Origin of the sequence: Rhizobium brockwellii, from assembly GCF_000769405.2 — a bacterium.
Lineage (GTDB): Bacteria > Pseudomonadota > Alphaproteobacteria > Rhizobiales > Rhizobiaceae > Rhizobium > Rhizobium brockwellii.
On the sequence record NZ_CP053439.1, the window covers coordinates 3814966 to 3872109 of the forward strand.

A 57144-nucleotide genomic window follows, 5' to 3' on the forward strand; every position below is an offset into this window, starting at 1 on the left:
TGCTCGGCCTTTGGGAAACCGGAACCGGGCCGCTGAAGATGCGGCTGCACATCGCCTTCCGCATGACCGCCGACGGCGTGCTGCAGGCGCCCGCCACTCTCAAGGCAAAGGGTGTGGAACCTCTCGGCTTTACCGGCGAACCGGCAACGGAGCCGGTGGTTCTCGGCTGGATGCCGGCGCTGTCGATCTATTTCAAGGATCCGGACGGGCACTCGATCGAGTTCATCAACATTCTCGACGACATCCCCGACCGGAGTTTCGGCGCGCGGCCGTTTTCCGCGTGGCAGGCGCGGGCGTAATCGGTCACCGGTCAAGGCGGCCGCTGGCGAAGGCAATTGCGCGGCCCGCTGATTTTCTGTATTTCCGGCCCATGACCGACAGCCTGACACACACTAGCCCGTTCCTCGTGGCCGCACTCTACCATTTCGTTTCCGTGCCGCGCTTTGCCAGCCTGCAAGCGCCGCTGCAGACGCTTTGCGAGGAGAACGGCGTCAAGGGAACGCTGCTTCTGGCGCATGAGGGCATCAATGGCACGATCGCGGGCCCGGATGCCGGCATTCACGCCGCCCTCGCCTTCCTGCGCGCCCAGCCGGAATTTTCGGGCCTCGAGCACAAGGAAAGCCGCGCCTCGAAAATGCCCTTCCTGCGCATGAAGGTGAAGCTGAAAAAGGAAATCGTCACCATGGGCGTCGAGGACATCGACCCCAACAAGGTGGTCGGCACCTATGTGGCGGCCAAGGACTGGAACGCGCTAATCTCCGATCCCGATACCATCGTCATCGACACCCGCAACGATTACGAGACGGCAATCGGCACCTTTCGCGGCGCGCTCGACCCGAAGACCAAGACTTTCCGTGAATTTCCCGATTGGGTGCGCAACAATCCCGGCCTGCGCAACAAGCCGAAGGTCGCCATGTACTGCACCGGCGGCATACGCTGCGAGAAGGCCACCGCTTTCATGAAGGCTGAGGGCTTCGATGAGGTCTATCATCTGAAGGGCGGCATCCTGAAATATCTGGAGGAAGTGCCGCAGGAGGAAAGCCTCTGGGATGGCGCCTGCTTCGTCTTCGACGAGCGCGTCTCCGTCGAACACGGTCTGAAGCAAGGCGAACACAGGCTGTGCCACGCCTGCCGCAACCCGATCACCGCCGAGGAAATCACTTCGCCGCTCTACGAGGAAGGCGTTTCCTGCAGCCACTGCTACCACTCGCGCACGGAGGAAGACCGGCTGCGCTACCGTCAGCGTCAGCACCAGATCGCTCTCGCCAAAAAGCGTGGCCAACGGCATATCGGCAGCTAAGCCGGACTTCTGATTGGATCAGCCTTGCTGTCTGAAGATCAGGCTACCGGTCAGACAGCGCCGATACGGCGCCGAGTTTCCGGCCCGGCTGCACGCCGCTCGTTCAGCATCTCGGTGATAAAGTCTGATATCACGGGCTTTCCGAACCAATAGCCCTGCAGGCAGTCGCAGCCGAAAAGGCGCATGGCTATCGCCTGCTCCTCGGTCTCGATGCCTTCGGCCGTCACCGGAATGTCGAGCGAGCGGGCGAGCGCTACCGTCGCCTGCAGCATCTCGCGCTGGCGTTTGTCGTTGACACCCATGACCAGCGAGCGGTCGATCTTGATGCGGTCGAAGCCGAACTGCCTGAGATAACCGATCGAGGAGAAGCCGGAACCAAAATCGTCGAGCGCCACCTTGACCCCGAGCCCCTTCAGCCGTTCGATCGACTGGCGGGTGCGCTGCGGGTTCTGGATCATATAGCCTTCGGTGATCTCGAGCGTGATGCGACCGGCCTCGATCTCCGTCTGCTTCAACACGTAGCGCACATAGTCGGTAAAGGCGGGATTGCGGAACTGGCCGGGCGAGACGTTGACCGAAACGTTGAGTTCGGGCCATTGCTTGGCTGTCTCACAGGCCTTGCGCAGCACGAACAGGCCGAGCGATTCGATGAGGCCGCTGGTCTCGGCGATCGGGATGAACAGTTCGGGCGACACAGGGCCATGGCCTGGACGGTTCCAGCGCACCAGCGCCTCGACGCCGGTCATCGCATGCGTCGCCGCATCGATCAGTGGCTGGTAGGCAAGCGTCAGGTCGCCGCTTTCGATGGCGATCCGCAGATCGAGTTCCAGCGCATTGCGCTGCTCTCGATCGGCGTCCATCGACGGATCGTAGAGCGTCATGCGCGCGCGGCCGGCTTCCTTCGCCTTGTACATGGCAAGGTCGGAACGGCGCACCAGCTCCTCACGCCCGATCGCACCGAAAGGCGACATGGCGATACCGATGCTTGCCCCGACGACGACGACACGGCGACCGATCTCCAATGGCTCGACGAGAAAATCGAGAATCTGTTCGGCGAGCTGCAGGGCCGCGGCATTCTCGCTGTCGGAGAGAAAGGCGATCGCAAATTCATCGCCGCCGATGCGGGCGAGAACCGCACCTTGCGGAATGAGTACATCGAGCCCGGCCGCAACCGCCCGGATCAACTGGTCGCCGGTGCCGTGGCCATAGCTGTCATTGACTTCCTTGAAGCCATCGAGGTCGAGATAAAGAAGTAGCACATTGCGCTTGGTCTGGCGTGCCTCGACGACAAAACGATCGACGGCAAGCCCGAGGCCGTCGCGATTGGAAAGACCGCTCAGCCTGTCGCGCAGCGCCTCCTCGCGAGCGCTGTTTTCCTCCGCCTTCAGGCGGCGGCCGGCAAGCCAGCCGATGACCAGCAGCACAACGAAGAACAACCCGACGAGGCCGAGCGCCTGGATGACCATCGGCCGCACCTGTGCATAGCCGATATCGCCGGGTGAACGCGAGATCCACACGAGCTTGCCGAGCGTTGCCCCCGTCGGGTCGACGATCGGCACGAGATAGTCGGCCGCAAAGCTCGGCGGCGCCAGCCTCAGCCCGCCGATGACATAGGTCTGGCCGAGAGCGGTCACCCTGTCGTCATCGAGATGGCGGGCAAAAACGAGATAGCGCTGCTGGCCGGCGGGCACATCCAGCGAACCGGACTTTTTCCGCACCAATGCCACGCCGACGGCGGCAATGCCCCGCTTGGTGGTGACGAAACCGATCGCCTGAGGACGATCGGCCGGGCCGGCCGCCTTCACCGTGTCGAATAGGGTCCAGAGCGACGGCGCGAAGAAATCCGTGAGCGGCTCCTCCATCGGCTTGCCGTCGCGATAGGCCATGATTGCTTTCTTCTCGGCATCGATGACGATCGCCATGTCGAAAAGCGAGCTGTTGACCGACATCTCGCCGTAGTTGCTCACCGTCCAGGCCATACCGTCGGCTGCGTAGACGTTGACGGCAGCGTCATCCCAGGCGGCGTAGTCGTCGAGCGTCGCGCCGAGCTGATCCTCGAAGGTCTTCAACGCGCCGACCGTCGTTTCGCGCGAGCGCTCGTCATCGAGAACATTGGAATTTTCGGCCACGCGTTCGAGCGCCGTCAGCACCATGATGGTGACGACCGCGACGATGACTGCGAAGGAGAAAAGCACGCCGGTGACGGTGATGTGACGGCTTATTCCCGATCCTTTGCTCTGCGACTTTCCGGCTGTCTGCATTACGGCTCCCTGACCGTTGGACTTTGCCAGTCAAGGGTTCAAAAACGTTTAAGCAACCGCCTGTTGCAGGCCTCTCGCGATCTATTTTTCTGCCTGCCGCCGGTCGTCGCGAAAATGCTGGCAAGCAACGTCAGCTTGCCATGCCGGCCGGAAGTCCGCGCGCCCAGATGGCTCGCGATAAGCGTCAGACAGGTGCCTCTCTCAAGTGCCCGCGAGGCAGCTGCGCTAAACCGCCTTGTGATTGCCCTTCGGGAATTGCGCCGCGAGTTCGCGATACCACTTGCCGCTCTTCTTCACCGTGCGCAGTTGGGTTTCATAATCGACATGGACGAGACCGAAGCGCATACGGTAGCCTTCCGCCCATTCGAAATTGTCCATCAGGCTCCAGGCGAAATAGCCGCGCAGGGGATAGCCGTCCTTGATGAGGCCGGCAACGATTTCGAGGTGATCTCCGACATAGTCGAGGCGCATCGTATCGTCGACCTCACCGTCGATGACATCGGTGTTGTCGCAGGCGCCGTTCTCGGTGATGTAGCATTCCGGCAGTTCGTAGCGGCGGTAGAGATCCTCGATCGACAGCTTCAGGCCCGGCGCATAGATTTCCCAGCCGATATCGGTCTTGACGTCACTTGCCGGCGGCGCCTCCACCGTCCAGGGGAAATCGCCTTTGCGTTCGCCATCGTCGGTGACCCGCTCGGGCTTGTAATAGTTCAGGCCCCACCAGTCGAGTTTCTGGCTGATGAGCTTTAGGTCGCCATCTTCGATAACAGGCATGCGGTCGCCGAGCGCCTCGACGAATTCCTTCGGATATTCGCCCTTGAAGACGGGATCGAAGAAGGCGCCGTTGTGGAACTGATGCGCACGCTCGCCGGCGGCAAGATCGGCCGGGCTGTCGGAGCCGGGAATGATCGAGGCGGCGTTGAGCACAAGCCCGACCGGCACGTTGGGGGCTTCCGAGCGGATCGCCTCGATGCCGAGACCATGGGCAAGGTTCATGTAATGCATGGCGTGAAGCGCAGCCTGCATGTTGCGCTCGCCCGGAGCATGGATGCCGTAGAGGTGGCTGAGCCAGACGATGCACCAGGGTTCGTTGAAGGTCGCCACCCGGTCGAGGCGATCGCCAAGGCGGTTCATCACCGTCTTGGCATAGCGCTGAAACGCATAGGCGGTCGAGCGCGCCGTCCAGCCGCCCTCGCCGGCGAGCAACAGAGGCAGATCCCAGTGGTAGAGCGTCGCGAAGGTCTTGATGCCGCGCGCCTTGCAGCCGTCGACCAGCCGGTCGTAGAAATCGAGGCCGGCCTCGTTCACCGGACCCGTGCCTTCGGGGATAATGCGCGGCCAGGCAATCGAGAACCGGTAGGCTTCGACACCCATCTCCTTGATGAGATCGAGGTCCTGTTCCAGGCGATTGTAGTGATCGCAGGCAACGTCGCCGTTATCGCGATTATGGACGCGGCCAGGCATATTGCAGAAAGCATCCCAGATGGATGGCTTGCGGCCATCGGCCTTGCTGGCGCCTTCGATCTGGAAGGCAGCGGTGGCGACGCCGAAAGTGAAGTCGCCGGGCAAGCGCTCTGCCAGTTTTTTCGGATCGATCATCTGTAAATCCTATCTCTAGGTTGAGGCCGTTTGCCGGGATTTAGCCAAGCCTGAAGGCAAAGTACAGGTCGGCGGCGAGAAAAACTGCAACGTTGCAGGAAGCGCCTCCTTCTCCGCCCTCTCGCACTCATAACGGCAATGTCAGCAGTCGTGACTTGCTGTTGGGACCACGATCTTTACACGGGAAATGGCATCACAAATATGAAAGGAATCCAATGCTGTCTTCGATCCATCTGCTGCGGCCCCATCTGCTGAGCTTGCTGCGCATTGTCTCGTCGCTTGTGCTTTTCAGCTATGGAACGCAAAAGATTTTGCATTTTCCGATTGCGGCAAGCGTGCCGCCAGTTGGCTCGCTTTCCTGGGTTGCCGGATTTATCGAACTCACGCTCGGCTTCCTGGTTCTAGTGGGATTCCAGACCCGTATCGCAGCCTTCGTGCTCTCCGGCCTGATGGCCTTCGCCTATTTCATCGGGCATGCCTCGAAGGGCATCTACCCGGCCCAGAACGGCGGCGTCGCGGCGATCCTGTTCTGCTTCGTGTTTCTTTACCTGGTGGCGGCAGGTGCGGGACCGTTGAGCGTCGATAACCTTCTGAAGCGCGGCCGCACTGCTGCGGCCTGATCAGAAATAAAACAAAAAAAAGCCGAGGCGACTTCAGACGAGACCGCCTCGGCGTTTTTCATTGGGCGACGCCAATGACGCGGATCATTAAATTCAGAGCTTGACCCAGGCACCATTCTTCTTCGAAGACGCGACGCAGGCTTCGACGAAGGCCACACCCTTCACGCCGTCATCGACTGTGGGGTAGACCACTGCCTTGTCGACGGCCTTGCCCTTCTTGCGGGCGTTGATCGCATGCGCAGCTTCCGTATAGATCGTCGCAAAGGCTTCGAGATAGCCTTCCGGATGCCCTGATGGCACGCGGGTGACACGGCCGGCAGCCGCGCCTGAACCGGCGCCGCCGCGGGTGATCAGCCGCTTCGGCTCGCCGAAAGGCGTATACCACAAGTAGTTCGGGTCCTTCTGGGTCCATTCCAGTCCGCCCTTGGTGCCGTAGACGCGGACCATCAGGCCATTTTCATGGCCGGGCGCCACCTGGCTGCACCAGAGCATGCCCTTGGCCGGCTTCTCAGAGCCCTTCGCCTTGAACCGCAGCATGACATGCGCATTATCGTCCAGGCGGCGGCCCGGAACGAAACTGTCGAGATCGGCTGCGAGGCTGTCGAGCTCGAGACCGGTGATGAAGGCGGCGAGATTATAGGCATGCGTGCCGATATCGCCGGTCGAGCCTCCGACGCCGGACTGTGCCGGATCGGTGCGCCAGGCGGCCTGTTTCTGGCCGGTTTGCTCGACCGCTTCAGTCAGCCAGTCCTGCGGATATTCGGCCTGGACGACGCGGATGTCGCCGAGTTCGCCGTTCGCGATCATCTCGCGCGCCTGGCGGACCATCGGATAGCCGGTGTAATTATGCGTCAGCACGAAGAGCGCGCCGCTCTCGTCGGCGATCTTCTTCAGCTTCTTCGCATCGGCAAGGTTGGATGTCAGCGGCTTGTCGCAGATGACATGGATGCCGCGCTTGAGGAATTCCTTGGCCGCATCGTAGTGAACATGGTTCGGCGTGACGATCGCCACCGCCTCGATGCCGTTCTTCAGCTTCGCCTCGCGGATCGCCATCTCGCGATAGCTGGAATAGGTCCGCGACGGATCGAGGCCGAGGTCGCGGCCGGATGCGATCGCCTTTTCGGGCGAAGCCGACAGCGCGCCAGCGATGAGATCGTACTGATCGTCGATGCGTGCCGCGATACGGTGCACCGCGCCGATAAACGCGCCCGCGCCGCCGCCCACCATGCCGAGCCGAATGCGCGGCTCGCGTGTCTGTTCGGATGATGCTTCGATTGCCATTGATTCCTCCTGGAATTTAAACTTGGTGCGGACGCATGCCCTCATCCGGCTGCCGCCACCTTCTCCCCGCCAGCGGGGCGAACGGATATGCCGCTATGTGTACGGCAATCTCTGCGTTTGGTGTGGCAAGTCCCCTCTCCCCGTCAGAACGGGGAGAGGGTTAGGGTGAGGGGCAGCATCACGGCACCCCTATGCGTTAGAGCCCCAGCATCCGCCGGTTCGCCGCCTGGTCCGTGCCGCTGCCGGCAAAATCGTCGAAGGCTTTCTCGGTGACGCGGATGATATGCGCGGCGACGAATTCGGCGCCTTCGCGGGCGCCATCTTCCGGATGCTTCAGCGCGCATTCCCATTCGACCACGGCCCAGCCGTCGAAATTATTCGCCGTCATCTTCGAAAACACCGCGCCGAAATCGACCTGGCCGTCGCCGAGCGAACGGAACCGGCCGGCACGTTCGACCCAGCCCTGATAGCCGCCGTAGACGCCCTGGCGCCCGGTCGGATTGAACTCCGCATCTTTGACGTGGAACATCTTGATGCGGTCTTTGTAGATGTCGATGTTGTCGAGATAATCGAGGCACTGCAGGACATAGTGCGAGGGATCGTAGAGCATGTTGGCGCGCGGATGGTTCTTCACCCGCTCCAAGAACATCTCGAAGGTGATGCCGTCATGCAGGTCCTCGCCCGGGTGGATCTCGTAGCAGACGTCGATACCGTTTTCGTCCGCATGGTTGAGGATCGGCGTCCAGCGGCGGGCGAGTTCGTCGAAGGCAGTCTCGACCAGGCCGGCAGGACGCTGCGGCCAGGGATAGATGAAGGGCCAGGCAAGCGCGCCGGAGAAGGTCGCATGCGCCGTAAGCCCGAGGTTTTTGGATGCGGTCAGCGCCATCTTGACCTGCTCGACCGCCCATTCCTGACGCGCCTTCGGATTGCCGCGCACCTCCGGTGCCGCAAACCCGTCGAAGGCTTCGTCATAGGCCGGATGCACGGCGACGAGCTGGCCTTGCAGGTGAGTGGAGAGTTCGGTGATCTCGATGCCGTTTTCGCGAGCCTTGCCGGCGAACTCGTCGCAATAGGCCTTGGACGTGGCAGCCTTCTTCAGATCGATCAGCTGACTGGCCCAGGTCGGCACCTGGACGCCCTTGTAACCGATGTCGGCCGCCCATTTGGTGATCGCGTCCCACGAGTTGAAAGGAGCAGTATCGCCCGCGAACTGGCCAAGGAAAAGGCCGGGGCCTTTGATCGTTTTCATGTCAGATTCCTCCCTGAATATCGACCGTAAACGTTTCTGATATGTTGTAGCACGCTATTTGGCGGGAGCAAGGCGCCTCCTCGCCCTTGGCTCGTGATTTGGCGCGAGGCCAGCTACGATATGGCTTAGAGCTAATCATGATGGGCTTTGGCGGGCAAGAGGTACGTGCAGCATTTTCGGCCAGCCGCCGTATGGAAGCATAAAAAATGCGCCCATCCTTTCGAATGGGCGCATGTCTCAAGTCGATGGATCAGAACGGCGAATCCGGGAAATAGAAGTCCTTGGCATTCTCCTTGGTGACGAGCGTCGCATCGAGAATGTAGCTGCCATGAACCGGGACCTGATCGTAGAGGGCCGCAGCCGTCAGCTCCATCGCCGTGCCGACCATTGCCGGCGGATAGAGAACGTCGACCGGGATCAGCTTGTCGCCGTCCATGACCTTCTTGACCATGTCCTTGGAGCCGGCGCCGGCGACGACATACTTGATGTCGGTGCGCTTGGCCTGCTCGATCGCCTGCAGAACGCCGACGGCCATGTCGTCGTCCTGGCACCATACGACGTCGATCTTCTGGTACTTGGTCAGATAGTCCTGCATGACCTTGAAGGCATCGTCGCGGTTCCAGTTGCCGTACTGGCGGTCGAGAACCTTGACGTTCGAGCCGGCAATGCCCTTGTCGAAGCCGTCCTGGCGCTGCTGGTCGATCGGAATCGGCAGACCGCGGATGATGACCACTTCGGCGTCCGGCGTCGTGTCCTTGATGTACTTGCCGGCGACTTCGCCGAGAGCCGGGTTGTTGCCGGCGACATAGAGGTCGCGCACGGAATTGTCGTTGTTGCTCGGCGCGCGGTCGACGAGGGCGACGAACTTGCCCTTGGCCTTGACTTCCTTGATGGCGTTGACGAGCGGATCCGGATCCGACGGCAGGATGACGAGGGCGTCGATGCCCTGCGTATCGAGATCCTGCACGGCGTTGGCCTGGCTGGCGGCGTCCGGCGAGGTCTTGACGATGACATTGAGACCGGGATGTTCGGCCATCAGCAGCTTGGCGACGCGTTCGGCATGGAACACCACGCCCGATGTCCAACCGTGGTCGGCGGCCGGAATGGATACGCCGATCGTGAATTTCTTGTCCTGGGCGTGAGCGGCGCCGGCGAACGTCACCGCCGCAACCGCCAGGCCCAACATCAATTTACGCATGCTATTTCCTCCCAATAACTTCAGGGACTTTTCCATACGGGACCGGACGCCCTGTAAGCCCGGTCAATTCATGATTTGCCAATTTATGATTTGCGCACCAGCGAGCGCTGGACGAACATGGCGATGATGATGATCGCACCCTGGATGGCGCCGATCAGATACTCGCTGATGAAATTCGAAAGCAGCATGATGTTGCCGACCAGTTCGAGAATGAAGGCGCCACAGATCGTGCCCCAGACCCTGCCCGCGCCACCCTTGAGCGCCGTGCCGCCGACGACGACGGCCGTGATCGCCTGCAGTTCCCACAGGATACCCGTCGTCGCCGACGTCGAGCCGAGACGGGGAACGTAGAGCAGCACGGCAATGGCGACGCACAACCCCTGAATGACGAAGGCAATCGTCCGCACACGGTTGACCGCGATGCCCGAATAGCGGGCGACATCGCTGTTTGATCCCACAGCGACGACGTGGCGCCCGTAGCGGGTGCGATAGAGGATGAAGGCCGCAACCGCCGTCACCGCCAGGATCACCACGATCGGCACCGGTATGCCGCCAATATTGCCGAAATAAGCAGGGCGATAGAGCGTCTGGATATCGGCGGAGCGAAGCGTGATCGCGCCGCCCTGCGACAGCCATGTCGTCAGGCCGCGATAGATGCCCATCGTACCGAGCGTCGCAATGAAGGGCTCGATCCTGCCCACCGTCGTGATCAGGCCGTTCGCCAAGCCGCAGAGTGCGCCGGCGACCATGGTAAAGGCGACCGCGACCACCAGCATCAAAGCCGGGTTTTCGATGGCGCCCGAATTCATCAGCAGGATCATCAGGCTGGCGACGAAGGCCACCATCGAGCCGACAGACAGATCGAGATCCCCGGCCGATATCACGAAGGTCGCACCGACCGCGATGATGGCGATGAAAGCGCTGCGCGTTGCGACATTTGCAAGGTTGGTGATGCCGATGAAATTGGGATTGACCAGGGCTCCGACGATCAGCAGCAGCGCCAGGGCGACGAAGGGCGCGACCGCACGCAGGTCGACATCCCGCCAGGATCGGCGCCGGATTTCCCTGGTCTCCTCGTTGACACTCATTTCCAAAATCAACCTCCCGTCCCATATTTTCTGGGAATCTTATCTGTCGCCCTGATCGGTAAAGCCTTGCTTCAGCCTTCAGGCGGCAGCCTTCTTCTTGAGCCCGGCCGCGTAACGCATGATCTCCTGCTCGGAAATCTCCTCGCCCTCGAGCACGCCGACGATACGCCCTTCGCGCATCACCGCCACTCTGGTGCAGAGGCCGATGACCTCCGGCATCTCCGACGACACCACGATGATCGACCGACCGTCCCGGGCGAGCGCCGAGATGAAATGATAGATCTGCTGTTTGGTGCCGACATCGATGCCGCGCGTCGGCTCGTCGATGATAATGATCTGAGGCTCGGTCTCCATGACCTTGGCGAGCAGCAGCTTCTGCTGGTTCCCCCCCGACATCCGGCCGGCGACGATATTGCCGTCGCGAACCCTGATATCGAAGCGGCGCTTGGCCTTTGCCATCGCGGCCGCCTCGCTGCCCGGGCTGAGATAGCCGTGACGAGCGTGCCTTCCGAGCGATTGCAGTGTCAGATTAGTCACCATGCCGGAGCGCAGCAGCAGGCCTTTCGACTTGCGGTCCTTGGTCATGTAGGCGAGCCCGCAGCGATTGGCGGCATGGACGTCGCCGGAGGGAACAGTTTCCCCCTTGATGACCACCTCGCCCTCGAGACGGGTCCGCAACCCGGCGATCGCTTCCATCAGTTCGGTGCGGCCGGAGCCGATCATGCCGGAAAACCCGATGATCTCGCCCTTGCGCACCTCGAAGCTCGCATCCTTCACATAACCCGTCGACACCGAAGCGACTCTGAGGACGACCTCCTCGTCGACATCAGGCTCGACCTTGGCGGGATAAAGGCTGGAGAGTTCGCGGCCGACCATCAGCTGAGCGATCGATTCCCCGTCCAGAACGGACGTCGGCGAAGTCTTGATCCATTGGCCGTCGCGCAGCACTGTGACACGATCGGTCAACTCCATCACCTCGTCGAGCTTGTGGGAGACGAAGACGAAGCTGGTCCCCTGGTCGCGAAGCTTGCGAACCTGTTTGAACAGCATATTGGTCTCTTCCCGCGACAGCACCGCGGTCGGCTCGTCCATGAACACCACCCGCGCATCGCGGCTGATCGCCTTGGCGATTTCGACCATCTGCTTGTCCGCGATGGAAAGCGTGCTGATCAGCGCATTCTCGTCGACATGCGAACCGAGCACGTCGAGAACCTTGCGTGTCTCCGACCGCATATATTTACGGTCGAGCATCCCGAAACGCGTGACTTCGCGCCCGAGAAAGAGGCTCTCCGTCACGGTCAGATGTTCTGCGAGGTTGAATTCCTGGTGAATGATGACGATGCCGAGCGCCTCGGCGTCGCCGTTGGGCGGCAGGACAACGGGCTTGCCATCAAGCAGGATTTCGCCGGAACTGGGCTGTTCGAAACCCGACAATACCTTGACAAGCGTGGATTTGCCGGCGCCGTTTTCACCCATGAGCGCATGGATTTCGCCGGCGCGGAGATCGAAGTTCACGCTGAAAAGGACCTGCACTCCACTGAAGGATTTGCATATGCGCCTGGCGGACAGCACCACGGGTGCGGTGTCGGCGGTCTCCACGGTCATCTGGTCCTCCCAAAGCGGCTCTCCGTCCACTCAGAAGCCTTATGTAAACCTTTACATATATCGTGTAAAGGTTTACATCGTTGATTTACACAGATCCGTTGAAGCCTGCCTTTGACCTCTCGACAAGTCTGTGTAGTGTCGCGGCGAAGACAGCCCAAGGCAGAGCTCAGTGTCGAATTCCACGCCCGCAACCATCGAAGACGTCGCCCGGATCGCCGAGGTCTCTATCGCGACGGTTTCCCGGGCAATCCACATGCCGGAGAAGGTCGCCAACTCCACCCGCCTCAAGGTCAACCAGGCGATCGCCATCACCGGCTATACGACCAATGCCATGGCGCGCAGCCTGAGGCTCGGCCGCTCCAATATGATCCTTGTCGTGGCGCCCGATATCGGCGATCCCAATTTCTCCAACATTCTCGTCGGGCTGGAGAACGAGGCGCGCGCGCACGGCTACGGCATCCTGATTGGCCACACCCAGAACGATGCCCAGCGCGGCCTGGAATATCTGAAATTCTTCAATTCCAACCAAGCGGCTGGATTGATCCTCTTCACCGGCATCCTGCCCTTCGGGCATCAGACGATGACCGCGCGGCTACCGCCGAGCGTCGGCGTTTTCGAGCCCGTCTTCAACGGCGGCATTCCCTATGTCGGGGTCGACGATACCGAAGGCGCTCGGAAAGCGGTGGACCTGTTGCTGGCCGAAGGGCATCGCAAGATCGCCTTCATTGGCGATTCACGCACCCGGCTTGCCTATACCAGGCGCCGCATGGGTTACGATGCCGGTCTCGACGCCGCCGGCATCCCGCCCGACACCAGGATCGTGCTCGAAGGCGACGGTACGATCGAAAGCGGGCGGCATGCGGTCGAGCAGCTTTTCATGCGCGACACGCTTCCAACCGCCTTCATGTGCGTGAACGACCAGACGGCGATTGGCGTCATGGTCGGGCTCGGCGCGCGAGGTTATGATATTCCGCGGGATTTCTCGGTGACTGGTTTCGACGACGTGCCGCAGGCCGTCTTTATATCCCCGCCGCTGACCACGATCCGCCAACCGAGAACGGCGATCGGCAAGCAGGCGATGGCGCTGCTGCTGGAACTCCTGTCCGATGGCCGGCCAACCGAAACGGAAATCCTGCTGCGGCCGGATCTGGTGGTTCGAAACTCCGTCTCGGCGCCGTCGCGCAACTGGTCGAAACGTTGAACCCGTATCACTGAGCGCTTAAGGCGCATTTAGCCGGCAAAATGCGCCGGCGACCAATGGCCGCCGGCGCGCTTTATCAAACGTAACGATTGACGACGTTCTCAAGCCATTCCTGCTTGCCCGACCTTGGCTGCGGGTTCACGTCGTGGCTCTCGACATAGTGGGTGATCTCATCCAGCGAATACTCGCCGCGGAAGAGCTTCTGCGCCTCGGCGGATTCCCAGCCGGCATACCGATCGGCGAGCGGCTGCGACAGAGCCTTGTCCTCGATCATCTTGGCAGCGGCCTTCAGGCCGCGGGCGCAGCAATCCATGCCGCCGATATGGCCGATCAGCAGATCCGCCGGGTCGAGAGACTGACGGCGAAGCTTCGAGTCGAAGTTGGTACCGCCGGTCTTGAAGCCGCCGCCTGCCAGAACATGGTAGTAAGCGAGCGCCATTTCGGGAACATTGTTCGGGAACTGGTCGGTATCCCAGCCGGACTGGTAGTCGTTGCGGTTCATGTCGATCGAACCGAAGATGCCGAGCGCATTGGCAAGCGCCAGCTCGTGCTCGAAGGAGTGGCCGGCAAGGATCGCGTGGCCCTGCTCGATATTGAGCTTCACCTCGTTTTCAAGGCCGTGCCTCTTGAGGAAGCCATAGACGGTCGCGACGTCATAGTCATACTGGTGCTTGGTCGGCTCCTGCGGCTTCGGCTCGATCAGGATCGTGCCCTTGTAGCCGATCTTGTGCTTGTATTCGACGACGAGGTTGAGGAAGCGTCCGAGCTGGTCGAGCTCGCGGCCGATATCGGTGTTGAGCAGCGTCTCGTAACCTTCTCGGCCGCCCCAGAGCACGTAGTTTTCGCCGCCGAGCTTCTGCGTGGCATCTATGCAGGTCTTTACCGTAGCGGCTGCAAAAGCGAAGACGTCGGGATCCGGATTGGTCGCAGCGCCCGACATATAGCGGCGGTGGGAGAAGAGGTTCGCCGTGCCCCAGAGCAGCTTGGTGCCGGTTGCGGCCTGCTTCTCGGCGAAATAATCGACGATCTCGTTGAGGTTTTTAGTGTTCTCGGCAAAAGTCTTGCCTTCCGGACGCACGTCGGCGTCATGGAAGCAATAGTAGGGCGAGCCGAGCAGCGAGAAGAATTCGAAGGCGACGTCGGCCTTGAGCTTGGCGGCCTTCATCGTGTCCTCGAACCAGGGACGCAGGAATGTCTGCCCGCCGAAGGGATCGCCGCCCGGCCAGGTGAAGGTGTGCCAGTAGGCCACCGCAAAGCGCAGATGGTCTTCCATGCGCTTGCCCATGACGATCTCGTCCGGCTGGTAATGGCGGAAGGCCAGCGGATTGGTGCTGTCAGGGCCCTCGTATTTGACTTTCTGGATATCGCCGAAAAATCCGGTGCTCATGTTGGTTCTCCTTGGGTTCGTATCTTTTCGAAGTTCTGAATTGTTGGCCTACGCCAGCGACTTGATCGCAGGGTAGAGCGCACGGTAGCGCTTGTAAGCATCCTCATAAGCGCCGCTCAGTGCGGATACCGGCTCGATCGTGCCTGCCGTCACCGGCGGCGTGCAGACGGAGACCGGATCGACGCCCGTTGCTGCGATCAGGCCGAGGCGGGCTGCCCCGAAGGCCGCGCCGAAATCGCCGTCGGCCGGCAGGTCGACCGGAACGCCGAGCGCGGTCGCGATCGACGCCAGCCAGTAACGCGAGCGCGAACCGCCGCCGATCGCCGTGACCCGGGATATGCCGGTGCCGGCCGAACGCAGCGCTTCAAGATTGTCGCGAATGGCGAAGGCGACGCCTTCGAGCACCGCCTGGGTGAGAACGACACGGCTGCTTTCGTGTTCGAGGCCGATGAAGGCGCCACGGATGACGGCATCATTGTGCGGCGTGCGCTCACCGGAGAGATAGGGCAGGAAGGTGACGCCGGTGGGCGCCTTCAGCGTCTCGCCGAGTTCGCCGGTGAGATCGGCGGCCGACTTGCCGGTCACACCAGAATGCCAGTTGAGCGCATCGGTGGCCGACAGGATGACACCCATCTGGTGCCAGGTGTTCGGCAGGGCGTGGCAGAAGGCATGCACGGCGCTTTCTGGCTTCGGCAAATAGGAAGCGTTGGCGGCAAAAAGCACGCCTGAGGTGCCGAGCGAGACGAAGGCGGCACCATCGCTGACAGTGCCCATCCCGCAGGCCGAGGCCGCATTGTCGCCGGCACCACCGGCCACGACGACATCGCCGGAGATGCCCCATTGCGCCGCCAGTTCGGACCGGAGCTTGCCGGCCTGCTCAGTGCCTTCGACAAGCGCCGGCATCTGCTCCTCGGAAAGCTTGGTGGCGGCCAGCAGTTCGGAGGACCAGGCGCGCTTGCCGGTGTCGAGCCAGGAGGTGCCGGCCGAATCCGACATTTCAGAGATATAGTCGCCGGTCAGCCAAAGACGCAGATAGTCCTTCGGCAACAGCACCTTGGCGATCTTGCCGAAGACATCGGGCTCATGCTTCTCGACCCAGGCGAGCTTCGGTGCTGTGAAACCGGGAAAGACGATGTTGCCGGTCAGCGCGCGAAAGCGCGGATCGGCATCGAGTGCCGCGGCCTCGACGTAGCTGCGGGTGTCATTCCAGAGCATGCAGGGACGCAGGACCTTGTCGGCGGCATCGATGAGCGTTGCGCCGTGCATCTGGCCGGAAAGGCCGATGCCCTTGACCGCGGCAAGCTCCTTCGGGTGTTTCGCCTTGAGGCCGGCGACAGCCTCTTCCGTGGCGCGCACCCAGTGGGCCGGCTCCTGTTCCGACCAGCCGGAATTCGGACGCGAGACGTCGAGCGAACCATTGGCCGAGCCGACGATCTTCTGATCACCGTCGATCAGCATCGCCTTGACGCCGGAGGTTCCGAGATCGAGACCCAGATACATGTGGTATTTCTCCCTTTGCCGTTACGGCAGATTGTCTTTCAGGAATATGTCGAGGCGGATGCGCTCTTGCGCTTCGATGACGGCAAGCCCGTCCGCCTTGGCTTTCAGCACGCGGATGGCGCTCCGCACCTCATGGCCGGCGTCCTGGTTGAGGATCGCATCGATCGTATTGTCGATGAGTGCTGCACGCGTGTGGGCGGTCAACTCGTGGGCAATGACAGTCAGTACGCGATCGACGGCCTTCTCCTTCAACGCCCGGATCAGGCCGCGATTGCCGGCGCCAAGGCTGTAGACGCCGATGATGCCGGCATTCCCGAGCGCGTCGGCAACGAGCCTATGGGCGACCTCGGGATCGTCGCGGCCTTCGAGAACCGGAAGGATCGCAAGATCGGGAAATTCCTCGGCCATGACAGCGGTGAAGCCCTCCAGCCGCTCGCGATGGTCGCGCACCAGCATAGAGCCGGCGAGCACGGCGATTTCGCCCTTTCGCGGCCCAAGGAATCGTCCGAGCAGGCGCGCGGCCGTGCGGCCGGCTGCGATATTGTCGACGCCGGCATAGTGATGGCGCAGCGACCCCGTGAGATCGGAAACCAGGGTGACGATGGGAAACCGCTCGCGCACCAGCCTGTCGACGGCGGCGCGCACGTCAGGCGCATCGGTCGCAACCAGCGCAATACCACACGGCTTTTCCCGGGAAAGCCCTTCAAGCACGGCGACGAGTGCTGCGGGATCGAAGGCCGGCACCTCGATGGTGCGGATATCGGTGCGTTCGGCCGACGAGCGGACAATCGCCTGGCGGATCTCGGCATTGAGCCCGTGCATGAAGGAATTGTCGCTGGCCGGAAGGATGAAAACCAGCGGATAGGTGCGCCCCTTGGCAAGATTGGCGGCGGCGACGTCTCTGACATAACCGAGCTCGCGGATCGCGGTCTCCACCTTTTCCCGCGTGACGTGACGCACACCGGGCCGCTGGTTGAGAACCCGGTCGACAGTCGCGAGACTGACACCGGCGGCGGCGGCGATATCGTGAACGGTTGGCCTCATCATTCCTCCTGACGAGACCATTAGCGCCAATTTTGATGTACGTAAATCAAAAAATCCAGCAGCCCGGTTTCCACGTCGTTTTTCCGATCCGGCCCACAGTCATCCGCCTGATGCCACAGAGGCCGGAAAACGGCAACAAAAAGGCCCTCCGGAGAGGGCCTTTTCAAGGGGCGGCAGGCCGGAGGTCAGTGGCCGCCACCGCCTCCCCCGCCTTGCGGCGCGGGTTTCTTGATCATGGCGACACCGAGGATCATGGCGAGGAAAAGCGCGGTCAGGATCAGGAACACGTCGCTGAAGGAGAGGATGATCGCCTGCTTGGTGGCAAGGCCGACCATCTGCTTGATCGCGACTGAGGCGCCATCCATGCCATAGGTGTTGAATTTGGCGGCCATGTTATTCATCTGGTCGATCGCCGCCGGATTGCCCCAATCCATATTCTCCCGCAGCCGCTCGTAGTGTACGTCCTGCCGATTGGTGAGCACGGTGTTGATGACGGCAAGGCCGACGGCGCCGCCGAGGTTTCTGGTCAGATTGAACAGGCCGGACGCGCCGCGAATGCGCGAGGGCGGCATCGTGCCGAGCGCGATGTTGTTGATCGGCACCATGCACATCATCAGCCCGAAGCCACGCAGGATCTGCGGGATGAACAGCTCGTAGAAATCCCAATCCGCCGTCAGATGCATCATGATGAAGGTGCCGGCGGCGAAGCTGACGAAGCCGATCACCATCATCAGGCGCAGGTCCATCTTGGTCGACAAACGGCCGGCGATCGGCGCGGTGAAGAACATCGCAAGTCCGGAGACGAACATCGTCTCGCCGATCATCAATGAGTCATAGCCACGGATGCGCCCGAGATAGACCGGGTAGATATAGGTGAGGCCATAGAGGCCGATGCCCATGACGAAGGAGAACACCGAGCCGAAGGAGAAATTCCGGTTCGCGAAAGCCTTCAGATCGACGACCGGGAAATCCACCGTAAAGGCGCGATAGAAAAAGACGATGGCTGCAACGCCGGAGGCAACCGCTGCGATGGTGATGGAACTGTCGTTGAACCAATCGTTCGAATTGCCCTCTTCGAGCACATATTCCAGCGCGCCGAGGAAGACGCCCATCGAGATCAGCCCCCACCAGTCGAATTTCTTGAAGAGCGACAGTTCCGGCTTGTCGAAATCGATGAAGTTCCAGGTGACGATCGTGACGATGATGCCGGGAACGATATTGACGAGGAACAGCCAGTGCCAGGAAAAGGCGTGGCTGAGATAACCGCCGACGGTCGGGCCGATGGTCGGTGCCAGCGTCGCGATCAGGCCGATGATCGGCGAGACGATGCTGCGCTTCGAGGGCGGGAAGATGGTGAAGGCGGCCGCAAAGACCGACGGGATCATGCCGCCGCCGATGAAGCCCTGGATGACGCGGTAGACGATCATCTGGTCGATATTCGTCGCCGTCGCCGCTAGCGCGCTCGCCATGGTGAAGCCGGCGGCCGAGATCGCGAAGAGATAACGTGTCGAGATGATGCGCGCCAACGTGCCCGAAAGCGGGATCATGATCACTTCGGCGATCAGATAGGACGTCTGCACCCAGCCGATCTCGTCGCTGCCGGCCGAAAGGCCAGCCTGGATTTCGGCAAGCGAGGCCGAGACGATCTGGATGTCGAGGATCGACATGAACATGCCGAGCACCATCGCGAAGAAGGCGATGAGCTTCCTCGGATCCATGCGCTCGTCGGCATGGGCAGGCGCTGCCGGAATCGTCCCCGCTGTTGCTGTCGCGCTGCCGGCCATTAGACCACCTCCGCCTTTCCTGAAGGCTTACTTGCTCGGCGCCGTACGGGTGTCGACGTCGACGACGACGCTCAGGCCCGCGCGCAGACGCCCGCTGTCAAGCGCATCCTGCGGCAGCGCGATGCGCACTGGCACCCGCTGGATCACCTTGGTGAAATTGCCCGTGGCGTTTTCCGGCGGCAGCATCGAAAAGACCGAGCCGGAAGCCGGTGAGATCGATTCGACGGTGCCGACGATCGGATGATCGCTATAGGCATCGACCTGGACGTTGACTTTTGAGCCCGGCACCAGATGCTGGATCTGCGTTTCCTTGAAATTGGCGTCGATATAGAGCTGGCGCACCGGAACGAGCGCCATCAGGCGCTGGCCCGGGGAAACGAGGTCGCCTTCCTGGACGGAACGGTTGCCGACAATGCCGTCATAAGGCGCCTTGAGCACGGTGAAGGAAAGGTCGCGGACGGCCTTGTCGCGCGAGATCTCAAGCGAACGGACCGAGCCTTCGGCTTCCTTGCGCTGGGCCTGGAGGATGGTGATGTTGGCCTGTGCCGCGGTGATGTTGGCATCGCCGCCGGCAAGATTGGCCTTGGCCTGATCGAGGGCGATATTGGCGTTGTCGAGATCCGCAGCCGTGCCGACCGACTTCGCCTGAAGGTCGCTCTGGCGCTTCTGAGTGATTTCGGCACCGCGAACGGCCGCTTCGAGTGCCACCTTCTGCGCCTGCGCCTGCACGAGGCTCGCATTCGCGCCTTCGATCTGCGCGTCGATACGCTGCAGCGAAAGCTGTTCGGTGACGATCTGGGCCTGGGCCAAATCGAGGGCGTTCTGATAGTCGCCGTTATCAAGCGTGGCAAGCACGTCGCCCGCTTTGACTTCCTGGTTGGCGACAACGTTCACCTTCTCGACGTAGCCCGTGACCTTCGGCGAAATCGTTGCGATATCGCCTTCGATATAGGCGTCGTCGGTCGACACCATGAAGCGGCCGTTCGTCCACCATTCGTAACCATACCAGCCGCCGCCTGCGAGAAGGGCAAGCACGACGATCGGCAGCACCGGGCTGCGGCGCTTCTTCGCAGCCGCGGGTGCGGCGGCGACCGAAGCCGGCGCCGACTGCGCGGGAGCAGAGGGAAGTTCGCGGGCTTCTGCCGTCGGGGCTTCTACGGCCGCGACATCCGCCTTTACCTCTTCGGTCTCGGCGTTTTCGCTGACGATCCGCGCGACGTTGCTCTTCTGGTTGCTCGACATAGCCACTTTACCGATCTGGAGTAAATAATCGAACTGAACGGTTCGGTTCAGTTGACTTAAACCTGTTTTATCGTCATATCAAGATGTATAGAACCAATCGGTTCGATTTCTTTTAAAGAAAAAGCGAAACCGTCAACACGGTTAAGAGGACATGACGCTGAAACCCGACCACGCCGCCGTATTCAGTCCTCCCGCTGCCGGAGGCCGATTTGCCGCAGGCGAAGATCCGGCCAAGCGCCAGCAGATCCTCGCCGGCGCCAAGCGCGTTTTCATGAAGATGGGTTTCGACGCCGCCAGCATGAACGACGTGACCCGTGAGGCCGGCGTCTCCAAGGGAACGCTCTACGTCTATTTCACCAACAAGGAAGAGCTGTTTTCGGCGATGATCGAGACCGAGCGCGCCGCCTTCGTGGCGGCCGTGCGCACGGCGCTTGCCGAACATGACGATCCCGAAGCCGGCCTGTACGAATTCGGGATAAGCTTCGTCACCCATATGACCGATGAAAAGGTCATCAGCGCGATGCGCACCGTTCTCGGCGTTCGCGACCGCATGCCGGTGCTCTGTCAACGCTTCTTCAAGGGTCCGGAAAACCTGCGCACCATCATGCGCGACTTCCTGGAACGCCACATCGCCGAAGGCAGGTTTGAGATCGACGACATCGATCTGGCCGCCGGCCAGTTCCTCGATCTCGCCAGCGGTAGTTTCTTCAAGCTCCGCCTGTTCGGAAGCATGGAAGAGCCGCCGTCCCGTGACGAAATCGAGCGCGTCATCCGCGGCGCGATCCGGGTCTTCATGGCCGCCTATGGCGCGCGCCGGCACGAGACCGCCTGACCGCATCCTTGACTGCCGCGCTCCGTCGGCCAAAATCCCGCAATAGCGATCAAATCCGGCTGCCGGCCTTCCTCTAAGGAAGAAGCTGCAACCAGGAGAATGAGGATGAGCGCCGTCGGACGGGCGATCTGGTTCATCGAGAGCCATTTCGAAAGCGATATATCGCTGGAAGAGATATCGGAAGCAGCCGGATTGTCGCGTTACCATCTGTCACGCGTCTTCGGGCTCATCACCGGCCACTCGATCAGCAGCTATATAAGAGGGCGGCGCCTCAGCCGTGCCGTGCCGGCGTTGGTCAGCAGCTCATCCACCATTCTCGAGGTTGCGCTTTGCGCGGGCTACGGCTCGCACGAGGCCTTCACCCGTGCCTTCCGCGACCAGTTCGGCATGACGCCGGATGCGGTGCGCAGACAGGGGCACGCCCGTAACCTTGTCTTGCTGGAGCCGATCAGAATGGACCCTGCCCACCTCAACGACCTCGAACCGCCCCGCTTCGAAACCCTTCAACCGATGCTGTTTGCCGGCTTGCAGGAGATCTACCCCTATGGCGGCAATGCCGCCATTCCCTCTCTCTGGCAGAAGTTCAATGCCCATTTCGGACATATCTCCGCTCAGAAAGGCAATGTCGCCTACGGCATCTGTACGCATATCGACGGCGAAGCGGAGAAATTCCGCTATATGGCCGCGGTCGAGATCTCCGATGCGGGCGATCTGCCGGCGGATTTTGCAACGCTCAAGCTTCCAGGCCAGCGCTACGTCGTCTTTGCCCATCGCGGCCACGTCTCCGGCATTCCGGCGACGATGAACCGCATTTTTGGCGCATGGTGGCCGACCTCGGGCCTAGAGCACAGCGAGACACCCGACATGTTCGAACGCTACGACGAGCGCTTCGACCCCTATACCGGCATGGGCGTCACCGAAATCTGGTTGCCGATCAGAGCATAATGCCGAAAAGTGCGAGCGGTTTTCGGACGACATCATGCTCTAACTCTTTAATCAGGATTCAATTTTAAGGCCGACCCGGCCTTAAATCCTGTTCCAGGGAATAAAAGTCACATCGGTTTCGTATACCCCCTTGCGGCGCTTGCCTGGCAGGCCGGCGACATTACATTGCGAGCGTCATTACTCATGTGGCGCAAAAGGGATATATGCTGATGCAGGAAATCATGACGCTCATTCAGGATCCGGCCGCCTGGGTGGCGCTCATCACGCTGGTGGTGATGGAAGTCGTTCTCGGGATCGACAACCTGATCTTCATTTCCATTCTCACCAACAAACTGCCGCCCGAGCACCGCGAGAAGGCCCGCAAGATCGGCATAGGTCTTGCGCTCGTCATGCGTCTCGCCCTGCTCGGCACCATCGCCTGGATCGTGCAGCTGACCGAACCGCTGTTTGAAGCCTTCGGCCACGGTTTCTCCTGGAAGGATCTGATTCTGATTGCCGGCGGTCTGTTCCTCGTCTGGAAGGCCACCAAGGAAATCCACCACAGCGTCGATCCGGAAGATCACGGCGAGGACTTCATCGCAAGTTCGGCCACGACAGGCTTTGCATCGGCGATCGGCCAGATCCTGCTGCTCGACCTCGTCTTCTCCGTCGACAGCATCATCACCGCCGTCGGCATGACGCCGCATCTGCCGATCATGGTGGTCGCCGTCGTCGCCGCAGTCACCGTCATGCTTGTTGCCGCGACCCCGCTTGCCAACTTCATCGAGAGGAACCCGACGATCGTCATGCTGGCCCTCGCTTTCCTGCTCATGATCGGCACGACGCTGATCGCCGAAGGCATGGGCTTCCATGTGCCGAAGGGCTACGTCTACGCCGCCATGGCCTTCTCGGCGCTGGTCGAGGTGCTGAACATGTTCGCGCGCAACGCCCGCAAGCGAAAACGCGACGCCGCGCATTAGGGCTTTGGACAGGAGGGCGCGGCGGAACCGGCGCGCCCTCACGCATTGCCATCAGGCCGTTCCTGGCGTGTTTTTCTTGACGCGCCCGGTTGAATATGGCCTAAGGCCAGCCGAACGGACGATCGGCGGATAGTGCGGGCGCATGCCCTTTTTCCGGCCGGTTTGCCGATGAAGCTATCTGCATCCTTCCGGCCGTACGTCGCTTTCCCATGAAAGCCGTCCGGCATTCATTGACGGGCACACACAATGACAGTTTCCGGGACAGCCACCGGCGTCCGCGTCCGCATCGCTCCCTCGCCGACCGGCGAGCCGCATGTCGGCACCGCTTACATCGCTCTTTTCAACTACCTTTTCGCCAAGAAGCATGGCGGCGAGTTCATCCTGCGCATCGAGGATACCGATGCGACACGCTCGACCCCGGAATTCGAAACGAAGGTGTTGGACGCCCTGAAATGGTGCGGGCTGGAATGGAAGGAAGGCCCTGATATCGGCGGCCCCTACGGCCCCTATCGCCAGTCCGACCGCAAGGAAATGTACCAGCCTTACGGGCAGGAATTGCTGGACAAGGGCCATGCCTTCCGCTGTTTCTGCACACCCGCGCGGCTGGAGCAGATGCGCGAAACCCAGCGCGCCGCCGGCAAGCCGCCGAAGTACGATGGTCTCTGCCTCAACCTCACGGCCGAGGAAGTCACCTCGCGCATGGATGCCGGCGAGACGACCGTCATCCGCATGAAGATTCCGGCCGAAGGCTCATGCGACTTCACCGACGGCGTCTACGGCGATGTCTCCATTCCGTGGGATTCGGTCGACATGCAGGTGCTCGTCAAGGCCGACGGCATGCCGACCTATCACATGGCCAACGTCATCGACGACCATCTGATGAAGATCACCCATGTGGCGCGCGGCGAGGAATGGCTGGCTTCGGTGCCGAAGCACATACTGCTTTATCGCTATTTCGGTTGGGATCAGCCGATCTTCATGCATCTGTCGCTGATGCGCAATGCCGACAAGTCGAAGCTGTCGAAGCGCAAGAACCCGACCTCGATCTCCTATTACTCCGCGCTCGGCTATATCCCGGAAGCGCTGATGAACTTCCTCGGCCTGTTCTTCGTCCAGATCGCCGAGGGCGAAGAGCTTCTGACGATGGACCAGCTCTCCGAGAAGTTCGACCCGGCAAACCTCTCCAAGGCCGGTGCGATCTTCGACATTCAAAAGCTCGACTGGCTGAACGGCCGCTGGATCCGCGAGAAGCTCTCCGAGGAGGAATTCCAGACGCGTGTGCTGGCTTGGGCGATGGAAAACGACCGCCTGAAGGAAGGTCTACGCCTGTCGCAGACACGCATTTCCAAGCTCGGCGAGTTGCCCGATCTTGCCGGCTTCCTGCTGAAGTCCGATCTCGGCCTGCAGCCTTCCGACTTCGCCAAGATCAAGTCGCCGCCGGAAGAGATCCTGGAGATCCTCAACACCGTTCAGCCGGATCTCGAAAAGATCCTGGAATGGAATGTCGAGACGATCGAGGCGGAGCTGCGCGCGATCGCCGACCGCATGGGCAAGAAGCTGAAGGTCGTGGTCTCGCCGCTCTTCGTCGCCGTGTCCGGCTCGTCGCGATCGCTGCCGCTCTTCGATTCCATGGCGATCCTCGGCCGGTCCGTTGTGCGTCAGCGCCTGAAGCTCGCCTCGCAGGCGGTCGCCGCCCTCGTCGGCTCGAAGTAAGAACAGTCAGAGGATTTCGACAGTGGCTGACAACAAGACCGAAAACACCCTTTCCTCCGACGCGACGGAAGTGCGCGCCCAGAAGCTGAAGCTGCTGCGCGAGCAAATCGGCGAAGTCTATCCGGCGCATTTCCACCGCACGATGACCAATGCCGAGCTCATCGCGAAATATGAGAACCTGGAACCTGACGTCGAGACGCAGGATGTCGTCACTGTCGCTGGCCGCGTCTACTCGTCGCGCAACTCCGGCATGTTCATGGACATCCACGATGCCGGCGGCAAGATCCAGATTTTCAGTCACAAGGACACGACCCCGGAAGAAGCCCGCGCGCTGCTGCCGATGATCGACATCGGCGACATCATCGGCGTCACCGGTATCGTCCGCCGCACCAAGCGCGGCGAGCTGACGATCAACGCGCAGACGATCACCATGCTGACGAAGTCGCTGCTGCCGATGCCGGAAAAGTGGCACGGTCTCTCCGACATCGAGTTGCGTTATCGCAAGCGCCATCTCGACATTATGACCAACGAGGATTCGAAGCTCCGCTTCCAGCAGCGCTCGCAGATCCTCTCCGGCATCCGCCGCTTCATGGAAAATGACGGCTTCATGGAAGTCGAGACGCCGATGTTGCATTCGGTCTATGGCGGCGCCACCGCCGAGCCGTTCAAGACGCACCATAACACGCTGAAGCTCGACATGTACCTGCGCATCGCGCCGGAACTGTTCCTCAAGCGCACGCTGGTCTCGGGGCTGACCGACAAGGTCTTCGAGATCAACCGCAACTTCCGCAACGAAGGCGTCTCCACCCGGCACAATCCCGAATTCACCATGATGGAGTGTTACTGGGCCTATGCCGACTACGAGGACATCATGGACCTCGTCGAGCGGCTGTTCGAGAGCTTAGCGCTCTCCATTCACGGCGCGACGGAATTCCCCTTCGGCGACAAGACCATGTCCTTCAAGGGTCCGTTCAAGCGCGTCCCGATGCCCGACGCCGTCAAGGAAGCGACCGGCATCGACTTCCTCGCCATCAAGACCGATGAAGAGGCGCGCGCCGCCGCCAAGGCTGCCGGCTTTGCGGTCGAGAAGGATTGGACCTGGGGCGAATGCCTCGCCTTCATCTTCGAGGAAAAGGTCGAATCCACTCTGATCCAGCCATCGCATGTCACGCATTTCCCGAAGGACATTTCGCCCTTCGCCAAGGAAGTGCCGGGCGAACCGCGCCTGGTCGAGCGCTTCGAGACCTATTGCAACGCCTGGGAACTCGGCAACGCCTTCTCGGAGCTGAACGATCCCGAGGAGCAGCGCCGCCGCATGGTCGAGCAGCTCGAACAGGCGCATGCCCGCGGCGAAAAGGAAAAGCAGCTGGACGAGGAATTCCTCGACGCCATCGACCAGGGCATGCCGCCGGCAGGTGGCCTTGGCATCGGCGTCGACCGTCTCATCATGCTTCTGACAAATGCGCCGTCGATCCGCGACGTCATCCTCTTCCCGGCCCGCCGCAACAAAGCCGACTGAGAACCACATTCCTTAAAATGAAAAAACGGGGCGCCCGAAAGGACGCTCCGTTTTGTTTTAAGCAGACTGGTGAAAAACCGAGCCGATGAACCAAGATACAATGGTTTGGTCGATCACGGAATGACGTTATTTCGTTGGTTTTTGTTATGACCGAGTTCGTCGTCACACTCAGATCATGTAGCCGCCGGCGACCTCGATTGTCTGCGCATTGATCCATGCGCTGTCGTCGGACGCGAGCATGGCGATGACGCGGCCGACATCCTCGGCTTCGCCGATACGGCCGAGAGCCGTCTGTGAGGCAAGCAACGCGGCGAATTCTGGGTTCTTGTCCAGCGCAGCGTCGGCAAGATTGGTGCGGATAGGACCGGGCGAGATAGCATTGGCGCGGATCCCGCGATCGCCGAACTCCTTCGCCTGATAGCGGGTCAACGTCTCAAGTCCGGACTTGAGGGCTGCATAGGGCGCAACACCTGCTGTTGCGACGCGAACGGAAGCGCTCGTTACATTGAGGATCACGCCGCCATCGACCATCAGCGGCAGCAAGGCCTGCGTCAGGAAGAACGGCCCTTTCAGGTGGACATTCATCAGAGCGTCGAACTGGCCCGTCGTCACCGTCTCCATGAGATTGAACATGCCGAAACCGGCATTGTTGACGAGGCAGTCAAACGTATTCCGGCCCCAATAAGTGGAAAGCAGCCGTTTCACCTCCGCCACGAAGGCCGGAAAGCTGTCGGCATCACCGACATCGAGGGCAAGCGCAACGGCTTGACCACCGTCTGCCTTGATCGCGGCGATGACTTCATCCGCACCTGGCTTGTGGCTGTTATAGGTGAGGATGACACCCATGCCGCGCCTTGCGCATTCCTGCGCTGCCGATTGACCAATGCCACGGCTGCCGCCGGTAATGATTGCGATTTTCATCTCTGTCTCCTTTGCTTCGATGGCCGGAAGCTATGGGAAACAGCCGGCGTGCACTCCGCCGGAAACTGCCTCGTTCTTGCCTATTCCTGCTTTTGCCTTGCGCCGTGTCACTTGCTGGGTCAGGATTTCGTCATGCAGACAATGCTCGAAGAGATGCGCCACTTGACGGCCCACGCTGAAAACCGCCCGACGGAAACCGGCATACCCGGCATACTGATGGTCAAGGGGGAGATCCCCGAACACAAGCTGGGCGCCGTTTATGAGCCGATGGTCAACCTGATCCTTGATGGCAGCAAGACGCTGACGATCGCCGAGCAGGATTATTATTACGATCCAGCGAGCTACTTCGTGATATCGATCGATGTGCCGGCGACGGGCATGGTGCAGCAGGCAGGTCCCGACCGGCCCTATATCGGCGTCAGCCTATCGCTCGATCCGGCAAAGGTCGCAGCGCTTCTCCTGGATCTTCCGCCGCAATCCTATCAGGAGGGACAAAGCGGTGGCTATTCCGTCTGTCGCATGACGCCGGAACTTCTGGGTGCCTGGCTGAGGATGCTGCAACTCATGGAGCGCCCGCAGGATATCCCTGCCCTCGCCCCGGCCTACGAACGCGAAATCCTCTATCGCGTGCTGCAGGGACCGCAGGGCTGGATGCTGCGCGATATCGCAGCACCCGATAGCGCTCTGTCGCGGATGCGGCTCGCCATTCGCTGGGTTCGCGAGCACTATGCCGAAGCGGTCGAGGTCGAAAAACTCGCCGCCCTCACCGCCATGAGCGTCTCGGCCTTTCATCGCCATTTCAAGGCTGTGACGGCGATGAGCCCGATCCAGTTCCAGAAGCGTATCCGCCTGCTGCAGGCCCGCCAGCTTCTGATTTCCCAATCCGGAAACGCCTCCTCGGTCGCCTATTCGGTGGGCTACGAAAGCGTCTCGCAATTCACCAGGGAATATGCACGTTTCTTCGGCCGGCCGCCGGCGCGCGACGCCTCGCTGATGAGGGAAAATATCAGGCCTGCCGCCTGATGCTTTTTGGTTTAGTGCCCGCTCTTGGCCGGCGGTTCTTCTGCGGGAGCGTCTTCCGCTGGAGTGGCTGCATCCTTGACAGCCTGCTCCTGAGCAGACGGTTCCTTGGTCTCCGGTGCTGCGCCATGTCCACCGGCTGCTGCCTTGCCCTCACCCTTCGTGGAGCCAACCGCGACCGGGTCGACGCAATCCTCGGGGTCCTTGAAGGCGGCGCTGATCATGGCGACCTCGTCGAACGGCATCTCTATCCGCTCGCCGAAGAACAGCCCATTTTCACTGGCCTTGCCGTCATAGTAGCGCGCTGTATAGGCCTTGTCGTCGAGGCCGGGAACGGTCTTGTCGGGATGCGGGATATAGACGACATCGGCGCCGATCGCCCGGCCGCGAATGTCGGCGCGTAACGTCGGTCCGTTTTCGTCGAGCACCACCACCTGGACCAGATCCGGCTTCTGCGCGGCATAGACGGCCTGAGCGACACGAAGCGCAGTCTTGACGCGCGTCATCCCGTCGGTCGGTTCGGTCTTGATGTATTTGCGCACCCAGACGTGGTCCTGCTTGCGGATCGTCACCAGGTTGACGTCGCTGCATTCGAGCCCGTAGCCGCCACCGGCGGCACCGATCAGCCTGTCCTTGCCGACATAGACCGCCGCACCGCCGGACACGCCCATGAGAAGAGCGACTCCGCCGATGATGATTGCCAATTTCCGGGAAGGCCGGAAGATGCGCAGTAAGGCCTTCACGCCAACTGCTCCGCCATCTGAAACTCCAACGCAGGACAAGTGCTAAGAACGCTAAAGAAATGACGTTTCCGAAAGTTTAAGTGGGCGTGTGAAGCCTGCGCCATTTTGAGAAAACACCAAAAAAGGTCCGCTTTCCGGGCCGCTTGCCATGGCCTATTCCGCCATGCTCTAAACGCCCATGGCCTTCACGCTTCGCCAGGTTCAATATTTCGTCGCCGTCGCCGAACAGGGTTCGGTGACGCGCGCCGCACAGAACCTTTCGATCTCGCAATCCTCGGTGACGGAAGCGCTGAAGGAGCTCGAAACCGACCTCGGCGTCGCGCTCTTCGAGCGCCATCCGCGCGGCCTGACGATCACCCATAACGGCCACCAGTTCCTGCGTCACGCGACGAAGATCCTGGCCTCCGTCTCCGATGCACGGACCAGCTTTTCCGGCCAGCAAAGCGCCCTCTCCGGCACGCTGAACATCGGCGTCACCTCGCTTGTCGCCGGCTACGTCCTCTCCGACCTGCTGGCACGATATCGGCGCGCTTGTCCTGATATCGAGGTCAGCGCCATCGAGGACAATGGCGGTTACCTCGAACATCTCCTGGTCGGCGGCGAACTTGATGTCGCCGTGATGGTGATTTCGAACCTGCGCGACCGGATGGCGCTGCAGGCAGAAATCCTCGAAACCTCGCCCTATCGACTATGGTTGCCGATGGGCCACCCGCTGGTCTCGGCCGACATCATCTCGGTCGCCGACATCGCCCGCGAACCGCTGATCATGCTGACGGTCGACGAAATCGAGGAGAACACCGGCAAGCTGCTCTCAGCCCTCGGCGCCCGCCCGCATGTCGCCTTCCGCACCCGCTCGGTGGAGGCGGTGCGCAGCCTGGTTGCAACAGGCGCCGGCGTGGCCCTGCTTCCCGATCTCGTCTACCGTCCATGGTCGCTGGAAGGCGACCGCATCGAGAGCCGCGACGTCTCCGGTTCGCTGCCGGTCGTCCAGGTCGGCATGGTCTGGCGCAAGGGCTCCAGCCTGCCGCAGGCGGCGCGCGACTTCGTCGGCATCGCCGAAAGCTTGCGCTCCGGGCGAATCCGCTGATATCGGAATTTCCGATATCGCCTTTCTGATAAATGAATTTGCGAAAGCGGTTTTTTCGCGTCACCTTTTCATTCGGGAACAAACCGCCACAGAAGTGGCAAACCGGGAGACGGATGATGACGAATCTGTTGAAATCCTGCACGGCAGCGCTCGCCTGCCTGAGCTTCGCGACGCAGGTGATCGCCGCCGAACCGCTGAAGGCGCTCGGCAAGAGCGAAGGTGCGGTCAGCATTGTCGCCTGGGCCGGCTATATCGAACGCGGCGAAACCGACAAGAACTACGACTGGGTCACCGATTTCGAAAAGGAGACCGGCTGCAAGGTTTCCGTCAAGACCGCCGCCACTTCGGATGAAATGGTTTCGCTGATGAACGAAGGCGGCTTCGATCTCGTCACGGCATCGGGCGACGCCTCGCTCCGCCTTATCGCCGGCAAGCGTGTCCAGCCGATCAACACCGATCTGATCCCGAGCTTCAAGACAGTCGACGAGCGCCTGCAGAACGGACCGTGGTATACGGTCGGCGGCGTGCATTACGGCGTGCCCTATCTCTGGGGGCCGAATGTGCTGATGTACAATACCGATGCCTTCAAGGACAAGGCGCCGACCAGCTGGAACGTCGTCTTCGAGGAGCAGACACTGCCGGACGGCAAGTCGAACAAGGGCCGCGTCCAGGCCTATGACGGCGCGATCTACATTGCCGACGCCGCCATGTATCTGATGGCCCATAAGCCGGATCTCGGCATCAAGGACCCCTACGAATTGAACGAGGACCAGTACAAGGCCGCCCTCGACCTGTTGCGCGGCCAGCGCAAGCTCGTCTCCCGCTACTGGCACGATGCGATGATCCAGATCGACGACTTCAAGAACGAAGGCGTCGTCGCTTCCGGCTCCTGGCCTTTCCAGGTGAACCTGCTGCAGGCAGACAAGCAGAAGATCGCCTCCACCTTCCCGGATGAAGGCGTTACCGGCTGGGCCGACACCACCATGCTGCACGCCGACAGCGAGCATCCGAACTGCGCCTATATGTGGATGGAACATTCGCTGAAGTCCAAGGTCCAGGGTGACGCCGCCGCTTGGTTCGGCGCCGTTCCCTCCGTTCCCGCCGCCTGCAAGGGCAACGAACTGATGGGGGATAGCGGCTGCGCCACCAACGGCTTCGATCACTTCGACAAGATCAAGTTCTGGAAGACCCCGGTCGCCAAATGCGCCACGCAAAGCGAATGCGTGCCGTACCATCGCTGGGTGTCGGATTATATTGGCGTGATCGGCGGACGGTGAACCGGGCCGGTCCACTTGGGTAAAGTCCCTCCCCAACGCCTTCCCACAAGGGAGGGCCTTGAATGGCACCGTCGAATCCTGCCGAAACACCAAGGTATTTGCAAATGGGTACGGCAGGTTAAGCCCCTCCCCCTCGTGGGGAGGGGTTTGGGGCGGGCCGCATAAACCCAAGACCGCAGCCTCTCTAAAGCAAAGAAGCCGGAGCCCCCAATGACGTCAGCCGTCCGTTTCCAGCAGGTATCGCGCCATTTCGGCCAGGTTCGGGCCGTCGATGGCGTCGATCTCGAGATCGCACCCGGCGAATTCTTTGCGATGCTCGGGCCGTCCGGCTCCGGCAAGACGACCTGCCTGCGATTGATCGCCGGCTTCGAGCAGCCGACCGCGGGCCATATCCAGATCTTCGGCGAAACGGCCGACGGCGTTCCGCCCTATCGCCGCAACGTCAACACCGTGTTCCAGGACTACGCGCTCTTCCCGCATCTCAATATCCTCGACAATGTTGCCTATGGTTTGATGGTCAAGGGCGTCGGCAAGGCGGAGCGAATGAAGGCGGCAGGCGATGCCCTCGAACTCGTCAAGCTGCCGGGCTACGGCGCCCGCCGCCCCGGCCAGCTGTCCGGTGGCCAGCGCCAGCGCGTGGCGCTCGCCCGCGCGCTCGTCAACAAGCCTAGGGTGCTGCTGCTCGACGAGCCGCTCGGCGCTCTTGATCTGAAACTGCGCGAACAGATGCAGGAGGAGTTGAAGAGCCTGCAGCGCGCGCTCGGCATCACCTTCGTCTTCGTCACCCACGATCAGGGCGAGGCGCTGTCCATGGCCGACCGCGTTGCCGTCTTCAACGACGGCAACATCGTCCAGGAGGGCACGCCGCAGGATATCTACCGCCGCCCGAAGAACCGCTTCGTCGCCGATTTCGTCGGCTCGTCGAACGTCATTGCGCCTGATCTGATGGCCTCGCTCGGCGGCGAAAGACGCTGGGCAAGCCTTCGTCCCGAAGCAATCCGGCTGGCAGGCGAAGGCGTCGAGGCGCAGGTCGACAATGCGAGCTTCCTCGGCGCAGCCACGCGCCTCACCGTTGGCCTCCGGGGGGCGCGGCTGCATGTGATGCTGCCGGCCGGCGCAGATGTGCCTGTCGTCGGCGCCGGCATACGCCTTGGCTGGCAGCCCGGCGATATCCACTACATGGATGACGCGGCATGACGGCGATCTTCATCACCACCGATGAGGCGACATCGATTCTTCCCGGGCGCGGCGGCCTCTTCGGCCGGCTGTCCGATGCCTTCTGGCGGCACCCGAAGCTGCTACTCTTCCTGATGCTGACGCCGCCGCTGCTCTGGCTCGGCATCATCTATATCGGTTCGCTGCTCGCCCTGCTTCTGCAGAGTTTCTTTTCGATCGACGATTTCTCAGGCCTGGTGAATTACGAATTCACCCTTTCGACCTATGCGCAGCTTCTAAACCCGACGAATTTCGACATCATCATCCGCACTTTCGTCATGGCAGCGCTGGTGACCATCGCTTCCGCCTTGATCGCCTTCCCGATCGCCTACTACACAGCGCGTTATGCGCAAGGCAAATGGAAGGCGCTTTTCTATCTCGGCATCATGCTGCCGCTCTGGTCGAGCTATCTCGTCAAGATCTACGCCTGGAAGCTGATCCTCGCCAAGGAAGGCATCCTCACCTGGATCTTCGAGAAGCTGCATCTCTCCTGGCTGCTGGACGGCATCCTGAACCTGCCTGTTATCGGCGGCAATTCGCTCTCGGTGAGCTACCTCGGCACCTTCATCGTCTTCGTCTATATCTGGCTTCCCTATATGATCCTACCGACGCAGGCGGCCCTTGAGCGTGTACCTGGCAATCTGATCGAGGCCTCGGCGGATCTCGGCGCCACGCCGCGCCAGACTTTCCGCACCGTGCTGCTGCCGCTGGCATTGCCCGGCATCGTTGCCGGTTCGATCTTCACCTTCTCGCTGACATTGGGCGATTATATCATCCCGCAGATCATCGGCTCGTCCAGGCTCTTCATCGGTCAGGCGGTCTATACCCAGCAGGGAACGGCCGGCAACGTGCCGCTGGCCGCCGCCTTCTCCGTCGTGCCGATCGTCATCATGGCGCTCTATCTCTGGCTCGCCAAGAAACAGGGGGCCTTCGATGCGCTCTGACCTCAAGACATCGCCGCTTCCCCTGAAGATCGCAGCCGCCGGCGGGCTGCTCTTCCTGCACCTGCCGATCCTGCTGATCTTCGTCTACGCCTTCACGACGGACGAGAAGAGCTATCAGTGGCCGCCACCCGGCCTGACGGTGCAATGGTTCACTGTCGCCTGGAACCGGCCGGATGTCTGGTCGGCGCTCGGGCTTTCCGTGCAGGTCGCCGTCATCGCCACGGCGATCGCGCTGGTCCTCGGCACGCTCTGTGCCGCAGCCGTCAGCCAGACGAAATTCTTCGGCCGCGAGGCGATCTCGCTGCTGGTCATCCTGCCGATCGCCCTTCCCGGCATCATTACCGGCATTGCGCTCCGCTCCGCCTTCAGCCTGTTCGACATCCCGTTTTCGGTCTGGACCATCGTGCTCGGCCACGCCACCTTCTGCGTCGTCGTCGTCTACAACAATGCGGTCGCCCGCTTCCGCCGCACCTCTGCATCGCTGATCGAGGCCTCGATGGATCTCGGCGCCGACGGCTTTCAGACCTTCCGCCATGTCATCCTGCCGAATATCGGCACTGCCCTGCTCGCCGGCGGCATGCTCGCCTTCGCGCTGTCCTTCGACGAGGTCATCGTCACCACCTTCACCGGCGGCCAGCAATCGACCTTGCCGATCTGGATGCTCGAAGAGCTCATCCGCCCGCGCCAGCGCCCAGTGACCAACGTGGTCGCCATGGTCGTGGTGCTCGTCACCTTCCTGCCGATCCTGGCAGCCTATTACCTCACCCGCGACGGCGACCAGATCGCCGGCGCCGGCAAATAACAGGGAGAACATCATGGATATCCAAATGCTGATCGGTTCCCGCTTTGAAAAAGGCACGGAAACGGAAGAGCACGTCCTGAACCCCAAGACGGGCGAGACGGTGCTGGACCTTGCCGAAGCGTCGCTTTCCCAGGTCGACGCCGCCGTCGACGCCGCCGAAAAGGCCTTCACGAGCTGGTCGCAGACGACGCCTGGCGAGCGGTCCGGCTACCTGTTGAAGATCGCCGACGCGATCGAGAAGGATGCCGCCGGCTTTGCCGCACTGGAGGCGCTGAATTGCGGCAAGCCGATCAATGCCGTGTTGAACGACGAAATCCCGGCGATCGTCGATTGTTATCGCTTTTTTGCGGGCGCCGTGCGCAACCTGCACGCACCGGCGGCCGGCGAATATCTCCCCGGCCACACCTCGATGATCCGTCGCGATCCAATCGGCATCGTCGGCTCGATCGCGCCGTGGAACTATCCGCTGATGATGATGGCCTGGAAGCTGGCGCCGGCGATCGCCGGCGGCAATACCGTGGTCTTCAAGCCCTCGGAGCAGACGCCGCTGACGGCGCTGAAGATGGCGAAACTGCTTTCCGAAATCCTTCCCGAGGGCGTCGTCAACGTCATCCTCGGCCGCGGCGAAAGCGTCGGCAATGCGCTGATCAATCATCCGAAGATCGGCATGGTTTCGATTACCGGCGATGTCGCGACCGGCAAGAAGGTGCTGCAGGCCGCTGCCAAGACAGTCAAGCGCACCCATCTGGAACTCGGCGGCAAGGCCCCGGTCATCATCTTCGACGATGCCGATATCGATGCCGTTGTGTCAGGCATCCGCACCTTCGGCTATTACAATGCCGGCCAGGATTGCACGGCCGCCTGCCGCATCTATGCCGATGCCAAGGTCTACGACAATTTCGTCGCCGATCTCTCCTCAGCCGTCTCGAGCATCCGCTTCAACCAGGCCGACGATACCGAAAACGAGATCGGCCCGCTGATCTCCAAGCGCCAGCGCGACCGCGTCGAGAGCTTCGTCGCCCGCGCTTCCGAACACAAGCACATGGAGATCACCGCAGGCGGCAAGGTTTCCGGCGACAAGGGCTTCTTCTTCACCCCGACCGTCATTGCAGGCGCCCTGCAGGACGACGAGATCGTCCGGCGCGAGGTCTTCGGCCCGGTCGTCTCAGTCACCCGTTTTTCCGATGCCGATGACGCCGTTGCCTGGGCAAACGATAGCGATTACGGCCTGGCCTCCTCCGTCTGGACCAAGGATATCGGCCGCGGCATGAAGACCGCCGCCCGCCTGCAATATGGCTGCACCTGGATCAACACGCATTTCATGCTGGTCAACGAGATGCCGCATGGCGGCCTCAAACAGTCGGGCTACGGCAAGGATATGTCGGTCTACGCGCTGGAAGATTACACGGCGGTGCGCCACGTTATGATCAATCACGGCTGATCGTCGGGAAAGGAACGCTACGAAATTCAACGCAATGCCCATCAGGCACCGGGAGGGTGCTCGACACAGATCGCCATTCCATTCAAGCGACCTGGAACATTTTTCCGGTTACCGCGTCTTTCTCAGGCAAACGCAAAGGATGATGTCATGCTGAAATGGGCTCTGATATTTTTCGTGATTTCGATCATCGCCGGCTTCTTCGGTTTCTCGGGTGTCTCCGCAGCGACCGCGACGATCGCCCGCGTTCTTTTCGGCATCGCGCTGGTGATCTTCCTGATCTTCCTTGTCCTTGCGCTGATGGCCGGCCAGGCGATCCTATGAGCGGTCGCGGAGCCGCTTGAAGACATCGAGGCCGCATCACTTCTGCATGCGGCCCTTCCTCTCTGTTGTCGAACGTCTCGGCCAGTTCGGCCGTACATGGAACATGGCCAGGTCTTTTGCTCCTATCGCCTATTTCAACTCGGCAAGCAGAGCATCGGCACCCTTGCGGACGCCCACCATGGAGGCGTCGATCGCCGTGAAGCTTGAGCCGATATTGCTGGCGCCGGTTTTATGGAATTCGAATGTTGCTGTGTTTGCTATGATATGAGGAAATGTTCGCGAGCCGTCCTTTGCTGCCAAGGCAGCGCGATGCGTGACGACGCCACGACGGGCAGGTAAGTCAATGTGATGAAGGGATCGACGGCGAGCCTCCGGGCTGGATCCCCTGAGGGGCGGGAAGATCGATCACGACGACCAGGCCGGTTGGCTTCCTGTCCAACAACGTCAATTGTCCATTGTGCGCTTTGGTGACAATTCCTTTGGCGATTGGAAGGCCGAGCCCAAGCCCGGAACCACCTTTGGCACCGATCTGGCGGGATTTATCCACTTTGAAGAACGGCTCCAGAACTTTCGCCTTGGCCTCATCGGTCAAACCAGGGCCGTTGTCGCCCACCGATATTTTGATCCCGCCATCGTCGCTCTCTTGCAGATCGATTTCGACCTGCTTTGCATAACGAGATGCATTGTCGACCAGATTGGTAATTGCCCGAGTAAGGGCTTGAGGTTTGCAGATAAACGCCAGCCGCCGCGGACCGGTAAAGCTCACATCGATGCCCATGTCGGAGAAGTCTGTCGCAATCGTCTGCAGCAGGCTTGAGATATCGACCTTTCGATCGGCCTCCGCAGTGGATGCATCTTTGAAAAAGGCCAGGCACTCGTCGATCATGAAACTCAAAGTGGCGATATCGGCCAGCATCAGGCTGCGAAGCTCGGGCTCGCCGGAACGCTCGGCACGCATCCGCAATCTCGTCAGGGGTGTCCTGAGATCATGGCCCACGCCACTCAGCATTCTTGTTCGATCCTCCGCCATGCTCCGGATTCGATTGCTCATGACGTTCAGCGATTCCGCCAGACTTCGAATCTCGGATGCGCCGTCCGGCTCGAAAGGCTGTTCCCAGCTGCCCTCCATGCTCGCTCGCTTTGCGGCGGCGGCAAAGTGCCTCAGAGGTTCGGTGATAAGCCAGCTGCTGAAATATGCGAGCAGCACCAATGGGATGACGATTTTTAAAAATCCGCTCGCCGCGGCTGGAACAAACCAGACATAGCTGGGAAAAACCGGCAGTTGAAAGACAAGCGCGCGCTTGTCGTCGATTCCGACAGTCAGCACATCAGGGTGTGATTGACCGATGGCGAAGCGATGAAATGCCGCGAAAATATTGTCGGCGAGCATTGTGTTGATGCGCGCCACCAGCTCGCGTGGAGAAACCATCTGCCGTTTGCCGGCAAGCGGCCGGTCCAGCGACAATTTTTCGACCTCAACGCCGAGCGCTGCTGCTCTCTTGAGAACGGCGACTTCGTCTTGCTCTGAACTTGTCTGGGCAAATTGCTCCGCGACCATCTCCGCTCTGGCAGCAAACAGGCCGTTTTGAAACCCGCGATCATGACGGCCGTAGATAAAGGGCTCCATGGCGGTCGCCACGACGGAAACGAGCACGACAAGGAAGGTCGCCAATATGAGGATCTGGCTTTGGATCGAAGCTCGCCGGAAATTTCTCAAGAGAGACGCTCTACCTTGGATGCGAAGAGATAACCGCCCAGCCGCACCGTCTTTATGAACGTCGGATCTTTCAGATTGGGTTCGATCTTTTGCCTGACCCGGCTGATGTGGGCGTCGATGCTGCGCTCGACCGGCCCCGCTGATCCGGCATGTGTCATCGACAAGAGCTGTTCACGCGTCAAAACCTTGTTGGGATTGCAGCAGAAGGCCAGGAGGATATCGAACTCCGCGGTTGTCATGGAAACCTGCGCTCCGTCGGCGTCGTGGAGTTGACGGCTTTTTGGATCGATGCGCCATCCCGAAAACATCATCGGTCCAAGTGCTTCCTCCTGATGATGAGCATATGACGCTCTGCGGAGAATACTTTTGATCCGGGCCAGCAGCTCGCGGGAGTTGAATGGTTTCGTGACATAGTCATCGGCTCCGAGCTCCAGGCCGAGAATGCGGTCGATATCCTCCTGGAGCGCCGTCAGCATCAGGATTGGCACCGAGCACGACGCACGAAGCCGCCTGCAGATGCTGAAGCCGTCCTCGGCCGGCAACATCGCATCGAGGACGACGAGATCGAATTGCTGTCGCGCCATCATTCGATCCATAGCCGCGCCGCTCTCCACCGACGAGGCCTCGAAGCCGCTGCTTCGAACAAGGTCCACCAGCATATCTGCGATGGCGGGATCGTCTTCGACGATGAGGATATGAACCTGATTGGGAACTGCCATTTCTTATGCCGTCATCATTCGTTCTCTTGCCGGGAGATGTCTCTCGGCGCGAAATTACCACGTTTCACCGTGTCTAGGTCAGGCGGCCTCGGCCACTGTCAACCGCAGTGGTTAATCTCCCCAGCGTTCAGACACCACACGATCTGTCGCCGCCGACACATCTCCGCCCTCAGGATATCAAGTGTCGTGCAATGCTATATTCGATAATGTTGAGATATGTTGCGGGATTTCAGATACGGAGTCCGCCGTCAAAACTGCCTTTCGGGGTCACCGCTGACTTCCACATGCTCACCTTGGATTGCGCTATCGATGATGACGGTGGCGATGAAACACATTCGAATGACCAGCAGGCAAAAGAACACCAGCGAGACGACCGCAGTCGTGTAATGCTTAAATGCCGAGCGCTTCGGCAGCCGTGCGGTCAGTCTATCGAGGATGTGTCTGGCGAAACGACCGAGCGCCACCAGCAGGAATAACGCCGTGATGATATATCCGCTCGCTGACGCTGCCCCGATCAACTGAAACATGAGAAGACACCCGCACCAAGTAAGAAGTTCTGGTTTCGGAATGACGCTTTCAAGCCGATGAAACCCGGCAGAAAGATGCCCATAGGATCCGTCCGGAACGTTGCGCAGCGTGGAGAGCCGGAGAGACGGGGCACGGTCATCGAGATCTGAACCGGGTGAAGACCGGTCCGTCGGGGATGAGAATGCGCCCACGTCTAATCGGCCCGTTCTGCGCCGGGCGCGGCGCGGCGACTTAACAGAAGGGATGTGGCGGCGCGCCACCGGGATGCCTTCGCCGTGCTTGCAATCACTGTCTCGTTTGCGGCCGGACGTCTTCGGACTGCACTAACCCTGCCTGTCCTTGACACCGTGAGGGCCGTTATCCTTCTCAGAAATGCGTCGCTGTCGAACTCCTTCGAGGAGCGGACGGACTTCGTGGCCGACTGGACAGTATGGAAGAACACCTCCAGGTTGACGACCGGTATCGGCTTGATGTTTCGGACCATGTCGATATCCGATCGCATCGTTACCGCCAGAAAATATCGGTCCGAACGCAAGGCGTCGAAGAGCTCCGGCACCGAGGACACGGCCGCCGCGACATATCCGCTCTCATTCAATTTCGAGACGATGTCGCAGGCAGCGTCTTTTCCGAGAAAGACGAGAATTGGCTTTTGCTGATTGTTTTGCGCGGAAGACATCACTGGCACACTCCTGACCTGTCGCCAAAAGTGTAGCCCGCATCGACGCTTCTGTTTGTTCGGTTTTATTCGGTTTTATTGCGCCACTGAGGGCTCGTGAAATTCATCGGGCCTTCGGATTTCGGAGCGCATTCAGGACAACACCGCCCTGAGCCAAGGATGCATTCTGTTTGTTTGCTTTCTCAGCAGCTTGTCGATCGATATCGATCCCGCACCCGAAACCGCCAGGACGAACATGCCGCCGGCAATCGCCAGGTCCTTCTCGAAATGCAGCAGCTCGTTCTGGCTCTCAAAATTCGTGTGAAAGAGCAAGGCGGTCGCCAGACAGAAGAGCGCCAGCGCCAGTGCGCCAAGCCGGCTGAGGAGCCCTGTCGCAACGGAAAGGCCGGCGCCGATCTGAAGGGCAATGGTGGCAAGCGCGACCGGTGCCGACAGCCCCAGTTTCGCGAAAGTGTCGATGGTCGCGGTGACATCTGCCGCGAGTGACCAACCTTCGTGCAGGAAGATCAGCGACAGCAGAAGCCTGCCGAGGAGAAGAATGAGATCGGCCAGTCGAGGCCGGCTTGACGCGTTTTCCATCATACCCTCCAGTTAGAAGAGCAGGCGGCTCTCCCGCCTGCTCTTGCGTTCATATGCTTGTCAATTGCCGCCCTTGGCCGCGATGACCTTTTGCAGGTCTTCGAGTTCGTCGCAGCCGCTCGGACAAAGTTGCTTCAGCGATGACACCTGCTCCTCCGCCTTGGCCATCTCGCCCGTCTCGACATAGAGTTCGCCGAGATATTCACGCGCCGCCCTGTGATCTGGCTGCAGCTCTAGCGCCTTAGTGTAGTAGGTCAGCGACGTTCTGTAGTCGCCCGTCTTGCGCAGCGTATATCCCATCAGATTATAGACATCCGCCTGCTGGTTGTCTTCGGCAAGGCCGCGAAGCTCTGCCAACGCACCAGCATAGTCCTTGGCATCGATCTTGGCGCGCACCGAGGTCAGGTCGGGAGCGTCGGTCGATTGCATGTTGTCGACGGCAAAGGCGGGAAGCGCCGTCACCGCGGAGAAGCCTGCGGATATAGCGCAAAGCCAGATGTATCCGAGAATTGCATATTTCGTCATGGTGATCTCCTTTCGGCCTTTCAGGCCTGGATTGTCGGCGTGAAGCCATAGGCGCTTCCGTCCTTGACAAAGGTGCCGGAGCCAGGGAATGGGAAATGTGAGCCGCAAATCGCGATATTGTCGGCAATGATGCGGTCGATAAGACGGCGGCGCGTGTCGATGGCCGTCGGCCCATCCTGGTCGTAGCTGCCCTGCCATTCAGGATGGGGTGCGAGCAGCGCCGGCACATACATGATATCGGCCGAGACGAGCAGTTGCTTGCTGCCGGAGGCGACAAGATAGGTCGAATGGCCGGGCGTGTGGCCGGGCGCGGCGACAAGCTGCACGCCGGGTGCGACTTCAGCGCCATCGGCGACGAGCTTCCAGTTCTTCCATTTCGGAAAGACCTCGGCGATGCGCTTGCCTGCCGGCTTGCGGCCTTCGGCAAGCTTTTCGACGCGGCCGGGCGCGGTCCACCAATTGTATTCGTCGGCATTGACGATGAGCTCGGCATTCGGGAAGACGGGATTGTTAGTGCCCTTTTCCATCAGTCCCCAGACATGGTCGGGATGGAAATGCGAGATCATGATCGTATCGATCTTCTCGTAGTCGATCCCCGCCGCGGCCATGTTCGCCGGCAGATGGGTGGCATTTTCCTGCCACTGGCCGACGCCCGAGCCGGCATCCATCATGATCAGGCGGTTACCGAGCTTCAGGACCACGACAGTCAGCGGGATCGGCATGAACTCGGTGGTAAGCCCGGCTTTCGATAGCGCCTCCTTGGTATCCTCGATCGAGGCATTCTTGATGAAGGCCGGGTCATGCGGCTTTCTCCAGATGCCATCGTAGATTGCCGTGACCTCGACATCCCCGACTTTGTATTTGTAGAAGCCGACCATCGGCTCCAGCGGTGTTGCGGCAAGCGCCGGCATGACGAATTCGAGTTTCGACGACAGACCGAATGCAGCCGCCGCGGCAGCCGATCCCAGGACGGCGCGACGTGACATGGTAAACATGAATATGCCTCCTCTTGTTGATGGCATTTCTGGTGGCGAAGACCGCAATTGTTCAAATGTCCTCGCTGACGAACTAGATCGCCGGCGGGGAACGCTTATTCCCGGTGTCGGGCGTTATTTCTTCAAGCGATTGAAAAGACGTGCTGATTTCTAACTTTGGTCTTTGGTATCCCGCTGCCTCCAAATAAATTGGCCTCGACGTGGAATAAAACCGCGTGCCGATCGGTCTAGATGGCAAGGGACCGCATTGCATGCCCGCAGGTCTCGCGCTTAAATTCGGCTGCTGTTGAGGCAGGGAGGATGATGACAAACGCTCAGATCACCTATCCCGTCGGATCGACCGACTGGATGGCGCTGGCCCGGCAAGCGTCGGAGACCCGCATTCGACCATCACCGCTGGCGATATTTCTCGACGGCGCGGCGCGGCTCTTCCACCTCATGGTCTCGGAGAAATCGAGCAGCGATCCGATCGCTTCGACAGCAGATGCGACCGTGCAGCACGAGTTCATGCAGCGCTTTCAGCACATGATCCTTCCACATCTTGACGCGGCCTATAATTTTGCCCGCTTCCTCAGCCGCGATGCGGATGCGGCGCAGGACATCGTCCAGGAGGCGTTCTTGCGCGCCTACCGCAATTTCGAAACTTATCGCGGTGGCGATCCGCGCGCCTGGCTCTTTGCCATCGTCAGGAACTGCTGCCATGTCTGGCGCCAGCAGGATCGCCGCAAAGCGCGGTTCGAGCAGCCTATGGGCAATGATGGCTACGCTGACCCTGATGAGGGTGGTGAGTACCAGATCGCCTCGGAGGAGGATTCGCCGGAGACAGAAACGATCCGGCGAAGCGAGCAGCAGCGCGTGCGCGCTGTTATCAGCCGGCTGCCGGAGGCGATGCGGGAAATTCTTGTCTTGCGCGAGCTTGAAGATCTCTCCTACCGGCAGATCGCCGAGATCATCGATGCGCCGATTGGCACTGTCATGTCGCGGCTTGCCAGGGCACGGCGTGACTTTGGCGAAGCCTGGGATGCATGCAACAAGAGCGAGACCGCAGGATGAGTGAAGCCCAACGGAAAGGCTGCCCGGAATGGCGCGTCATGCTGCACGGCTTTGTCGATGGCGAGCTGGATTCCGCCCATGCAGCGCAATTCGAGGATCATCTCGCCACCTGCGCGCATTGCGGGGCGGAGATGGAAAGGGTCCGTGCCGTGAGAAAGATCATCGATCAGGATGGCGTCAAGTGGCGACCGCCGGAGGCACTGCGTTCGCAGGTCCTGTCGATGTTGTCATTCGAACAGGCAGCGGCGGCGTCCAGCCTGCCCCCGCCACTCCAGGCGCCTGTCTGGCGCCGCGCCATGGATTTCATTCGGCAATGGAGCTTCGTGCCTTCGCTCGCGGTCCTGGCGGCAGCCGCCATCCTATTTGTCAACGCGCCGTCGCAGACCGTGCTTTTGCAGAACCAGATCATGGCAAGCCATGTCAGGTCGATGATGGCCGATCATCTGACCGACGTGCTGACCTCGGATCAGCATACAGTAAAACCTTGGTTCAACGGCAAGATCGATTTTTCGCCGCCGGTCAGCGATCTCGCCAAGGATGGCTTTCCGCTGGTCGGCGGACGTGTCGACTATATCGGCGATCGCGCCGTGGCGGCCCTCGTCTACCGGCGCCATGGCCATGTCATCAACCTGTTCATCTGGCCGGCGGCATCGGCCGCGCAGACGACGGCGGTGCATGACGGCTACAACATGACGCAATGGTCGGATGGCGGGCTCGTGTTCTGGGCGATTTCGGATCTCGCCGCCGGCGACCTAGCCGAGTTCGAGTCCTTCTTCAGGGCGGCGGCGAGAGCATGATACCTAAAAGTGTGAGCGGTTTTCGGATGACATCATATTCTGCTTTTTGATGATCTAAAGCAGGCTCGCCCCGACATTGATCGCAAGCGCCAGGATCGTCGTATTGAACAGAAACGACAGCACGGCATGCAACAGCGTCAGCTTGCGCATGCTGGTCGAACTGACCGCAACATCTGCCGTCTGCGCGGCAACACCGATGGTGAAGGAGAAATAGAGGAAATCCCAGTAGCCGGGCTCTTCGATCCCGTCAGGAAACTTGAGCCCGCCCTCCTCGTCCGCCCCGCCGTAGAAATAATGGGCATAGTGGATGGTGAAGAGTGTATGCAGGAAGATCCATGAGATCAGGATCGTCAGAACCGCAACACCTGCCCGTGCCAGCGCAACATCAGGTGCCGCCTCCTTGATCGAATGAAGCTCCAGGCCGATCCCGGCAACGCTGGCAAGTGCCGCACCGATCGAAAGAGCCAAGAGGACGGTGTCGGAGAAATCGAGATCCGCCGAGCGTTTCCGGATGCTTTCAACCGTCGCCCGCAGCATCTTGCGCCAGCTGAGCGCGACAAAAACGCCGGCGCTGACATTCCAGCCGAACAGGATGTTGCCGGCGCTGACGTCGCGCGAGGTCACAGCCAAGAAAATCACCAGTCCGGCAACAACGGCGATGATGAAGCTCGCATGCTTGTAGGCAAATGCCGCAAGCGAATTTGCCCGTTCCTCATCCGCCATATTGGTCTCCGACAACATATGCCCTTGAAAACAGCATGAAAAAGGCGCGCCTGCCAGCCAGCAGCCGCGCCTCCGATTGTATGCCGCGCCTGATCAGGCGGCGGCGAGCTGCAGTTCCTTCTGCACCATGGTGCGCAGCGTTCCGAGATCCTTGGCGAAGGCGCGGATGCCTTCGGCGAGTTTTTCCGTCGCCATCGCGTCTTCGTTCATCATCCAACGGAAGGTCTTCTCGTCGACGGAGACCTTCGGATCCGGCTTGCGGCTCTCCGGCGAGAGCTTGCGCTCCAGCTTGCCTTCATCCTTGGCCAGTTCATCGAGCAGGTTCGGGCTGATGGTCAGGCGGTCGCAGCCGGCAAGGGCTTCGATTTCTCCGGCGCTGCGGAAGGAGGCGCCCATGACGATCGTCTTGATGTCGTTCGCCTTGTAGTAGTTGTAGATTTCACGGACGGAGATGACGCCCGGATCTTCCTCAGGCGTGTAGTCCTTGCCGGTCGACTTCTTGTACCAGTCGAGGATGCGGCCGACGAAGGGCGAGATCAGGAACACTTTGGCGTCGGCGCAGGCGATCGCCTGGGCCTTGCTGAAGAGAAGCGTCAGGTTGCAGTCGATGCCTTCCTTCTGCAGCACTTCCGCAGCACGGATGCCTTCCCAGGTGGAAGCGAGCTTGATCAGGATGCGGTCCTGGCCGATGCCGCGATCCTTGTAGGCCGCGATGATTGCCCGCGCCTTGGCAAGCGAAGCCTCGGTATCGAAGGAAAGATCGGCGTCGACTTCGGTCGAGACGCGGCCCGGGACGAGCTTCACCAGGGCTGCGCCGACGGAGATGGCAAGACGATCGGCGACGGCGGATGAAACGGCTTCGGGATTGCCGCCCTGTTTCTTGCCCCAGGCAACAGCTTCCTTGATGGCGTCGGCGAACATCGGCGTGCCGAGAGCCTTGAGCACGATGCTCGGGTTCGTCGTGCAATCCACAGGCTTCAGGCGTGCGACGGCCTCGATGTCGCCGGTATCGGCGACCACGGTGGTAATCTCGCGGAGTTGGTCAAGCTTGGATGTCATGGTCAATAATCCTTGTTGAACTTGGGCTGCGACCGGCGCGAGTTCCGCCGGGCAAAGGTGATCTACCGACAGGTTGTTTGCATGCTGCAGGCGAAAATGCGCGCATCCGTCACGGATGATTCATAAACGTGAAGGACAGTGGCCGTGTTCCGGCCGCGAACGAACGGTTGCTCGCAGGCAAGCGATGCCGCCTGCGGCTGGAAGGCCGGTCGTGACTTTCGGCATGCCCGCACTATGTCCTCCTCGGACGGACAAGAACGACGTGTGTCACCCAGACTATCGCCATTCGCCTTACGAAAAGTCAAGGACATTTGTGCATTTCAATTGACATAAGTGTCACACCCGTCATTATCCCCGGCAACAAAAGCGTCGCTAAGGCCTTCATCCCATAAGGGATTACAGCGCCGCGCGTCTTTTCGGACGCGCTAAGGACGCTGTAACACTTTGAATTACTGCATAATTTTATCCTTAAATCGATCCCGATTTAAGGAATTATGCAGGAGGCAGGAAATCGTGCGGAGGAGATGTGGTCAAGCTCAAACGCGGCACGCACACGGCATATTCGGAGGCATCCTCGCTTCGGCTCAGGGCGGCATGGCTCTATTATAACGAGGGTCTGACCCAGAAGGACGTCGCCGAACAGCTCGGCATCAGCCGCACGACGGTGATCCGTCTGCTCGACGAGGCGATGAAGCGCAGCGAAGTCCAGATCTGGATCAACGATTCGATCGATGACTGCGTTGAACTTTCGGTGAAGCTGGAGCGTGCCTATGGCCTCGACGAGGCGATCGTCGTCCCTGCGCCGGTCAATGGTGATGTGAATTCGCTGGCTAAAAATGTCGGCCTGGCGCTTGGCCAGTTCCTCTCCGAAGCCATCCCGGACGACTATACCATCGGCGTCGGCTGGGGCCGCACAATGACCGCCTCGCTGTCGAGCTTCCGGCCGCCGCGCCGCACCAATTGCAAAGTCGTCTCGCTGCTGGGCGGCATCGTCGCCGTGCATCAGACGAATCCGATCGATTACACATGGCGGCTGGCAAACCAGCTTGGCGCCGAATGCTACATGTTCCTGGCGCCGCTTCTCGTCGATTCCATCGAGACCAAGCGCAATCTGATCGAGAAATGCGGGTTGGACACGATCTATCGCCTCGCGGAGAACCTCGATCTGGCGATCGTCAGCTGCGGCGATATCGGCCCGCATTCGACCTCGCTGTCGGAGGGCTGGATATCGAAGGCCGAGCTGCAGCAACTGATCGATGCCGGCTGCGTCTGCGACACGATGTTCAACTTCCTCGACAGGGACGGCAATTCGGTCGACCACTCGATCAATCGGCGCGTCATGTCCGTCGATCTCGACACGCTGAAGGAGGCAAAGCACATCGTGCTCTCCTCCGGCGGCGCCCATCGGGCCGTGGCGATCCGCGCCACGATCAAGCGCATCGGCTGCAACACGCTGATCACCGATGAAAGTGCTGCCCGGGCGCTGCTGGAACTGGCCGAGGCATCACCGTCTGCCATTTCTCCCCAGCAGGGGGAAGTGGCGGAGCGATAAGCGGCGAACGAACGCCGCTCCGCCCCGGGAAATGCCATCAGGCGTGCGCCGATTCCCAGCCAAGCATCGCCCGCTTGCGGGTGAGGCCCCAGTGGTAGCCCGTCAGGGTGCCGTCCTTGCCGACCGCCCGGTGGCAGGGGACCACGAAGGAGATCGGGTTTGCCCCGACCGCCGCACCCACCGCGCGTTGCGCCGTCGGCCGGCCGATATCGTTGGCGATATCGGAATAGGTGACGGCCTTGCCGAACGGGATCTTCAGGAGGCTTTCCCAGACGCTCACCTGGAAGTCCGTGCCGATCAGCACGACGCGCAACGGCTGGTCAGAGGACCATTTGCCGGGTTCGAAGATGCGGGCGGCATAAGGCACAGTCGCCTGCAGGTCCTCAACATAACAGGCGTTCGGCCAACGGCAGGTCATGTCTTCGAGGCAGGCCCTCTCGTCGCCGGAATCGCTGAAGGCAAGGCCGGCAAGGCCGCGGTCGGTCACCATGATCAGCGCCATGCCGAAGGGGCAGATATGGAAGCCGTAGCGGATGGTGAGACCCCCGCCCTTGGCCTTCCATTCGCCAGGCGACATCGCCTCATGGGTGACAAAAAGGTCGTGCAGGCGGCTCGGCCCGGAGAGGCCGACCTCGATCGAGGTCTCGAGCAGCGGCATGTCTTCCTTGCGCAGCAGCCGCTTGGCGTGGTCGAGCGTCACCGCCTGCAGGAAGCCCTTGGGCGATAGCCCGGCCCAGCGGGTGAAGGTCTTCTGCAGCTGGGTCGGCGACTGGTTGAGCCGCGCCGCGATCGCCTCCAGCGAAGGCTGGTCGCGATAATCCTCGGTGATGAGTTCGATCACCCGACGGACAATGTCATAATCAGGGCCGTCAGGCGTGATGTCTGTCTGCAGGTTGGCAATCATATTCATCGTCTTTCTCCTTGTAACCAGGAGATAGTCAAGTGGGCGTGCGCAGACCACCCGATTCTTGCGCAACTGTCGGATAGGTTCAGATCCGCTGCTTGACCGTCGCCAGTGCTCCCTTGAAGGCCTTGGCGAAGCTTTCGCGATCGTCGGGATTGAGGAAGGAGCCGATATCCGTGCGCCGACCCTCGCCGAAGATATGCATGGAAAGGATGCCGATCTCCTGGTGCCGGCGAACCAGGAAGCGCGCCCAGAACGGATTGAAGTGGTGCTCCACCATCCGTCCTGATGGCGTAAACTTACGCACCGACACATCAGTGCGCGACACCGTCACCTGTTCGCGCGCTTTCCCGGAGCGATAATTCAGCCAGAAGGCGCCGTAGAGAAGCACGAAATCCAGTCCGAAAAAGAAGCCGATCGGCCATGCCCCCGTCGCGATGAAGAAAGTGCCGTAAAGCAAGCAAACTGCACCGGACAGGGCAAGCAGCACCTTGAACCCCCGGCGGCCGAGCGACCGGTGGGGAAAGAGCTCGGCGGCAAAAACAGGCTGCTCGTTGAAGCTGTCGGCGTTGCTTTCCATCATGGCCGTTGAGTATAGATTGTCCATGGCGAATCCGAAACTCAAATCCGTTATCAAGACGCCGCAGGGCACGAATGTGATTGCCCGCCGCAAACCCGCGGCAGCAGTGCGAACGGCCTATTCATTGCCCGAGCGCGAGGAGATCTTCCGCCGCTTCTCGGTACAGCGGCCGGAACCGAGGGGCGAGCTCGAGCACACCAACCCCTTCACGCTCGTCGTCGCCGTGGCACTTTCGGCGCAAGCGACCGATGTCGGCGTCAACAAGGCGACGCGCGCGCTCTTCAAGGTCGCCGATACGCCGGAAAAGATGCTCGATCTCGGCGAGGATCGGCTGCGCGATTACATCAGGACGATCGGCCTCTACCGCAACAAGGCGAAAAACGTCATCGCGCTCTCGCAGATACTGGTCGACCAATTCGGTAGCAAGGTGCCGGAGACGCGCGATGAACTGGTGAGACTGCCGGGCGTCGGTCGCAAGACCGCCAATGTCGTGCTTTCCATGGCCTTCGGCCAGGCGACGATGGCCGTCGACACGCACATCTTTCGCATCGCCAATCGCATCAGGCTCGCCCCCGGCAAGACACCTGACGAGGTCGAGGAACGCCTGATGAAGGTGATCCCGAAACATTACCTCTATCATGCGCATCACTGGCTGATCCTGCACGGCCGCTACACCTGCAAGGCGCGCCGCCCCGAATGCGAACGTTGCGTCATTGCCGATCTCTGCAAATCGCCGGAAAAGAGTTGGGATGTGCCGGCACCACTGGTCGAGCTACCGCCGCAGGTGATCGGCGAGGCCGTCGAGTAGAACTGCGATCGCCTGTTCGTACTGCCGCCGTTCAGCGCCCGCCTCGATCGCGATCGCCGCGCGATCGAAGGCCGCCGATAGCAGCGACGTCAGCGGTTCGAGCAGGGCGCCGGCCGCCGGAAGCATCGCTGCCAGTCCTGCCCGCAGCGTCGCTTCCGCATTCTCTGCATCGATCGTCGCGCTCGCCGGCAGGCCGAGAACGGCAGGTGCCTCGATCAGCAGCAGCCGCGTGCGCCCTGGCGTCATCATCGCATCGAAATAGGCCGAGGCCCCGGCAATCAGCCCGGCATGCGGCGCGTCGTAGGACCCTGAGCGCGCCTCGATCGCCTCGGCCACCGCTTTCGCCTCGCATTCGACAACCGCGCGAAAAAGCGCCTTCTTGTCTTCAAAATGATGGTAGAGCGCGCCACGCGTCACTCCTGCCGCCGCGACGATCTCCGGCGTCGCGGTTTCGGCATAACCTTTCTCGACGAAGAGACGTCGACCGGCAGCGATCAGCGCCTGTCTCGTCTGTTCCGTTCTCTCGCGATTGCTGCGGCTCATGCAGGTTTCTTTACATACAAACCGAATGTATGTTAATAGCAAAAAAACATACATATTGTACGTAAATGAAAAGGAGGAAAAAAGATGAAATCGACGAGCTATTATCCTGTCATCATGACCGACGACGTTGCCGGCACCGCCAGCTTCTATTGCACGCATTTCGGCTTCAAAGTTCTGTTCGAAAGCGACTGGTATGTTCACCTGCAATCGGCAGAGGAGGATCATATCGCGCTTGCCATCCTTGACGGCAGCCACGAGACCATCCCGGCCGTAGCCCGCGGCAGGGTGTCCGGCCTGCTCCTCAATGTCGAGGTCGCCGATGTCGATGCAATCTATGCAGCCTGCCGGAGCGCCGGCCTGCCAATTCTGAGAGAGATCCGCGACGAGGATTTCGGCCAGCGGCATTTCATCACCGCCGATCCGAACGGCGTGCTGATCGACATCATCAAGCCGATCCCGCCGAGCGCCGAATTCGCGGCGATGTACGACGCCTCCGCCTTGCCCGGTTGAGCCTTGGAGCCTTTCCGGGTTAGATTGCAGCATTCTGCCGGAGCAGGTTTTCGCCAGGGCAGAGGCGATTGGCGAAGGGCATACCTCTTGGTACGTCCAAGCCGATCGCCTCTGCCCTGGCGAAAAGATGCCCGGCCCTTCGGGTTGGCTGAAACGCGCCGGCTGATCGACCATCCGACTCCGTTTGAGCCAACAGAATGCTTCAATCTAACCCGGAAAGGCTCTAGGCCCGCAACCCAGTGTCCCGTGCCGAAATCAGCTTGTGCAGATGCACCATCATACCGGCGGCGAAAAGCGGCGTCAGAAGATTGACGAATGGAATCGCTAGAAAGAGCGCGATCATCAGCCCGCCGAGAAAGACGGTGGAGGCGTGCTTGGCGCGGAAGAGCCGCGCCTCATCAGGCGAACGGGAGCGCATAGCCGCAAACTCGAAGAATTCCCGTCCGAGCAGGTAGCCGTTCACCAGAAAGAACGCGACCAGATTGACGCCGGGGATGAACAGCAGCAACAATGCCACGATATTGCCGAGGATCACCACGCCGAGGAACTTGATCGAGCTTGCCATCGCCGGACCGAGCGGCATGGCGGTCCCAGGCGCGTCCTTGGGATAGTCGCGCTTTTCGATGACATCGGCGACATCGTCGAGAAACAGGCCGGCGATCAACGCCGTGACCGGCGACAGCAGCAGCGCCAGCATCAGCGCAAGGCCGATACCGGCAAGGATCGCGAAGAGGAAAGCGAACCACCCCGCCCAATCCGGCATATCGGGAAAGAAACTCGTGAGCCAGGGAAAAAGGAAGGCCATGAAGGCCCCGCGCAACGCGAACCAGAGGCCGACCAGCACGAGGATCGTCAGGCCGAGCACTTTCCAGAAGACAGAACGTGTTTCCGATGCGAACAGATTGGCGAGCGATAGTCGAGCGGCGTCAAGAATCATGTCTCTGGCGTCTCCGGTTGCCCGAAGATGTAGGAAAGGCAGAGGCTATCGACAAGAGAGAATAAAATTGCATTCTGTAATAGAAAACTTGTCGAAAACCGAATGCTAATATAATATTGTGACGCATCTAAAAATACGCATGGGCCTGAGAAGCAGCTTCCGAGAATAGTTGCAAAGACAAGGGGCGCAGCAGCGCACCCACGGAACGCCTCTGAGGGAAGACGGGGGAGGCTGATGTGGAAGACTTTGTGCACAAACTCAGGCAATACGCAAAAACCGGCACGCCGGCGGAACGTCGTATCGCGAAATATTTCACCGAACACCTGAACGACCTGCCGTTCGAGACGGCTGCGTCCGTCGCCGACAGGCTGGATCTTTCGCCGATGACCGTCGGGCGCTTCCTGCGCGCGCTCGGCTACCAGGGATTGGACAGCGTCAAGGTCGAGATTCGCGAGACCGTGACGACATCGCCGGCGCAATTGCAGAGCGCCATGAGCGAGCTGCATGCGGACGCCGCCGAGGGCAAACCGCTCGCCGTGCTGGTTGCCGAACAGATCCAGGCCCTCCATCATATCTATCATCTGACGGCGCAGCCGCACTGGTCGGAAGCCGTCAGTTTGATCAGCACTGCCCGCGAAGTGTCGATCGCCACGCATGCGCGGCTCTCAAGCCTGGCCAATCATTTCTGCCAGCGGCTGACGCAAGCCCGCGACGGCGTGCGTACGCTCGACGCCGCCGACAACCGTTTTGCAGAACTCTTCGCCCGGCTGGCGGTCGACGACGCGCTGCTCGTCATCATCGACTGTCGCCGCTTCGCCAAGGCACGGCTGCTTGCCAGAACGGCGCGGCGCTATGGCTACAAGGTCGTGCTCATTTCACCACAGCAAGCGGACTGGATGGCGGACCAGTCGAACGTCATGCTGCCCTTGCCGCCCGCTCGCGCCCCCGATCTTGACAACCTTCCGCCGCTGATCGCGCTGCTCGACTGCCTGTCGGAATCCGTCATCCTCCAAGTCGGAGAGGAGGCGGCACTTCGCCGCCGCCGCATGATGGAATTTGCAACCGTCCTCGGCGAGACGGCAAACCACTAATTTAAAAGGCCAGCGCATAACCCCAAAAATCGGAATCGATTGCCGGAAAGGATTATGCGCAGATTCAAAATGATGGAGCGTCCTTAGAGCAATTCCAGCAAAAGTGCGAAGCGGTTTTGCGTCCGGAATTACGTAAAAACAAAGAGATAGAGCATTTCCGTGATTCGGAGAAAAACGGAAACGCTCTAGGCGGCGCCCTATTGCATCGTTTCCAATTCGGCGCGGTGCCGGTGCATGGCAAGAAGACGGCTGTAGTCGCGGTCGTAGAGCGCCTGCTTCGCCTTGTTGGGAAGCCGTTCGTCGGCGCCCGGATACATCGCCTCGCCGGCCGCCGCCAGATCCTTGTACAAGCCGCAGGCGACGGAGGCTGCGATTGCCGTGCCGAGCAGCACCGCTTCGTTCATCTTCGGCACCACGACCTTGCAGCCGGTCGCATCGCTATAAAGCTCCATCAGCACCGGGTTTTTCACGTGTCCGCCGGCGATATGCAGCGTATCGGTCATGTAACCGTATTCCTTCATCATTTCCAGGATATGGCGGATGCCGAGCGCAATCCCCACCGCAGAACGCCAATAAAGCGCGCAAAGCCCGTCGAAGGAGGTATCGAGCGTCAGTCCGCTGACGACGCCGACCGCATGCGGATCGGCGAGCGGCGAACGGTTGCCATGGAAATCCGGTAGCACGAAGATCCGCGCACCGAAGGCAGCGCCCTCCTCGGCCCGCAATTCGGCGATGCGCGCGACGATCCTCTGATGCAGCGCCGCCGTCGGCTCACCGCCGGCCGCATGCATGCGCACGATGTGGTCGAGCAGCGCGCCGGTCGCCGATTGCCCGGCCTCCACCAGCCAGGACTGCGGGAAGACAGCCTCGTAATAGGGACCCCACATGCCATGGCTCGGCTTGCGCTCCCGCGAGAAGGTAACGATGCAGCTCGACGTGCCGGCAATCAGCGCCAGCTGATGCTCGCGTTTGACAGGATCTGGGGCATAGCCGCCGAGCGCGCCGAGTGCACCGGCATAGGCGTCAATCATCCCGGCCGCGACATGGCAGTCCACAGTCAGTCCTAGCGCTTCCGCCGCTTCCTCGGTCAGCCGGCCGAGGCTGTCTCCGACGGGCGTGGTCTCATCCGGCAGGTTGCCGCGCGCCTGAAGGTCATCGAGGCCGATCCGCTCCAGGAAGTCTTGCTGCCAGCCCTTTTCGAGATGGGCAAGATAGTTCCATTTCGCCGTCAGCGTGCAGCGCGAACGGGCGGGCGATCCGGTCGATTTCCACGTCATGAAATCGGCGAGATCGAAGAAGTAGCCGGCCTTTTCCCATGTGGCGGGCAGCTTCGTCTTCAGCCACATCAGCTTCGGCATCTGCATTTCCGGCGACATCACGTGGCCGGAATGTTCGAGCACCCTGTGCTCTGTCGCCGTGCAGAAATCGGCTTCCGTCAGCGCCCGGTGATCGAGCCAGACGATCGTGTCGAAACGCCTCTCGCCACCTGTGGAAACGCTGAGCTGCCGGCCCTCGAGGTCACGGACGACGAGCGAACAGGTGGCGTCGAAGCCGATCGCTCCGACCGCCGCGGCGGCGATGCCGGATTGCTCCATCGCCCTGCGCACTGCCGTGCAGGCGGCCGACCAGATGTCTTCGGAATCATGCTCGGCATGGTTTTCGCGCGGCCGGTTCATCACGATCGGATGCTCGGCCTTGGCGAGCAATCGGCCGCGTGCGTCGAAGACGCCGGCGCGTGCGCTGCCGGTGCCGATATCCACCGCAACCACGTGATCCCGCATCAAGTCTTGGTCCCGTCCAGCTTATGGTTGCGGACAAGGTGTATCAAATCCGGCATGGCGTCAAACACCACTTCCGGCGAAAGGCGGTCGAGTTCGGCGCGATATCCGGCGAAATTGGCGTGTGATCCGCCGGTGAAGGCAAAGACCGTCATGCCTGCCGCCTTGGCGGCGGCAATGCCGGCCGGACTGTCTTCGACGACAAGGCAATGAGCCGGCGACACTTGCATTTCACGCGCCGCATGCAGGAAGAGATCGGGCGCCGGCTTGCCGCGCTTGACCATCGTCGCACTGAAGATGTCGGGCAGCTTGTCGAGAAGTCCGGTCACCGACAGCGACAGCCGGATTCGTTCCATCTGGCTGGACGAGGCTACGCAGCAGCGAACGCCAAGCCCGTCGATCGCCGCGGCGACACCGTCGATCGGCTTCAGTTCCGTGCGAAAACGGGCGTAGAGTTCGATACGGATACGCTCGAGGAATTCCTCGTCGGCATGGACGTTGAATTCGGTTTCCAGCGTATCGATGAGGGTCGACAGGCTGCGGCCAAGAAAACGCTCATAGGCCTGGTCCTCGGTGATCGAAACGCCGAGATCGTTCATCGCCCCGACGAGCACGCTGATCGAGATCGGCTCGCTGTCGACGAGTACGCCATCGCAATCGAAGATCACCAGCCGTGTTTCAGCATCAGCCATGCAAGACCCAACCTGAGTTCAATTCGGACGCGTTACCGTCCCGCTTCACTCGCAAGGCCGGATGAATGGCGGCAGTAGATACCGCCACCGGATTCCTTACACTGCGAGCTTGCCGTCGAGATAGAGCTGCAGCGTCTCCCGCGTGCCCTTTTCCCACAGGCTTTTGAGAGCATAAGCGAAACGCTTGCGGAAAAGTTCGGACTTCGCCACTTCGCCGAAAATATCGTCGAAAACGAGGAAGGCGGCCGGATCGTCCTTGGCTTTCAACGCCGCCGCGTGCAGGCGCTCGGCGCTCGCGTCGTTGAAGACGATATCCTTGCCGCTGTCGGTCTTGCCAGCGAAATAACGGCACCAGAGTGCTGAAACCAGCGCTAGGCCGACGACGTCCCTGCCCTGACGCAGATTGTCGAGCGTCGATGGCAGGATGAATTTCGGTTGGCGGTTGGAGCCGTCCTGCGCCAGACGTGGAATGGTGTCGGCAATCTTCGGATTGAGCAGGCGGTGTTCGATCAGCTCGAAATAATCCGTCAGCGACGTGTTCGGCACCGGCGGCACGATCGGGATGATCTCGTCTTTCTCAAGCTTGGCGAGGAAGGCGCGGATCAACGGGTCTTCCATGGAATCATGAACGAAATGAATGTCCATCAGCGCCGCCGGATAGGCGATCGCGGCATGCCCGCCGTTGAGGATGCGGATCTTCATATGCTCGTAAGGCGTGACATCGGCAACGAAGGTGACGCCGACCTTTTCCAGCGCCGGCCGGCCGGCGGTGAATTTATCCTCGAGCACCCATTGCTTGAATTCCTCGCAATAGACCGGCCAACTGTCTTCGATCTCAAAATTGTCCCGGAGGAAATCGACCTCGCGCTGGCTGGTCGCCGGCGTGATGCGGTCGACCATGCCGTTCGGGAAGGCGACATTCGCCCGGATCCAGTCGGCAAAGGCTGGGTCCGAAAGTGCTGCCGTGCCGACGACGGCATTGGCGGTGACGATGCCATTATGGGGAATATTGTCGCAGGACATCACGGTGAAGGGTCCGATGCCCTTGTCCTTGCGCGCCTTCAGGCCGGCGACGATCAGGCCGAACACCGTCTTCGGCGCGTTGGGATTTTGTCCGTCGGCAGCGATCGCCGGATGGGTCGGATTGAATATGCCTGATGCGTCGATGAAATAGCCGCCCTCGGTGATCGTCATCGAGACGATGCGGATCTCGGGATCGGCAAGCTTGGCGATGATCGCAGTGGCATCGCCGACCGGCAGGATGTCGATCATCGGCGCCGTGACGCGCGCCGCCGTCTTGTTGTTGTCCTGTTCGACCACCGTCGTCAGGAAATCCTGCGCCGCAAGCTTTTCGCGCATGGCGGCATCCGACGGCAGTACACCGGCGCCGACGATCGCCCAGTCGTGATCCGTGCCGGCGTTGAAGAGATCGTCGAGATAGATCGCCTGGTGGGCACGGTGGAAATTGCCGACGCCGAAGTGCACGATGCCGGCTTTCAGCGATGCCCTGTCATATCCAGGGATGGCGGCACTGCGCGCCACATCCGAAAGCGTTGCCAGCGATAATTTGCACGTCATGTTTCAGTCCTCTTGAAGGTCTTGCCGAGACGGCCGGGCGTCCTCGTCCGGCTCGTATGCCTGCCCCCAGCCCGGCGGCCCGCTTCAGATGGCAAGGCCGCCCTCATTGAATTTGTGAATACGCGAACGGTCCGGCGTCAGGAAGACCGTGTCGCCCGCTTTCGCCGCGAAATCGCCGCTACCGCGCGCCGTCAACATGCCGAGGCCCTCGGCATCGATATGCAGGAAGGTGTCGGAACCGAGATGTTCGGCGACCACGACCCTGCCTTTCCAGTCGCCGCTCTCCATCGACAGCACCACATGTTCAGGCCGAACGCCGATGGTATGTGCGTTCAGCGCGGCGGCATGTTGGCCGGTGATGAAGTTCATTTTCGGCGAGCCGATGAAGCCGGCGACGAAGAGGTTGCGGGGGCGGCTGTAGAGTTCAAGCGGCGAGCCGACCTGCTCGATATTGCCCCTGTTCAGGACGACGATCTTGTCGGCCATGGTCATCGCCTCGACTTGGTCGTGGGTGACATAGACCATCGTCGTCTTCAGCTGCTGATGCAGCTCGCTGATTTCGAGGCGCATGTTGACACGCAGTGCCGCATCGAGGTTGGACAGCGGTTCGTCGAACAGGAAGGCCGAAGGCTGGCGTACGATGGCGCGGCCGATCGCCACGCGCTGACGCTGACCGCCGGACAGCTGGCGCGGCTTGCGCTC

At 60.9% G+C, this 57144-nt stretch carries 55 protein-coding genes (2 of these 55 cut by a window edge); 23 read left to right on the top strand and 32 right to left on the bottom strand.

Annotation, left to right across the window (positions count from 1 at the left end; genetic code table 11):
• Positions 1-299, top strand: partial view of a VOC family protein gene (locus tag RLCC275e_RS18795; protein ID WP_033180612.1) — the 3' portion only. 178 nt of this gene lie to the left of the window's left edge; 299 of the gene's 477 nt are visible here — the last part of the coding sequence; its start codon lies off the left edge, out of view; the stop codon is at positions 297-299.
• 71 nt (positions 300-370) lie between these two features.
• A complete protein-coding gene (trhO, locus tag RLCC275e_RS18800; RefSeq protein WP_033179623.1) occupies positions 371-1300 on the top strand; it encodes an oxygen-dependent tRNA uridine(34) hydroxylase TrhO in 930 nt (309 codons plus the stop codon).
• Between the two features lie 50 nt (positions 1301-1350).
• On the opposite strand, the gene RLCC275e_RS18805 is transcribed toward trhO, so the two are convergent.
• Together RLCC275e_RS18805 and RLCC275e_RS18810 are read right to left on the bottom strand one after the other, a co-directional pair.
• The gene (locus RLCC275e_RS18805; RefSeq protein ID WP_033179622.1) at positions 1351-3561 is read right to left on the bottom strand and encodes a bifunctional diguanylate cyclase/phosphodiesterase; all 2211 of its coding nucleotides are present in this window, start codon (positions 3559-3561) and stop codon (positions 1351-1353) included.
• A 225-nt stretch (positions 3562-3786) separates the two neighbouring features.
• On the bottom strand, positions 3787-5160 hold the full coding sequence (locus RLCC275e_RS18810; protein ID WP_033179621.1) for a GH1 family beta-glucosidase: 1374 nt from the start codon (positions 5158-5160) through the stop codon (positions 3787-3789).
• Positions 5161-5375: 215 nt separating this feature from the next.
• On the opposite strand from RLCC275e_RS18810, the gene RLCC275e_RS18815 reads away from it, so the two are divergent.
• On the top strand, positions 5376-5780 hold the full coding sequence (locus tag RLCC275e_RS18815) for a DoxX family protein (protein WP_033179620.1): 405 nt from the start codon (positions 5376-5378) through the stop codon (positions 5778-5780).
• 93 nt (positions 5781-5873) lie between these two features.
• Here the strand turns inward: RLCC275e_RS18815 and RLCC275e_RS18820 are convergent, their stop codons facing one another.
• From RLCC275e_RS18820 to RLCC275e_RS18840, 5 genes are all read right to left on the bottom strand, one after another.
• Positions 5874-7061, bottom strand: a complete 1188-nt coding sequence (locus tag RLCC275e_RS18820; RefSeq protein ID WP_003552932.1) for a Gfo/Idh/MocA family protein — start codon at positions 7059-7061, stop codon at positions 5874-5876.
• A gap of 196 nt (positions 7062-7257) precedes the next feature.
• Positions 7258-8310 (bottom strand): sugar phosphate isomerase/epimerase family protein, encoded by a 1053-nt coding sequence (locus RLCC275e_RS18825; RefSeq protein WP_020051689.1) that lies wholly within the window; start codon positions 8308-8310, stop codon positions 7258-7260.
• 250 nt (positions 8311-8560) lie between these two features.
• Positions 8561-9508, bottom strand: a complete 948-nt coding sequence (locus RLCC275e_RS18830; RefSeq protein WP_003543021.1) for a substrate-binding domain-containing protein — start codon at positions 9506-9508, stop codon at positions 8561-8563.
• A gap of 83 nt (positions 9509-9591) precedes the next feature.
• Positions 9592-10596: an ABC transporter permease gene (locus RLCC275e_RS18835; RefSeq protein WP_033179619.1), complete on the bottom strand. Its 1005-nt coding sequence runs from the start codon at positions 10594-10596 to the stop codon at positions 9592-9594.
• Between the two features lie 78 nt (positions 10597-10674).
• Positions 10675-12201, bottom strand: a complete 1527-nt coding sequence (locus RLCC275e_RS18840; RefSeq protein WP_033179618.1) for a sugar ABC transporter ATP-binding protein — start codon at positions 12199-12201, stop codon at positions 10675-10677.
• Positions 12202-12370: 169 nt separating this feature from the next.
• Here RLCC275e_RS18840 and RLCC275e_RS18845 point away from each other — a divergent pair, with 169 nt between their 5' ends.
• Complete coding sequence (locus RLCC275e_RS18845; protein ID WP_003543025.1) at positions 12371-13402, top strand: LacI family DNA-binding transcriptional regulator; 1032 nt, start codon at positions 12371-12373, stop codon at positions 13400-13402.
• Positions 13403-13478: 76 nt separating this feature from the next.
• Here the strand turns inward: RLCC275e_RS18845 and xylA are convergent, their stop codons facing one another.
• The 5 genes from xylA to RLCC275e_RS18870 form a co-directional block, all read right to left on the bottom strand.
• Positions 13479-14789, bottom strand: a complete 1311-nt coding sequence (xylA, locus tag RLCC275e_RS18850; RefSeq protein WP_033179617.1) for a xylose isomerase — start codon at positions 14787-14789, stop codon at positions 13479-13481.
• A 48-nt stretch (positions 14790-14837) separates the two neighbouring features.
• On the bottom strand, positions 14838-16289 hold the full coding sequence (gene xylB / locus RLCC275e_RS18855) for a xylulokinase (RefSeq protein ID WP_033179616.1): 1452 nt from the start codon (positions 16287-16289) through the stop codon (positions 14838-14840).
• Between the two features lie 21 nt (positions 16290-16310).
• Positions 16311-17333, bottom strand: a complete 1023-nt coding sequence (locus RLCC275e_RS18860; protein ID WP_033179615.1) for a LacI family DNA-binding transcriptional regulator — start codon at positions 17331-17333, stop codon at positions 16311-16313.
• 185 nt (positions 17334-17518) lie between these two features.
• On the bottom strand, positions 17519-19117 hold the full coding sequence (locus RLCC275e_RS18865; protein WP_033179614.1) for a DHA2 family efflux MFS transporter permease subunit: 1599 nt from the start codon (positions 19115-19117) through the stop codon (positions 17519-17521).
• A 27-nt stretch (positions 19118-19144) separates the two neighbouring features.
• Complete coding sequence (locus tag RLCC275e_RS18870; protein WP_130703243.1) at positions 19145-20359, bottom strand: HlyD family secretion protein; 1215 nt, start codon at positions 20357-20359, stop codon at positions 19145-19147.
• A gap of 151 nt (positions 20360-20510) precedes the next feature.
• On the opposite strand from RLCC275e_RS18870, the gene RLCC275e_RS18875 reads away from it, so the two are divergent.
• The 5 genes from RLCC275e_RS18875 (at position 20511) to lysS (ending at position 26327) form a co-directional block, all read left to right on the top strand.
• On the top strand, positions 20511-21191 hold the full coding sequence (locus RLCC275e_RS18875; RefSeq protein ID WP_012759037.1) for a TetR/AcrR family transcriptional regulator: 681 nt from the start codon (positions 20511-20513) through the stop codon (positions 21189-21191).
• Between the two features lie 105 nt (positions 21192-21296).
• Positions 21297-22136, top strand: a complete 840-nt coding sequence (locus RLCC275e_RS18880) for an AraC family transcriptional regulator (RefSeq protein ID WP_033179613.1) — start codon at positions 21297-21299, stop codon at positions 22134-22136.
• Between the two features lie 209 nt (positions 22137-22345).
• The gene (locus tag RLCC275e_RS18885) at positions 22346-23095 is read left to right on the top strand and encodes a TerC family protein (protein WP_018072717.1); all 750 of its coding nucleotides are present in this window, start codon (positions 22346-22348) and stop codon (positions 23093-23095) included.
• Between the two features lie 246 nt (positions 23096-23341).
• Positions 23342-24808 (top strand): glutamate--tRNA ligase, encoded by a 1467-nt coding sequence (gene gltX / locus RLCC275e_RS18890; protein ID WP_033179612.1) that lies wholly within the window; start codon positions 23342-23344, stop codon positions 24806-24808.
• Positions 24809-24830: 22 nt separating this feature from the next.
• Positions 24831-26327 (top strand): lysine--tRNA ligase, encoded by a 1497-nt coding sequence (lysS, locus tag RLCC275e_RS18895; protein WP_033179611.1) that lies wholly within the window; start codon positions 24831-24833, stop codon positions 26325-26327.
• Between the two features lie 168 nt (positions 26328-26495).
• Here the strand turns inward: lysS and RLCC275e_RS18900 are convergent, their stop codons facing one another.
• Positions 26496-27248, bottom strand: coding sequence for an SDR family NAD(P)-dependent oxidoreductase (locus tag RLCC275e_RS18900; protein ID WP_033179610.1), 753 nt, complete (start codon positions 27246-27248; stop codon positions 26496-26498).
• A gap of 132 nt (positions 27249-27380) precedes the next feature.
• Here RLCC275e_RS18900 and RLCC275e_RS18905 point away from each other — a divergent pair, with 132 nt between their 5' ends.
• Positions 27381-28271 (top strand): AraC family transcriptional regulator, encoded by an 891-nt coding sequence (locus tag RLCC275e_RS18905; RefSeq protein ID WP_033179609.1) that lies wholly within the window; start codon positions 27381-27383, stop codon positions 28269-28271.
• Between the two features lie 11 nt (positions 28272-28282).
• On the opposite strand, the gene RLCC275e_RS18910 is transcribed toward RLCC275e_RS18905, so the two are convergent.
• On the bottom strand, positions 28283-29011 hold the full coding sequence (locus RLCC275e_RS18910) for a hypothetical protein (RefSeq protein WP_033179608.1): 729 nt from the start codon (positions 29009-29011) through the stop codon (positions 28283-28285).
• 178 nt (positions 29012-29189) lie between these two features.
• Between RLCC275e_RS18910 and RLCC275e_RS18915 the strand changes: the two genes are divergently transcribed.
• The 7 genes from RLCC275e_RS18915 (at position 29190) to RLCC275e_RS18945 (ending at position 36098) form a co-directional block, all read left to right on the top strand.
• On the top strand, positions 29190-30098 hold the full coding sequence (locus RLCC275e_RS18915; RefSeq protein ID WP_003552957.1) for a LysR family transcriptional regulator: 909 nt from the start codon (positions 29190-29192) through the stop codon (positions 30096-30098).
• Positions 30099-30214: 116 nt separating this feature from the next.
• Positions 30215-31375, top strand: a complete 1161-nt coding sequence (locus RLCC275e_RS18920) for an ABC transporter substrate-binding protein (protein ID WP_130712114.1) — start codon at positions 30215-30217, stop codon at positions 31373-31375.
• A gap of 210 nt (positions 31376-31585) precedes the next feature.
• Positions 31586-32572, top strand: coding sequence for an ABC transporter ATP-binding protein (locus RLCC275e_RS18925; RefSeq protein ID WP_033179607.1), 987 nt, complete (start codon positions 31586-31588; stop codon positions 32570-32572).
• Positions 32569-33534, top strand: a complete 966-nt coding sequence (locus tag RLCC275e_RS18930; protein ID WP_033179606.1) for an ABC transporter permease — start codon at positions 32569-32571, stop codon at positions 33532-33534. The genes RLCC275e_RS18925 and RLCC275e_RS18930 overlap by 4 nt, the downstream gene beginning before the upstream one ends.
• Entirely contained in the window at positions 33524-34336 is an 813-nt protein-coding gene (locus RLCC275e_RS18935; RefSeq protein ID WP_033179605.1) for an ABC transporter permease, read from the top strand. Before RLCC275e_RS18930 ends, RLCC275e_RS18935 begins: the two co-directional genes overlap by 11 nt.
• Before the next feature lie 13 nt (positions 34337-34349).
• Positions 34350-35777 (top strand): gamma-aminobutyraldehyde dehydrogenase, encoded by a 1428-nt coding sequence (locus tag RLCC275e_RS18940; RefSeq protein WP_033179604.1) that lies wholly within the window; start codon positions 34350-34352, stop codon positions 35775-35777.
• Between the two features lie 147 nt (positions 35778-35924).
• The gene (locus tag RLCC275e_RS18945) at positions 35925-36098 is read left to right on the top strand and encodes a DUF1328 domain-containing protein (protein ID WP_003552965.1); all 174 of its coding nucleotides are present in this window, start codon (positions 35925-35927) and stop codon (positions 36096-36098) included.
• Positions 36099-36227: 129 nt separating this feature from the next.
• Here the strand turns inward: RLCC275e_RS18945 and RLCC275e_RS18950 are convergent, their stop codons facing one another.
• The 8 genes from RLCC275e_RS18950 to RLCC275e_RS18980 form a co-directional block, all read right to left on the bottom strand.
• Positions 36228-36398 carry a hypothetical protein gene (locus tag RLCC275e_RS18950; RefSeq protein ID WP_165418928.1) on the bottom strand — a complete coding sequence of 57 codons (171 nt, stop codon included), beginning with the start codon at positions 36396-36398 and terminating at the stop codon, positions 36228-36230.
• Between the two features lie 40 nt (positions 36399-36438).
• The gene (locus RLCC275e_RS18955; RefSeq protein ID WP_033179603.1) at positions 36439-37815 is read right to left on the bottom strand and encodes a sensor histidine kinase; all 1377 of its coding nucleotides are present in this window, start codon (positions 37813-37815) and stop codon (positions 36439-36441) included.
• Positions 37812-38534 carry a response regulator gene (locus RLCC275e_RS18960; protein WP_033179602.1) on the bottom strand — a complete coding sequence of 241 codons (723 nt, stop codon included), beginning with the start codon at positions 38532-38534 and terminating at the stop codon, positions 37812-37814. Before RLCC275e_RS18960 ends, RLCC275e_RS18955 begins: the two co-directional genes overlap by 4 nt.
• A 248-nt stretch (positions 38535-38782) precedes the next feature.
• Positions 38783-39061, bottom strand: coding sequence for a hypothetical protein (locus RLCC275e_RS18965; protein ID WP_033179601.1), 279 nt, complete (start codon positions 39059-39061; stop codon positions 38783-38785).
• A 194-nt stretch (positions 39062-39255) separates the two neighbouring features.
• Positions 39256-39747 carry a hypothetical protein gene (locus RLCC275e_RS34310; protein ID WP_033179600.1) on the bottom strand — a complete coding sequence of 164 codons (492 nt, stop codon included), beginning with the start codon at positions 39745-39747 and terminating at the stop codon, positions 39256-39258.
• Positions 39748-39870: 123 nt separating this feature from the next.
• Positions 39871-40320, bottom strand: coding sequence for a DoxX family protein (locus tag RLCC275e_RS18970; protein ID WP_033179599.1), 450 nt, complete (start codon positions 40318-40320; stop codon positions 39871-39873).
• A 57-nt stretch (positions 40321-40377) separates the two neighbouring features.
• Positions 40378-40842 carry a tetratricopeptide repeat protein gene (locus RLCC275e_RS18975; protein WP_033179598.1) on the bottom strand — a complete coding sequence of 155 codons (465 nt, stop codon included), beginning with the start codon at positions 40840-40842 and terminating at the stop codon, positions 40378-40380.
• A 20-nt stretch (positions 40843-40862) separates the two neighbouring features.
• Complete coding sequence (locus tag RLCC275e_RS18980) at positions 40863-41837, bottom strand: MBL fold metallo-hydrolase (protein ID WP_033179597.1); 975 nt, start codon at positions 41835-41837, stop codon at positions 40863-40865.
• 300 nt (positions 41838-42137) lie between these two features.
• On the opposite strand from RLCC275e_RS18980, the gene RLCC275e_RS18985 reads away from it, so the two are divergent.
• Positions 42138-42890, top strand: a complete 753-nt coding sequence (locus tag RLCC275e_RS18985) for a sigma-70 family RNA polymerase sigma factor (RefSeq protein WP_033179596.1) — start codon at positions 42138-42140, stop codon at positions 42888-42890.
• Complete coding sequence (locus RLCC275e_RS18990) at positions 42887-43687, top strand: anti-sigma factor family protein (protein ID WP_033179595.1); 801 nt, start codon at positions 42887-42889, stop codon at positions 43685-43687. Before RLCC275e_RS18985 ends, RLCC275e_RS18990 begins: the two co-directional genes overlap by 4 nt.
• 54 nt (positions 43688-43741) lie before the next feature.
• Here the strand turns inward: RLCC275e_RS18990 and RLCC275e_RS18995 are convergent, their stop codons facing one another.
• Both RLCC275e_RS18995 and tal read right to left on the bottom strand, forming a co-directional pair.
• Entirely contained in the window at positions 43742-44410 is a 669-nt protein-coding gene (locus RLCC275e_RS18995; RefSeq protein ID WP_033179594.1) for a DUF1345 domain-containing protein, read from the bottom strand.
• A 93-nt stretch (positions 44411-44503) separates the two neighbouring features.
• Entirely contained in the window at positions 44504-45469 is a 966-nt protein-coding gene (tal, locus tag RLCC275e_RS19000; RefSeq protein ID WP_033179593.1) for a transaldolase, read from the bottom strand.
• Positions 45470-45995: 526 nt separating this feature from the next.
• Here tal and RLCC275e_RS19005 point away from each other — a divergent pair.
• Positions 45996-47021 (top strand): sugar-binding transcriptional regulator, encoded by a 1026-nt coding sequence (locus RLCC275e_RS19005; RefSeq protein ID WP_033179592.1) that lies wholly within the window; start codon positions 45996-45998, stop codon positions 47019-47021.
• A gap of 37 nt (positions 47022-47058) precedes the next feature.
• Here RLCC275e_RS19005 and RLCC275e_RS19010 read toward each other — a convergent pair whose 3' ends face one another.
• Together RLCC275e_RS19010 and RLCC275e_RS19015 are read right to left on the bottom strand one after the other, a co-directional pair.
• A complete protein-coding gene (locus RLCC275e_RS19010; RefSeq protein WP_033179591.1) occupies positions 47059-47931 on the bottom strand; it encodes a methylated-DNA--[protein]-cysteine S-methyltransferase in 873 nt (290 codons plus the stop codon).
• A 79-nt stretch (positions 47932-48010) separates the two neighbouring features.
• The gene (locus RLCC275e_RS19015) at positions 48011-48508 is read right to left on the bottom strand and encodes a DUF2244 domain-containing protein (RefSeq protein ID WP_033180611.1); all 498 of its coding nucleotides are present in this window, start codon (positions 48506-48508) and stop codon (positions 48011-48013) included.
• On the opposite strand from RLCC275e_RS19015, the gene nth reads away from it, so the two are divergent.
• Positions 48507-49313 carry an endonuclease III gene (gene nth / locus RLCC275e_RS19020; protein ID WP_171816880.1) on the top strand — a complete coding sequence of 269 codons (807 nt, stop codon included), beginning with the start codon at positions 48507-48509 and terminating at the stop codon, positions 49311-49313. The two genes, RLCC275e_RS19015 and nth, sit on opposite strands and share 2 nt — an antisense overlap.
• Here nth and RLCC275e_RS19025 read toward each other — a convergent pair.
• Positions 49278-49856 carry a TetR/AcrR family transcriptional regulator gene (locus RLCC275e_RS19025; protein WP_033179589.1) on the bottom strand — a complete coding sequence of 193 codons (579 nt, stop codon included), beginning with the start codon at positions 49854-49856 and terminating at the stop codon, positions 49278-49280. The genes nth and RLCC275e_RS19025 overlap by 36 nt on opposite strands.
• A gap of 84 nt (positions 49857-49940) precedes the next feature.
• On the opposite strand from RLCC275e_RS19025, the gene RLCC275e_RS19030 reads away from it, so the two are divergent.
• Positions 49941-50366, top strand: a complete 426-nt coding sequence (locus RLCC275e_RS19030; protein ID WP_033179588.1) for a VOC family protein — start codon at positions 49941-49943, stop codon at positions 50364-50366.
• A gap of 223 nt (positions 50367-50589) precedes the next feature.
• Here the strand turns inward: RLCC275e_RS19030 and RLCC275e_RS19035 are convergent, their stop codons facing one another.
• Positions 50590-51303: a sulfate transporter family protein gene (locus tag RLCC275e_RS19035; protein ID WP_003553007.1), complete on the bottom strand. Its 714-nt coding sequence runs from the start codon at positions 51301-51303 to the stop codon at positions 50590-50592.
• A gap of 236 nt (positions 51304-51539) precedes the next feature.
• On the opposite strand from RLCC275e_RS19035, the gene RLCC275e_RS19040 reads away from it, so the two are divergent.
• Positions 51540-52394 (top strand): MurR/RpiR family transcriptional regulator, encoded by an 855-nt coding sequence (locus RLCC275e_RS19040; protein WP_003553009.1) that lies wholly within the window; start codon positions 51540-51542, stop codon positions 52392-52394.
• A 197-nt stretch (positions 52395-52591) separates the two neighbouring features.
• Here the strand turns inward: RLCC275e_RS19040 and RLCC275e_RS19045 are convergent, their stop codons facing one another.
• The 4 genes from RLCC275e_RS19045 to RLCC275e_RS19060 form a co-directional block, all read right to left on the bottom strand.
• On the bottom strand, positions 52592-54175 hold the full coding sequence (locus RLCC275e_RS19045) for an FGGY-family carbohydrate kinase (RefSeq protein WP_033179587.1): 1584 nt from the start codon (positions 54173-54175) through the stop codon (positions 52592-52594).
• The gene (locus RLCC275e_RS19050) at positions 54175-54864 is read right to left on the bottom strand and encodes an HAD family hydrolase (protein WP_033179586.1); all 690 of its coding nucleotides are present in this window, start codon (positions 54862-54864) and stop codon (positions 54175-54177) included. Before RLCC275e_RS19050 ends, RLCC275e_RS19045 begins: the two co-directional genes overlap by 1 nt.
• Positions 54865-54960: 96 nt before the next feature.
• Positions 54961-56442, bottom strand: coding sequence for a mannitol dehydrogenase family protein (locus tag RLCC275e_RS19055; protein ID WP_033179585.1), 1482 nt, complete (start codon positions 56440-56442; stop codon positions 54961-54963).
• Between the two features lie 84 nt (positions 56443-56526).
• Positions 56527-57144, bottom strand: partial view of an ABC transporter ATP-binding protein gene (locus RLCC275e_RS19060; RefSeq protein ID WP_033179584.1) — the 3' portion only. The gene runs 381 nt beyond the window's last position; only the last 618 of its 999 coding nucleotides appear in the window; its start codon lies off the right edge, out of view — the gene reads right to left on this strand; its stop codon occupies positions 56527-56529.

Coding starts and splice junctions, on each gene's coding strand:
- RLCC275e_RS18935 (WP_033179605.1), top strand. CDS start 33,524: ATGCGCTCTGACCTCAAGACATCGCCGCTTCCCCTGAAGATCGCAGCC.
- RLCC275e_RS18985 (WP_033179596.1), top strand. CDS start 42,138: ATGATGACAAACGCTCAGATCACCTATCCCGTCGGATCGACCGACTGG.
- xylA (WP_033179617.1), bottom strand. CDS start 14,789: ATGAGCACCGGATTTTTCGGCGATATCCAGAAAGTCAAATACGAGGGC.
- RLCC275e_RS19050 (WP_033179586.1), bottom strand. CDS start 54,864: ATGGCTGATGCTGAAACACGGCTGGTGATCTTCGATTGCGATGGCGTA.
- RLCC275e_RS18975 (WP_033179598.1), bottom strand. CDS start 40,842: ATGACGAAATATGCAATTCTCGGATACATCTGGCTTTGCGCTATATCC.
- RLCC275e_RS18970 (WP_033179599.1), bottom strand. CDS start 40,320: ATGATGGAAAACGCGTCAAGCCGGCCTCGACTGGCCGATCTCATTCTT.
- RLCC275e_RS18830 (WP_003543021.1), bottom strand. CDS start 9,508: ATGCGTAAATTGATGTTGGGCCTGGCGGTTGCGGCGGTGACGTTCGCC.
- RLCC275e_RS18810 (WP_033179621.1), bottom strand. CDS start 5,160: ATGATCGATCCGAAAAAACTGGCAGAGCGCTTGCCCGGCGACTTCACT.
- RLCC275e_RS18995 (WP_033179594.1), bottom strand. CDS start 44,410: ATGGCGGATGAGGAACGGGCAAATTCGCTTGCGGCATTTGCCTACAAG.
- RLCC275e_RS18880 (WP_033179613.1), top strand. CDS start 21,297: ATGAGCGCCGTCGGACGGGCGATCTGGTTCATCGAGAGCCATTTCGAA.
- RLCC275e_RS18900 (WP_033179610.1), bottom strand. CDS start 27,248: ATGAAAATCGCAATCATTACCGGCGGCAGCCGTGGCATTGGTCAATCG.
- RLCC275e_RS18930 (WP_033179606.1), top strand. CDS start 32,569: ATGACGGCGATCTTCATCACCACCGATGAGGCGACATCGATTCTTCCC.
- nth (WP_171816880.1), top strand. CDS start 48,507: ATGGCCGTTGAGTATAGATTGTCCATGGCGAATCCGAAACTCAAATCC.
- RLCC275e_RS18915 (WP_003552957.1), top strand. CDS start 29,190: ATGGCCTTCACGCTTCGCCAGGTTCAATATTTCGTCGCCGTCGCCGAA.
- trhO (WP_033179623.1), top strand. CDS start 371: ATGACCGACAGCCTGACACACACTAGCCCGTTCCTCGTGGCCGCACTC.
- RLCC275e_RS19010 (WP_033179591.1), bottom strand. CDS start 47,931: ATGAATATGATTGCCAACCTGCAGACAGACATCACGCCTGACGGCCCT.
- tal (WP_033179593.1), bottom strand. CDS start 45,469: ATGACATCCAAGCTTGACCAACTCCGCGAGATTACCACCGTGGTCGCC.
- RLCC275e_RS18835 (WP_033179619.1), bottom strand. CDS start 10,596: ATGAGTGTCAACGAGGAGACCAGGGAAATCCGGCGCCGATCCTGGCGG.
- RLCC275e_RS19055 (WP_033179585.1), bottom strand. CDS start 56,442: ATGACGTGCAAATTATCGCTGGCAACGCTTTCGGATGTGGCGCGCAGT.
- RLCC275e_RS18820 (WP_003552932.1), bottom strand. CDS start 7,061: ATGGCAATCGAAGCATCATCCGAACAGACACGCGAGCCGCGCATTCGG.
- RLCC275e_RS19030 (WP_033179588.1), top strand. CDS start 49,941: ATGAAATCGACGAGCTATTATCCTGTCATCATGACCGACGACGTTGCC.
- RLCC275e_RS18815 (WP_033179620.1), top strand. CDS start 5,376: ATGCTGTCTTCGATCCATCTGCTGCGGCCCCATCTGCTGAGCTTGCTG.
- RLCC275e_RS18840 (WP_033179618.1), bottom strand. CDS start 12,201: ATGACCGTGGAGACCGCCGACACCGCACCCGTGGTGCTGTCCGCCAGG.
- RLCC275e_RS18960 (WP_033179602.1), bottom strand. CDS start 38,534: ATGGCAGTTCCCAATCAGGTTCATATCCTCATCGTCGAAGACGATCCC.
- RLCC275e_RS19045 (WP_033179587.1), bottom strand. CDS start 54,175: ATGCGGGATCACGTGGTTGCGGTGGATATCGGCACCGGCAGCGCACGC.
- RLCC275e_RS18945 (WP_003552965.1), top strand. CDS start 35,925: ATGCTGAAATGGGCTCTGATATTTTTCGTGATTTCGATCATCGCCGGC.
- RLCC275e_RS19035 (WP_003553007.1), bottom strand. CDS start 51,303: ATGATTCTTGACGCCGCTCGACTATCGCTCGCCAATCTGTTCGCATCG.
- RLCC275e_RS18805 (WP_033179622.1), bottom strand. CDS start 3,561: ATGCAGACAGCCGGAAAGTCGCAGAGCAAAGGATCGGGAATAAGCCGT.
- xylB (WP_033179616.1), bottom strand. CDS start 16,289: ATGTATCTGGGTCTCGATCTCGGAACCTCCGGCGTCAAGGCGATGCTG.
- RLCC275e_RS18860 (WP_033179615.1), bottom strand. CDS start 17,333: ATGAGGCCAACCGTTCACGATATCGCCGCCGCCGCCGGTGTCAGTCTC.
- RLCC275e_RS18920 (WP_130712114.1), top strand. CDS start 30,215: ATGACGAATCTGTTGAAATCCTGCACGGCAGCGCTCGCCTGCCTGAGC.
- RLCC275e_RS18990 (WP_033179595.1), top strand. CDS start 42,887: ATGAGTGAAGCCCAACGGAAAGGCTGCCCGGAATGGCGCGTCATGCTG.
- RLCC275e_RS18865 (WP_033179614.1), bottom strand. CDS start 19,117: ATGGCCGGCAGCGCGACAGCAACAGCGGGGACGATTCCGGCAGCGCCT.
- RLCC275e_RS18825 (WP_020051689.1), bottom strand. CDS start 8,310: ATGAAAACGATCAAAGGCCCCGGCCTTTTCCTTGGCCAGTTCGCGGGC.
- RLCC275e_RS18875 (WP_012759037.1), top strand. CDS start 20,511: ATGACGCTGAAACCCGACCACGCCGCCGTATTCAGTCCTCCCGCTGCC.
- RLCC275e_RS18870 (WP_130703243.1), bottom strand. CDS start 20,359: ATGTCGAGCAACCAGAAGAGCAACGTCGCGCGGATCGTCAGCGAAAAC.
- RLCC275e_RS18940 (WP_033179604.1), top strand. CDS start 34,350: ATGGATATCCAAATGCTGATCGGTTCCCGCTTTGAAAAAGGCACGGAA.
- gltX (WP_033179612.1), top strand. CDS start 23,342: ATGACAGTTTCCGGGACAGCCACCGGCGTCCGCGTCCGCATCGCTCCC.
- RLCC275e_RS18905 (WP_033179609.1), top strand. CDS start 27,381: ATGCAGACAATGCTCGAAGAGATGCGCCACTTGACGGCCCACGCTGAA.
- RLCC275e_RS18965 (WP_033179601.1), bottom strand. CDS start 39,061: ATGTTTCAGTTGATCGGGGCAGCGTCAGCGAGCGGATATATCATCACG.
- RLCC275e_RS18925 (WP_033179607.1), top strand. CDS start 31,586: ATGACGTCAGCCGTCCGTTTCCAGCAGGTATCGCGCCATTTCGGCCAG.
- RLCC275e_RS19025 (WP_033179589.1), bottom strand. CDS start 49,856: ATGAGCCGCAGCAATCGCGAGAGAACGGAACAGACGAGACAGGCGCTG.
- RLCC275e_RS18980 (WP_033179597.1), bottom strand. CDS start 41,837: ATGTTTACCATGTCACGTCGCGCCGTCCTGGGATCGGCTGCCGCGGCG.
- RLCC275e_RS19015 (WP_033180611.1), bottom strand. CDS start 48,508: ATGATGGAAAGCAACGCCGACAGCTTCAACGAGCAGCCTGTTTTTGCC.
- RLCC275e_RS18885 (WP_018072717.1), top strand. CDS start 22,346: ATGCAGGAAATCATGACGCTCATTCAGGATCCGGCCGCCTGGGTGGCG.